Genomic DNA, 57,326 nt, shown 5'->3' on the forward strand with positions numbered 1-57,326 from the left:
GTGAAGAATAGGTAGACAGTTTCGTGCAGCCCTCCTTCTTCAATATCTCGGAGTATCCCAGATATTGAAGTGCCAGCAGTTTGTTGAAAGTCTCCCTTTTCCCACATTGTAGCAAGGATAGCGCCACGGTCGAATGGGCTTAAGGCTTGAACATATGAGTTCAACACACCAAAGTCCCGTTGAGCCTCTGGTTGTCGCAGTTGTGAAAGGACAAATGCTCTCGCTGAATTCGTTGTCATTGGGTAACCGAGTTAGAAGGTCAACATATATCGCTAGACTCACTTGATTATGCCGTCTGCATGTTGAGCTTCCAATAGCTCCCTTAGTAGCGATATATACCTTCTACTTGGTTCTTATTGGGCACTCTCAATCCTTTCGGTGAGCAGGTTGCTGTTTGTAATGTTTACCGTACTTCATGAAAATAGGTTGTTCTGGGGGAAGTTCGGGACTTTGAAAGCATCTCGGCTCTGAAGGTTCTGTTTGAATTTTCCCTTATATTACAAGGGGAAGCCATTTTTGGCTTAGGTCAGGCCATTTTTGGCCTGCTTCTTTTCCTAGTATTTTCAAGGAGTTGCGCCAATTTTGCGAGTCTGATGCAGGTCTCCGGGCCAATTCTGGCCCGTTACTACTCCCCTTTACGATCTAGATTTAGGTCAGATCTGAATCTTATTAGATTTTATTCTCTAGTTATATCAACAAGTAAGCGAGTTCTGGTGTGCTCTCTTCTTCTATTTCTCTCACTCTGGCATGCAAGTTGCAGTTGTGTTGGTACGCAGCTGCAGACTGGGGTCTGGGGCTGTGGCCCATTCTCATCAAATGGGGTTCATTTATTTGTTTTGCTGCGTCTGTCCGCACACGGAGGGCGCTCACCAGGAGCATACTATGCCAACACCCGCTTATATCACCATTGAAGGGTCAACTCAGGGTCCAATCACTCAAGGCGCGTTTACTGAAGATTCCGTCGGTAACGTGTGGCAGGAAGGCCATGAAGACGAGATCATGGTGCAGGCCATTGATCACACTGTCATCATTCCTCGTGATATCCAGTCCGGCCAGCCAGCTGGTCAGCGCGTGCACACTCCGTTCAAGTTCACCTGCTCCATGAACAAGTCCATCCCGCTGCTTTATAATGCGCTGGTCTCTGGTGAGATGCTGCCTAAGTGTGAAGTTAAATGGTACCGCACCAATTCTTCCGGCAAGCAGGAGCATTTCTTCACCACCTCCTTTGAAGATGCCCTGATCACCAACATCGAGTGTGGCCTGCCACATTGTCAGGATCCAAAGAACGCTGACTTCACTCAGCTGATCACCATTGAACTGTCTTACCGCAAGATCATGTGGGAGCACACAGTCTCCGGCACCTCTGGTGCTGATGACTGGCGCGCACCTGCAGCTTAAGTCTCTATCCTCATTGAGGATGGAAGTCAGATCCGGGCCAGCTTTGGCCCGGACACTGCCTATGGGCGAGTTAAACGATAGGCAGCCTTTGATTTGGGCGTGATCTGCGGAGTTGGAATATGCAGTTTGTCTCTGGCAAAGCCTCAGCAAAGCGCGGCTATTTGCGCAGCTTCTTTCGCAGCTTGCTGTGGCGCCGGCGTAAGGTGGAGGCAATTGCTGAAGCTGCACCCAAAGAGTGCGATCCGGCAGGCACTGCGCATGTGGTCTTGCAAGGTCGTGACCGGCCTGAGCGCTCATCAGATGCACTGCATGAAGATCTGTCAGAAGAACTCGAGATCCGGGGCTTTCTGGATCAGTTTCCCGGCCACCGCTTGATGGTCAAACCCGGGGATCAGCCGCACAAGGAGATATTCTGATGGTCTATCCGCTGGCGGAACAACGCATGGCAGCAGAGCTGATCAATCCACGCCAGGAAGAAGCGGTGGTGATGGATATGGAGCTCTTTGCGCAAGCCGTAGTGGACGCCCATCAAAGCCTTGGAACAACAACCGGCGGTGCCGTTGACCTGGCGAGCCTGCCAGTGCTGCTGCGCGATATGAAGGGTGGTCAGACACTCCTAAAGGAAATTGGTTTGCAGGGGCGCTATTACACAAAGGTAGTGAACGGCAAGACGTACGTGGTGTTTAAGGGATACTCCGCCCTGCGTGAGACCTTGAAGGGCACACGGTATCTGTCCACGTCCCCCAAAGTCGTTGCCTTTGGCATTGGCCCGGAGGCACTAAAATCAGCAGGCAGGTCAAACGCAGTCATCATGATCACCTGTTATGTAGTGCTCGATGTGATGCAGTTCATCATGAGTGATGAGCAGCTCTATCATGAGTTGTTTGCCAACATCATTACCGACGTTGCTATTGGTACGGTGGCACTGGCTGCCGGGACGTTGGCAGCTGGTTGGTTGGCTGGACTGACTGTGATTGCGCTTCCCGCTCTTGCAGTTGCTGGAGGAGCGATCGTTGTTGGAATGATCGCTGGTATTGCTTTAGCCGAACTCGATAAGGCATTTGGTATCCGGGAAAAACTTGGCCAAGCTCTGCACTGGACAGGTAAGGCAATTGCCCATGGAATTCAGGAGACAGGGCAGATCATTCGTGAAGCACAAGTTTCCATGCGCCAGAAGGTGGAAGAGTTTGAACGCCGCAGCAATAGTTTTTTGTACCGGCTAGAGCGTGAGATCATTTGGCACTTTGGCGGTTCAGATCTGTATAACCAGATCTACCGGAGGTAGCGATGTTTGACTGGTGTTTTGACCGCCTTGAGAAATCCGCAAATTGGCTTGCTGCTGATCTCAAACGGACACATGTCGCAATGCTGTTTTTGGATTGTCTGGTTATCTTTCTGTGCTGGATCATCCTCTCTGACATCTTTCTTTTATTCGGACAGACACAGGACCTTCTGATTGTCCCGCGCGGAAAGACCCAATGGGTTCTTGGGGGGCTTTGTCTTCCTGTTCTCCATTTCGCTCTTACCCCTTGGGGCCAAAGATGGGTCAAGAGCTCAGTTAAAAGCTTTTCGGTCGTGTTCTTAACCGTTGCTGTTGGCGGGGCCTTTCTTGGGGTTGTGCTCACCGACTACGCCCGTACTCAGGCTATCGCAGCTGGATACCGCTCCTGTGACCAAACTTTCCTGAATGACTTTCAGCGCGATGACGAAACACTGGTTGCTCCCGGTGTGTTGTGTCCGCCGTTTTCCTCTGCTGGCAAACCGTATCCGCCGCCAGAGTGAAGCTCTCACGACGCCCGCCAGACCACTCTCAATACTTGTACGTCCTTTGTTTTTCCTTTTGCCAGTGAGTTTGTTATGAATGCTATTGTCCAAATCCCGCAGCTCTTCCAGGAACAAGATCTGGCCTTCACCTTTGCAGCTCCTGCGCAGCCCAATGCGGAATTGCTGGTCACCGGGTTCTCGGCAACAGAGCGCCTCAATGGGCTCACGCAGATCCAGATTGAGCTTGCCAGCCCCGACAACGCGCTCGACTTGCATAGCCTGCTCGATACGCCCGCTACGCTGACCATCCATCATAAATACGAGGGCCTGCGCCATCTCTCCGGAGTGATCGCCGAGATTGCCCGGGGTAATGAAGGCCATCACCGCACCAGTTATTCGCTCACACTGCTGCCCAGCCTGCACCGGCTGGCTCATGGCTCTGACTGCCGGATCTTCCAGAAGAAAAGCGTACCTGAGATCGTCAAGATCCTGCTGAAAGAACACGGCGTCGAGGATGTGAAGTGGGATCTGACCGAGCCTCATGAGGCGCGCGAATACTGCGTGCAGTACCGGGAAAGTCACTTAAGCTTCTTAGACCGCATCACGGCAGAGGAAGGCATCTGGTACTACTTCACCTATGGTGCCAATGGCCAGCATACACTGCAGTTCATTGATAACCCGCAGATTGTCTCGCAGCTGCCGGACCAGCCCAAGCTGGAATACAACGCCATGGCTGGCGGGGCTGTCAAAGGCGTTTATTGCAACAGCTTTGTCCTGCGCGAGCAGCTGCGCGCCACCAGCTTCATGCAGCGTGATTACTCGTTCAAGAACCCGCCTTACAACCAACAACACACCCATCAGCGCGGTGAAGACAACGGCTCTGCCGGAGACTATGCACTCTATGAGTATCCGGGGCGCTACAAGGCCGATGGTGTTGGTAAGCCCTTCACAAAACACCGGCTGGAGGCAGCACGTGTAGAGGCCACCACAGGCCATGGCGCGACCAATGCCATTCACCTGATGGCCGGTCATCAGTTTGCCCTCACGGACCACCCGAACAACGATTACAACATCAAGTATCATTTGCTCACTGTCTCGCATCAGGGCAGCCAGCCGCAGGCCGTGGCTGAGGAAGCTGGCAGTGGTACCACCACTTACAGTGCAGGCTTTGAAGTTATGCCCGCCCGCCTGCCATACCGGCCCAAACTGCTCAAAAAGCCTTTGGTGGATGGCCCACAGATCGCTCATGTCACCGGGCCGGAAGGTGAAGAGATTTACTGCGATGAACATGGCCGGGTGAAAGTCTGGTTCCCCTGGGATCGTCATGGCCAGAAGAACGACACTTCCTCCTGCTGGATCCGCGTTTCCTCCAACTGGGCCGGCGCCAGCTGGGGCCACATCGCCATCCCCCGCATCGGCCACGAAGTCATCGTAGACTTCCTCGAAGGCGACCCTGATCAGCCGATCATTACGGGCAGGACCTATCACAACAACAACCGTACTCCGAACAAGCTTCCTGACTTCAAAACCCGCATGGTCCTGAAGTCAGACAGCCACAAGGCGACAGGGTCCAATGAGCTGCGGTTTGAAGATGAAGGCGGGCAAGAGGAAGTCTGGTTCCACGCCCAGAAGTTCCACAACGGCGTTGTTGAGAACAATGAGACCTGGAAGGTGGGTGCTAACCGCCATAAACGGATTGATGGCTCTCAGTCTGAATCTATAGGCGGATCGAAGGATATCGAAGTGGAAGGCTCACACAGAGAAACCATCTCCGGTGTAAAAGATCTTCATGTGAAAGCGGTTCGCCGCACGCAGGTTGACGCTGCTGACAATGAAAGCATTGCTGATGATAAAACGCTGCAGGTTGGTGGAAACTATACCACCAAGGTGAATCGTAACATTCGCATGGAAAGTCTGGCACATCAGCATTATACCGCACCTGGTACCATCTTTGTTGATGGCGGTGATCAGGTGGTTGTTCGTGCTGGTTCTGCGATCTCTCTCAACGTGGGCGGCAACTTCATTCGAATTGATGCGAGCGGCATCAAGATTGAAGGCACTGTTGTGAATGTTAATTGCGGGGCAGGGGCCCCTGCGACAGGCAAGGATGTTCCATTCATTGAACCATCTGCACCAGAAGATTATCAAGGTCCCCATGCCGAGCGTTATGCCCGCTCCTTTGAGAAATAGGAGAGGTCTATGTCAGGAAAACCCGCAGCTCGTTTAGGTGACATTGGCTCTGGCCATGATTGTCACTTTCCGCCAACACCTGCCATTGCCGGAAGCCCAAATATCTTCATTAACAACCGGCCTGCTGTAAGGCAGGGGGATGCTTATGCGCCCCATGGCTGTTCACCATGCCCGTCTCCTTCTCATGGCAGAGCATTGGCGGCTGGTAGCCCCACGGTGAACTTTAACAACAAGCAAGCAGGCCGTGTTGGCGATCCGATAGATTGTGGTGGTGCTGATGTCTCGGGAAGCGCCAATGTATTCATCGGTGCTGCGTCCCCTCCAGGGACACGCAAGCCGTTCGCCGAGGAATGTCCATTTGCTAAGGATGCCTCATGACACAGGCAGTTTTATCTATTGATGTAGAGCCAGATACGCTCATCGCGGACAGTGTGAAGGCAAGCCTGTTTGCCAAAGTCACTGAGGACATTGCCGCTTATGCGATTATCGACGGACAATGGTGCGAAGATATCTATGGCCGTTTACTGGGGGACGAGAATGCCGACTGGTGCAGTCTGATTGCTGGAGAACTGGCGCAGGAACTTGCCCTGACGGCTCCTTATCTGGTGCGGTTGGAGCAGGATAGCGATCTCACCAATTGGCTGTTTCAAGAAGGCTGGGGCAAGGGCTGGGGCATTTACTTCTTAGCTTCAAAGTCAAAGGCCAAAGAGCTTTACAGAACCCCGCCCCCTGAAAGCCTGAAGCAGCAAGTAGAGCGTGGTGCCTTTGTTGCTTCGCCAGATATCTCTGAGGACGAAGCCACGGATGTCGTGCTTCTGCGACGGCACTTCCGGCGTTATTTGCGCGTTGAGTTTGAAAGTGATGGTCGGTTGGTGCGGTTCCGGTTTTTTGATCCAGCTGTTCTGCGCGTCTGGTTGCTCTCTACAAACCCAACGGAGACGCAGGCTTTCTTCGGGCCGGTTACCGATTTCATTGCTGAGGATTGGTGTGAGGAGCCCAGCCTGTGCAATGCCCTGCAGCTCTGGCATTTTGCAGCACCTGCATCGGGACAGCATTGCAAAGCAGGCCGTTTTAACATGCGAACCCACCAGATTACGCCAATGACGCCAATTACAGAAAGCTCCACACAAACCAACGAACGCCCCAAGAGCCATATCACCCTCATCCGCAAGGCGCAGGAGAAGGCGTTTGAGGATATGCAGTGGGAGTTGTTTAGTGAACAGATGGTGCAGGAGCTAGCTGAAGAAGAAACTCAGGCTGATGCCAAAAAATATACCGCAGAGCAACTGCGTAGTTTCACAAGAGAGCAAGTTCGCAAAGCAAGAGAGCTTTCCTTTGATGAGTTTTCTTGTGTGCGCCGGTTTGTCTTATGGGTTGCCGCAGGCGGGCAAGAGTATTTGAAGAATGATCAAGTCATTGCTCACCTCAAAAACTCTGAGATCCCTGAGTTCGAGAGACTTTCGTTCTGCGAAGGCTTGGTTAAGGGCCGATGACTGATAAGATCACAGAAAAATGCGTCAAGTACGATTACATTACAGTCGCAGGCACCAGCGAGTATTTTAATCTATGGCGACAGACGAAAAGTATTGCGCAAGATGTACTGGAAGGTATGCCCTTGCCGGCGGGGACCCAGATGGCAGACCCCAAATTTGCCCGAGAGTATCGTCAAGAACAGCGAAGGCTGATGCGGACAACCTACGACTTCGGCAATAAGATGATGTTCCTTGCACAAGGAGTTCGCGCACTGCGGGAATATGGGGCGGTGGGGAACTTCAGAACCTTCATCTACTTCACTACCGGTTATACTAAACTTCAGCGTCAAGCAGTAGAAAAAGCAGCTGCTAAATATGCCAGCCCGGATCGGATTTTTCCTATCTCGACAGTTGGGGAGCTTATTACCCTGATCAATGATGCAACGTTTCCGGATGAGACTTGTGAACGTAAAATCAAGCGTATTGATATCTTTTGTCATGGTCTGCCGGAAATGCTTGAGTTTGGTTATGATGGGCGCTTGGAAGACGATCAAAGGTTTGAGGATGAGCAAGTCAGCAAACTTGATCCAGCTCGGTTTGAGTTACCGCATAAACTAAAAGCAGACATTTATTCATGGGCCTGCCAGACAGGAAATGATGATAAAAACAACTGGGGCGGTCTGGCTCCGGCTCTTGCGAAGCACACCCAGGCACGGGTTCATGCTTATGCCCGCCGTACCCTCTATTCCAAGAGCTTCCATACGGGCGGCAAAAGCGAGAGCGAGGCCGGACTCATCCGACTTGATGACGGCAAGGAGCATATTGTCATCTGGCATCCAGACGGCGCATTGGGCGGTGTTACTGAAGGCAACACACCGGGAAGCGCTCCCTCAGGACGCAAGGTTTTTGAATAAAGGCATTATACATGGGTTGGATTCAGGAGCTTCGCCGGACCCGCAAGTGGAAGTGGGGCAAGCGGCTTGCCATCACGGCAATTATTTTTACTGTTGTAATTGATCTGGGCTTGAGAGGATTAACAAAGGCCATGTGGAAATCATTAAGTGATGATATCGCCGATGAACGACCAGGTCATGTTCTGGCTGAGGAATACTGGGAAGAGCGAATGGCTTCATATAAAAAAAAGCAACAAGAGCGCGCCGCCAGCCCTTGTCTAGTCGGTCTCAAAACAGTTCCAATTCGTTTACAGCTAACCAAAGGGATAGATCACCTTGATCCCTCAAGCACTAGAATAATCGTCTCTGTTACAAATGGTTGGGGATCGTATCGCGGAACGACAACTTATATGGGGCCATTGGTGCGGGAAGTAAATTTTGAAGCGCGCTACTGCCCGGATCATCTTAATGTAGATGATCCTTTCCACAGTGATGCTCGTAACAGATTCTATATGCTCGCAGTCGACATGGAAAAGGGTCGTTACATTAGCTTTACAGGAGAGGAAAAGTACCCAATAGGAACTTGGAGGGATGTCATAGTTGAACTCTACCCTTGGGGCGAACAGACGCTTGACCCCGGCGGTAAGTTTAACGGCCACCATATTTATCCAGCTGACCCGAAAGCGGTAGTGCCGGAGCGTTATCGCCGCAAAGTGCCAGGTCCCTCCCAAATGGCGCCATGGAGGTAGGAAACTTGGGCCAACTGGGCCTAAAAGGCCCCAAGCTACAAAAGTGGCCAAAAATCAGAACAATTAAAGAACATGCTGGGTGACTGTCGTTAGTATCTCGGAGTATGAGATGGTAAGATGCAGACTATGGCTACCGTTCGCTGCACCGCGAAAACTCAGGTAAGTGAGTAGCGGTTACCTGCGTCGAGGGCCAACTGCGGCCATTCGGGCGGTTCTATCGAGAGTTGAGACGGCTTACTTGAAAGTGACGACAGGAGCTGTAGCGAGAATTAATGATGCCCTTAAAATCAGCGAACTGAGACATGGTACAGGTTTGCTGGAGCCTAAAGTGTTCAATGCGACATTCCAAATCAATGTCTTCTTTCTGTGGGTGGCTGGAAAGACTATAAGGAAGTATAGACGTCGGTCTTATGTCGATGATTTATCTAATTGGAAGTTCGAACATGCCAAAGCCAAAAGGTCGTCTAACTGATATACTTAGTCTTCCTGCGGATAAAACAGGGCAGCCCCAGACTGTCCTGATGCTCGACCATCTCACATATGTTCCCGTGGTTGGAGATATGCTTCATGTTGCAAATCGAACCTTGTCGATTGCTCAAGTTGACAAACAACGGACTCGGAGCTGTTTAACTGGGTGGAGGCTGGCTGGTCGCGGTAGCATCGCCGTACTGGTCAACGAAACAAAAGATGTGCTGAGCGCTTTGGAGCAGCACCCTGAGTATTCTTGGGTATCATGGACCCCCAAAGATGAGTTGCCATGGCATTTCAAAACAACAGAGTTGCCTACCTTCACACGTCTCAACAAAGGCTGGAATGCGCATCCAAACGATGAGAACCTTCGCCTTGAACATAACGGCTCAACGCTTTTGGCTCGTATGAAGCCAAATCACTTTGTGTATCGCCAATATGAAGAAGTCCCCGAAATTATTGTCAACTTTGTAGACTGCTCAATGTATCGCGTTACACCAATAAATGACGAAGGCTGGTACAGAGGCCAGTGCCGTTTCAGCGGATTGGCCCCATCATGGGGAGAGTTCTATGAAATATCAGGCGACACTCGAGACGACATGGACCCCACACCGTGGATTACTATGGGGGGAAAGGGAGTGCGTCATCTTCACTTTTATCTGAGAGACAAAACACTCGAAGTCAAAGCTCAAGACTGGTCAATGAGCTCATAAACCTGACGTTCAATAGCGTCTTTGAACTACAGCAAAAATTCGCATAGCTGTCACAAGGTCACCGAGCAACATATGGCCATGAAACTGGGCCACAAGCTGCCGTTGGGGCAACTCGATCAAGGGTTGAGACAGTCATTAGAAGTTATTGCCGACGCTTTCCAGAGCATATTTCTGAACCTATGCGCTCGTTGTAGCTTGGGTGTATCACAGTTTCGTTAAGCCCAAAGATACCCCAAACTTAAAACAGAGACCTGGTGCCAAACGAGGCTTCTGTTTCAACGTGTGGAGGAATTCTACCAGTTAAGTCATTCACTAAGCCATAGGTTGGGTTGAGCATCAATTACATCTTGAGCACATCCCTCATCCCAGGGAAAAAGCCCTTGCTGTGCGCCGGGCCAAACAATCTGAAAAACCTCAGCGCTGCCCTCATTCCCTTTTTCTTGCCAGAGCCAGTTCGCTGACGTGGTATATTCGGAATGTAGATTTTTGTGTGTAGCTTTTCGGCTAATACAGTCGAATCCCTCCAACAGTCCATTCCACCGCATGCCATCGGTGGGGATTGCCCCCTCTTCGATTTGCCGATGGATTTCCCACAGCATGCTGTTCATTAACTCTTGCGGAAGTCCAAAAATTATAAATTCGGGAGCACCAAGGGATGTGGTAAATCCAACAGAGTAACCAAAGTCGGGGGTTAAACCCTCGGGGTCGAACACAAAAGTGAATTGCCACCCATGTTTTTCAATAATCGAGAGTACTTTTTCTTCATAATCTGAATATTTAGACATTCTGTATTCCTAGCAAGTCACCATCAAAATGCCAACTTTCAATGACGGTTTTGGCCACTCAACAACATGCCTGTAATCAGGGCCACAAGCGGTCATTCTAGCAGTTCTAGCAAGAGTTGAGACGCACTCACCAAAGAGTTCTCAATCGTTCTGATAGTTGATTTGAAGCTACTCAACTAGAGTTGTTCGCAAATGAGAGTCGGATGCTACACTAGGGCTTGAGTTGATATTTATGCAAAGCGCAGTTAAGGGCCTGAAAGAGTCCAAAATGATTTATGCTATAAGATGCCCAGAGGACTGCTTCAGCACTAATCTATCTCGATCTTGCAATCGTCAGAGCTTCTTGCCGCGCCAGCACGAATGTTTCGAAAAGACCTTCTGCCGGGAGTTGATCCCAACCTTCAGAAATTACCTCGCCGCTATCCTCAAAGATGTAGTAATATTCTTCAGCGATGCTAAAAATACCGTCAGGCCGCTCGACTATTACCAAACGTCGCGACTGCTCCTTCATTGGCACTATGGCTTCATCATCGTCTGGGTTTTGGCTTGGCCTAGATGCGAGACGATAAAGCTCGGTCGCAAGTTGCGAAAACTGAACAGTACTCTCGTAGTCAGGATCACCGTTGGGAAGCTGCAAATAGATATCGTTTATCGATCCCATGCCGCCGTACATCTGTTTGATCTGCGCCCGCAAGTCTTCGATATGAAGGGTGGTTTTTGCCGTTAGCGAACGCAGTTTCTTTTCCCAGATTTTGGTATGTTTGCTCTTGGCTAGAAGATCGGCCATTTGGTTCAGGGTAACAACAAATTCGTCGGATTCTTCAGTTGGCTTCATTCATATTTCTTTCCTGTATAGAGAAGGTCCACCCTTCTTCAAGAAGAGTTACCAGCCTCAACCGGGGACTATTTGTCTTCGCTGTGGCTGTAAAGTATCATAATGACCAAGGCTTCTGACCTGCGCTGTAATGCTAAAACTCCGACAAGTGAGAGGCCGCGACTAGCGTCGAGGGCCAATTGCGGTCATTCTGACGTTTCCAGCAAGGGTTGAATGAGGATTGAAACAAGATTGAGCAATAGAGATAGTTCGCTCAATTAATCAGTTTTTGGGCCTCAACGAACAAAGCCGCATATTCTGAAATCACACGGTAATCCCCCCATTTATGGAGGAGTTTGGCAGTAGAGTTATGCTGCCAGTTTTAGTTTGGTTGCAACAAGTCTTGTCAGCAGATCACGCGCTACTTCCAAGCGCGACTCCTTATTGAAACCAATAAGTTATCAATGAGGAGGATTCCATTCCGAGTGCGACACTTTACCCTCAAATCGTGCAGGAGACGCACCTATCCAAAGGGCACCCGATCCAGATGTGTCTTCGGCAAGGGAACATTCGGTACTATCAGTTGGAAATAATAGTTGACTGAGTTGGTGCGCTTATTCACCTCTTCGATCTTGGCGTTCATGTTGATTTCTGACTGTCGCAGATCCTCCTGCGCTGTAGTCAACTGATCTAGCGTTTCCTTTAGCGCCGCTTGCTTCTGCGCGCTTGAGTAGGCGGAGTATCCACCATGGACCAGCGACATCAACCCGGAAACCATGGACCATCCTTTGGCCACTCTGGACCAACGAGCAGCGTCTTTATGGTGTTTCTCGGCTTCATTCAGTGCCAAAATAGCCTTTTTGCGAAAAGCAAGGGACTCCAGCAACTTATCAGCAACAGCCTTAGCCTTGGCAACTTCGGTGAACTGTTCTTGCAGTTGCTCGAAGTAAGATTGCGTTTCATCGAGACTAAATAGTTTCGCAAGTGTCATTTTTGAACTTACGATGTGTGCGAAAGCGGCATATTTCAATGCGGCATCCTTATCGATCTGGCTCATATTTAAGGCATCTTGCGTTTGGAATTGCCCGCTCTCCGGATCTCGCTTAATAAAAAATCCTTTCCTTAAGAACTGGTCCGACGCTAGGCTTTCTCCACTTGCAGAAACCTGCAAACCTATTGCCTCTTTCATGTGTTGTGAGAGGTCATGAGAAATCCCAGTGTCTCCGGCGAGAAAGTTGAGTCGAGCTTGTACTGGATCGGAGCCAACTCCCTCAACTGCCAGTGCAGCTTTGTAATCTGTCGTCAATCCAAAATTTGGGCGTTTGACTAGAAAAACAAACAACACCCCTTGATCAATAAGTTCTTTAGCATGAGGACTTGCTTGCAAAGCGGAAGCTAAGGCATCGACGTCAGGCAACTGTGCTTCAATCTCACTCGACCACGTAGCCTCATAGGCTTGTTTAGACACCGACAGCATCGCTTTTAATAAAAGGATCGCGCTGATACGCGCAGATAGATCTCCCAAACTCATCGAAATTCCTCCTATTTCCTTGGAAAAGTACTCAGCCAAAGTTGATTAGACAAAAAGGCTTCTGTAGCGGCGGCGTATGCCAGCAACGCGGATGTGCTTTTTGCCACCTCCGTATAATCTTTGCTTGTGTCTTTCGGATCTAGCTGCAAAAGCGCATTAAGCTGGTTATGCGTTGATACACGATAGCTAAACGCTTGACGAAGTACTGTTGCTCTCGAGGTGTCGGCAAATCGTGCTAAGCGGGTGGACGCTTCCTGGTTATAATTGCTTAGACGCAGCGGTGCGGCGTAGTCGCCCTCCTGCCCTCTGATCGCCCCGATCCATCGGCCGAAGCGCCCCACGTACTCAGAACTTATAAAAACGCGATCCGTCGGCTCACAAAAGCGCATTGGGTCCTCCAAAAACATATCTCGGTAGCTTGCCGCATTTTTACTCGTCCAGTTGTACAGATCGAAATCAGTATACCGCGAGGTCCCGATTATCCTTTGCAGTTTGCCTTTGAATATCGCTGCGCCTTCTTCCTTGACAACTGTGACATCACCTACAGCGCGGTGAACAACAGCCCCCATCGGCACGAGCCTGTGGTGGAATATAAAGTGTTCATCTTGGTTTCCCTCTTGGTCGACTTGATTCATCGTCCATTCCAGCTTGGGCGGTGTGTGGGCCAGCGGGATGAGAATAAGGCACAAATCCCTATTCTCTTCAAATGCTGCCATAGGTAGATTGAAAAACAGCGATGCAATCGCCTGTAGATGCCGTCCCTTTTCATAGAGTGAAGGGATTGGGTTAACTTCAGGGAAGAGCTTTTGCCAATTCGGCCACTCACCAGATCGGTTTACATACGTGTTTGGTTTTGGACGATCAATATAGTCAATAAATGCATCGGGACTACCCCAGTTGTCAGGTATTGTATCTGGGCCGTCCTCTTGTGTGGCCTGTGTGTAAGAATACTCAAGTTCAGCATACTCCAACCGGTGGTCTCGTAATCTTTCATCGCGTCTTCCTCCAAAATCGACGTGATAGGAAAAACTATCAGCAAGTTTGCTAGCAGATCCATACAGCGGCCCCTCCTTCACATCAATGGCACTCGCCCATACTCTATTGAACCGGCGCAGTTGATCAGAAAGCAGCCGAAAGTGTTCCGCTCCTATAGAGGTGGTGATCTTAGGGCAGGTATAATACTTGGCAAACTCCGGTTTCAGCAGTTCTTTTTCAATACACTCTCCTCGATTAGGGGTTGTTTTAATCTCCTCGGCCTCTTCCTTTGAGATGGTATCATTTGAATAGATCAAGGCAAAATGAGTATTCAAAACAGCCTCTTGCACCAAAGCAAGATATGTCATTGCATGGATATCACCAGCAACTACTCTCTGTGCCAAATAGCCAGTATCGCGATTTAGGTCGTAAAGTGCAAAACCAAGCTTGCTCTTGGTATGTTCAACAGCTTTAGACGCATATAATTCTTTTGCAGCAATAACATTAGCATACTCCACCGCCACTTCGACAGTATCCTTGGTAGCCGCTAATCGTATTCTCGAAAGGGTTTCATCTGGAATGGTCAGAATAGATGCTTTGATATCCTTAAGAAGCAGCAACGACGCATCAATTTTTACATCAATGCTATGAACTGATGCCATTAAGGCTTCGAACTCTTTGGCGCGTGCCTTAGCTTTAGCGCGAGACGCTTTGCCGCCCGAATGAGAAGAGATAAAGCTAGTTGCCGTAGCCACCGCCACCAATGCATAGCTCCACCCAGCATGGGATTGCTTTGCTGTAGTCGTGCAGGATAATGCAAACACAAAGACAAACATTAAATTTGAAAAGTACTTCCAACGCATTACTTGCCCTTTTGATCATTTGAGTGAAAATTGAAAATGCCTTAGGGAAGAAATATTAACTTTTCTTAAGATTAAAGCAACCTAAAGATGAAACTCTGTGGTGCTTCTGTATATTGGAAGTAATACATAAAAGAAAATGTATCGCTCATAAGTCGGTTTGAGAAGATCAACTTTATAAGTGTTATACAGCTTCATTTTAGAGCAATTTCTCAAATGGTATACGAATGTATTTCGATCATAGGGCGCTATCAACTTAACCTGAATTTGGCTGCAATAGCCTTCTCTGGGCGCATTTTAAGTGACCTGCCCCCAATAAATCGGACCGTTTCAGACTGGAATTTTCCACTTAAGCTCCCTTGAAGGGGAGAAGTAGAATTCGATGAAAGCCTCGAAGTTTTCGGAAGCGCAGATTGCCTTTGTGTTGAAGCAGGCAGAGGATGGGACGGCGGTGGCGGAAGTGTGTCGCAAGGCGGGTGTGAGCCAAGCGACATTTTACAGCTGGCGCAAGAAATATGCGGGCCTGATGCCCTCTGAGATGAAGCGGTTACGCCAGCTCGAAGCGGAGAATGGGCGCCTGAAGAAACTTGTCGCGGACTTGTCTCTTGATAAGGCAATGTTGCAGGACGTTTTGCAAAAAAAGCTCTAAAGCCTGCTCGCAAGCGCAAATTGGTTGATGAGGTGCGAGAAGCCTGGAAGGTGTCGGTTCGCAAGGCCTGTCACGCCCTAAAGGTCGACCGTTCGCTCTACACCTATAAGTCGCGGCGTGGCGATCAGGCCGCCTTGAAGCTCAGGATCAAGGAAATCTGCGAGACCCGCATCCGGTTTGGCTACCGGCGTGTTCACGTGCTGCTGCGACGGGAGGGCTGGGCGGTCAATCAAAAGCGTGTGCGCCGGCTTTACAATGAGTTAGGGTTGCAATTGCGCAACAAGACGCCGAAACGCCGGGTCAAAGCCAAGCTGCGGGAGGACCGCCAGGAGCCGACCCACACCAACCAGGTCTGGGCGATGGACTTCGTCCATGATCAATTGGCAACGGGCCGCAAACTCCGCATTCTGACCATCGTGGACACCTTTTCGCGCTATGCGCCGGCCACCGACCCGCGATTTAGCTATCGCGGCGAAGACGTAGTGGCAACGTTGGAGCGGATCTGTCAGCACACCGGCTACCCCAAAACGATACGCGTTGATAATGGCAGCGAATTTATCTCAAAAGATCTCGATTTGTGGGCCTATGCCAAGGGGGTCACGCTTGACTTCTCCAGACCGGGAAAGCCCACCGATAACGCCTTCATTGAAAGCTTTAACGGCTCGTTGCGCGCCGAGTGTCTGAATACGCACTGGTTCATGAGCCTTGACGACGCCCGTGAAAAACTGGAGAATTGGCGTAGAGACTACAACGAGGTTCGTCCTCACAGTGCCATCGGCAACAAGCCGCCGATCGCGCTTATAAAGCGCTCAGCAGACAAGCATCTGACATGAGCTCAGGCCCCGGAAAATCCTCCAGCCGGGCGGTCCTAAAAAGGGGAGCAGCTCAAGGGGAGCAGCTTAGCTTCGCAAGCGTAGATTTTATGGTAGTTCTTTTTGAGTTGACTTGGTCCCCGAAGAGACCGTGATTATTGGTTGGCGCCTCAATCCTTCGGTGCCACACGATGAACCATGAATGCTAACTCATGGGCTAGGCGAAGTATGGCGGAAGAATCAATCTACCATACGACTTATGGGTAACTACAAGCCGTTCAGCACGGCCTTATATCTCTGATTTTGATCATCTACTTTCTTCTGAATTTACTCAGGAGATTAGGTTTTGTCTGACCGAAAATGGACGTGCTTCGTTAACTTATGTACGTGATTTATTAACGATCGCTAACGCTATTCGATTAAGGCTATTTGTTATTTCGCCAACTCGAACTTGTTCAACCGGTCCGCTGTTAAATGCTACAGAACCTGCTGTAAAGCTATGTTGGTGGTTAGCGAGGTGCTCTAGAGCACGCTTGTTCCAGCTGTTAGCTCGATCCGAAATTCTAACTTCCACAACATCATCAGAACTAGTCTTAGCCACTTACTTCTTGCCTTATACTGTATTTTCCACGCATTAGCGACATGAAGTTATATATTTGCCCCGCGAGAGACGTAAGCATATGTACATGGAAACCTTCTTTCAATCTATTAGTTGATTTCGTGTCGATACACAAAAAACCTACCAAATCCATGTATTCATGAGTATCAGCTTTTTCAACTGATATTTCGTAAATTGGGACCACGATCGCACTCCGATAATACGTGGTGTAGTTTTGTCTTTGGTTAGCGTACTCAGATTTCTTGATTTTTGTGAGATTTCCCGAGCAAAAATAGGGAGATGAGCCATCAGGTTTTGGCATGCATGCCTGGTCAAACGCGGTATTTGCCCCTGTTTGGATTACGTAATCGATCGACTTTCCTTGATCTCGTTCGCAATCCGTAACTGATCTCACATAGGTTTTTGCAAGTTTAACGCCATCATTTTCTACAAGCAGTTTGATAGTAACAACGCAGTCTTTACTAATCACTTTGCTATAAATTAAGGCTATCCGCTGGCAGATGCTAAAAAGGCAATCGCTTTCAAGCTGCATCAACTCTTCATCTGACATGCGTGTATCACCACCAAATGCCTTCTTCAGCTTTTCTCTATAAATACTATTAATATAACCGAATATCTCCGCGATTTTTCGGAGATTCTTATTTTCTGACCGGATAGTCAGTGAGTAAATCGATATTGCGAGAAACACAATTACTGAAAGGCTTGTCGATATGGCAGGGATCGCTCCTGGCTTCTCAGAAAGTACATCGTAGACAAGCCAGCCAGAGCTCCCAAGTGTTGCTATGATAGTTAAGAAAACCAAATATGGACTTGTTGCCCAATCTTCAACCGTTCTTGTCGCAGAGTTCATTTATAAAACCAAATATATAAATACTAGAATACAAATTTACTTGCATAAATTTGTATCAACATCGAGAGTTGTGTATTGAAAATTTAGGAGCACTGGCAAAGTAGTCGATTGGTGAGCCTACCCTTACGTTGAACAGTTCCCGCTATGGTTGAAAGATCTGACCGGTACTAACTGGCACTCGCTTGCCAATTTTAGGTTTCCTTTGAACGCCCAGTTTGTCCGCGAGACGCTTCTTGCTCCGCTGCAAAGTGCGGCCTTCTGCTTTCACCAGTAAGCTGGGTCAGATCCACTTGAGGTTGAGGGCAAGCTCTGATCAAGGATAGTGCAAAGGTGCTCTAACGGCAGCAATTGGTCAATTACGGTTCGACTGTAGGCTCACACCAGCGCTGAACAAGAAAATCCTACGTTTTTCTTGCAGCCCAAAAGTAATCCTGAACTGCACGGATTGAGCATAAGAAAACCCGTTACGAAAATCATCACAAGGTTGCTTAATGCCTCTGGTCTTTTCTTGTGATCTTGCGTGGGCTTGGAGGCGGATGCGCATTAACTGATTGGCATCAGTCTCATGGCGCTGTGTCCAGTCTCAGGAGTGTGAGCCTGTCTCACATAATGTGCGCTCGTTCTCAGATAATCTGAGCCCAAATTCGCGATAATCTCGCACCCGCACATTTGGATCTCAAGCCCCTACAGTTAGGTTCTTTTGTGCTTTGAGATCCCGCCAACAAAGTTTGCTCAATCCCCACGTTCAAAAAAGCCGAAATGCTCCTGATGTTCGCCATATCGGACAATGCGGGTTTGGTACTTGCGGTTGATGCGATCTATTGCAACTGAGAGCACTTCATTTTTTGTCTGTTGACCTGGCCTGCAGGGCGTGAAGAGTTCTCCGCTGCGTTCAGTTAACGGCTGGATATTTCCTAATTGCACACTGACCGAAACCACACCGCGTTTGTGTTCAGTTTCTTTCGTCATCTCGCCCCACAAGGTCTCGTAAATGTGCAACAGTTGTCGGGTATCTTGCGTTGGAAAACATGTCTGATGTTTGGCCCCGTAACCTGAAGAGAAAAACCTCAAAGACAAGCCAACCCTCCGCGTACAATATTGATCGCGACGTAATCGCTCAGCTGATTTTTCCATCAGCCAGCGACCGACCATTTTAGCTTTTGCCCGCGCTCGGAATTGTGGAGCCAAAACTTTCGAATTGCCGTACCCACCGCGCTTGGTTGAGGTTATCGGGACATGCTCACCCTGGAGCGAACGAACAAAGCGCTCACCCTCTATAGAATGCCAAATAAGCCGCGCATGGCGTGGATCTAGCTCGTAGAGGCTTTCGGTATCATGTATGCCTGCTCGATTGAGCTTAACAAGCGTACCCTTCGAAATTCCTGGTAAGTCATCAAGTGCGAGATAGGCAATCCGTTCAGGCATGTTTTCAGGCCCGAGCCATTCAAGCCCATCCGGTTTGATCAGCTTGCCTGCTATCTTGGCTAACAGTGGATTGGGGCCGATTCCGATAGAACAGCGCAGCTCTGTTCCAACGTTTGAGAATATTGCTTGCTTGATCTCAAGAGCGATCTGGCAAGCATGATCAAGATTGGCCTGTATCCCGCCAAGGCCAACTTGGAACTCATCGATTGATCGTATGCGTTCCAAGTCAGCAATTCGATCAATAGCCTCGGCAATTTGCTGGTTATAGCGCACATACAAGCGGTGGCGGCTGGGACGAAATACAATGCCTGGGCAGAGTTGTTTTGCCTCATAGACCCGCGTGCCGGTTTTAACCCCGAATGCTTTGGCTTCATAGGATGCCGCCACTACGCATCCCGCTTCATTTTCTATGGCGGTTATAGCGACAGGACGGCCACGCAGCTCAGGATTCTCCTGCTGTTCTACGCTCGAAAAAAAGCTGTTCATGTCGATGTATAGCGTTCGAAACAGGGTCATCCATGGGTTTCCGAGATTGCTTGTCCTTAGTTTTGTTCTATGTATGTTCTCATGACTCAGAAGGTAACTCAACTCTCCAATGTCGCTTTTGGCGGTGATTGGTCTGAAAATTTGCTAGAGCAGTTTGAGACGACAACCGTGCTCAAAGTGCTGCGCGAAGCCGTGGAAACCTGCCAAGAGGAAGATCCACGAGGACAATCACTCTTGGATGCCATCGAGCACTTAAAATCCTCAATCGACAAAGGAGAGGATCTGGCGAACGGCCTTTTGAAGGCACTGGACAAGGCAGATCCAGTACAGCGCCAGAAAGAAGCGCTTCGTTACTTAGAGCTTATCGAGCGGCACTCAGGAGGCCGTTACAGATAACGACAGCCAGACAAACAGCGTTCTTTAATACGGAAAGCCGCTGAGCGGCTTACTTCTTACCTGTTCTCTAAGTCCCCGCTCTGCGTGGTCAAGGCAACCTGCAAGCAGGCATTGCGACCGGCTTCCTTCGCTGCGCTACGTGCAGCCGGTTCCCTCCGGTCGCAATGATCTTGACCAAGCAGAACGGCCTCCCTGTGACGAGAAAAGTGAAAGCAAACCTTCCGGAAAGGGCAGGGGAGCGGAACACACAAACTCAAATAGGGATGACCGCTATGGGATCAACTCCTGTCCAAGAAAAGACAGCCTCTATCACGCAAGCCGTGCAATCAATCTTCAAGTCTCTCGAAGTGCTTGAGAATGATACTCGCCAACTCGTTTTGCATCACGAACATACGGCACCTCATGATGACCATGAGGGCGAGTTTGTGATTTATGCTGCTCTTTACATCAACGGCGAAGAGGATCAGCAACCTCGCGTTGAAGGCATGATCGCTTATGCATCCAGGACGCCGGATCAACTCACTTACAAGTTCATCAGTGAAGACAACAATCCTCGACCTCGTGAGTGTCCAATCTCGGTTTTGGACTTCCTGACGCCGACCAAACATCCATGGGCTATCGCTTGGCGTGACGAATGCCGGAGTTTTCAGCTTAATTGCGAACCTTTCAACCGCATGGCGAGCTAGGGAGATCCCTCATGAGATACCTTTCTGTATTTGCTTTCTTTCTTCTTGTCGCCTGCAGCTCAACCCATCAACCGGCCACGCCGCTCGATCTGGAGGGGATAGCCAGGAAGCCACCATTGAATCAAATGTGCGGGGAAGGGGAGTTTACTCTCGAAGGATCTCGCATCGTCTGCGTCTCCGGATCTCGATCAGCTGAGCAAGCTGGTCGAGGATCAACAGCAATCACGGGGGCTTATGCTAAGCCTTTTTCGTTGGGTGTATCTTAGAAGAGAGATTGACCAAATGACATACTTTGTACTTTCAATGCTTGCTGGGATTGAAACGCTGTTAGCAGCGGCTTTGATCTCGTTTATCGCGGGATATCGTCACGGCGTAGCCATGCGCTCCACACCGCAAGCAACCGCATTGGCATTTGTAGGCCTGTTGGCCTTCCTACAGCTGTTTCATTGGGATGCTGCCATCTTTGTATGCGTTGTGATTGTGTCTGCTGTTCTGCAGATTGAGGGGGTAGTGACCGCGGCTCGAATGAAATCACAGAAGGAAGCTATTGACGAGTGGTATGAGCAATGAATTTTGGTCGCAGTTGTAACGGATTGGGATTATCGAGGATTGAGCGCGAGATTAGTTAAGTGCTCGGCTCAAGTGATCTTGATGCTTTAAGATGTAGCGCTCTAGCTCACTTTGAACACCGCTTTGAATCAGAATGGTTAGATTAGCTTTATCATCTACTTCTGTGAAAACTATGCCAGGTTGATCAACTGAATGCATGCCGTAGAAATTGTAGATGTTCTGTATTTTGCAACCGTCTGTCACCAAAATTAGATTGTTCATAATAGGGCTATTAAAACTTACATTGCGTACATCAAAAGATAGAGTTCGCTTGCAGCTCTCGCTGATGTCTGATCCAGCAAATATGTGAAACTCACCGTTCTGATTACAAAAGAATACTGAGTAGTTTTCTTCTCGTTTGTATTTGATCAAACTTAAGGGAACAAATTGGGGTTTGTTTTGAGATATATCGAATTGCCAGTTTACTGATGAATAATCGTCTAAGAACTGGAATTTTTTCCCATTGTAATAGATTACTTCATAGCCACCACCCCAGTATTCCAGCAAGTACTTTGATGTTACAGAGTCGAGCTTATTTAACTGAGATAGAAGAGCTAAGACTTTAGCAAGTGCGGCATGAAAACGATCCACTTTCATCCCATGAGTATTTGGTTGTATGAAGTTATACTTGTCTATGCGAGCAACTTCATCCAAGACAGATTGCTGCCCCGAACCAATCGACAGGACGTTTCCAAAGCCCTTTGTATCTGTAGTGGAGCAGCTTTCACGAGCTTTATCACCCAAGACAAAGTAATTGCAGCCATGTCGCTCTTGCAACAATGCAAGAGCGGTGATCTCCTTAAGGGTGATAGCTCCGTGAGGAGATCGAACGTACTCGTCTATAAATTGATGCATGTCTTCTGATGTAACGAGGCGATGAACTCGATTTCTCTCCCTCAGGTCATCTAAAAACGAACGCATGTGAAGAAATGAACCGGATAAACCGACCGCTAGGTTGTCGTTTATTATAAAGAGTTTACGTTTTAAACGGAGCGGAACGAAGCCAGATCCTTTGGGAAAGGTTTTGTCTACTCCACTGATGTGATCAGGCGACTTAAGATCAGATGAGTTCTCAGTTTCTAAGCCGCTGATCAACATGTCGCTGACAAGCACAGGTACGCCGAAGGGCTGAGCGAAAAAAATCATTGTCATAACTTGCTGTGCCTACGACTCAAAAGGATGTGTAACCGCATCTAGTATTCTAATGCTTGAACAGGCGGTACTGGAAGATTTTTTAGAGAATTGGCATTGTGCGTCAAGGGGCTTCGCCCCATCGTGGAGCAAGGACTAAAGCCGCTTCGCGGTCTCCAGGCCGGTCTCCCCATCCTTCCTTAGCTTTGCTCGTGCCGGCAGACCGGCACCGCAAATCTGCGTGCAGGACTCGACCTGCAGCTGCAGGTCGGCTTTCGCGCTATTGCGCTCAAGTGGGGGATACCCCTCCGGCCTTCCGATCCTTGCACCGCTCCCCCCGCTGTCTTCGACAAGAAGAAAGAAACGGATCTCAAGCGGGAGCAAAATACATGATTATCTCAGACGCCCTTTCAATCCTCAGCCTGTCTTCAGGTGCGAGCCAGGACGAAATCAAAGCGGCCTACAAAGCAGCGGCCAAAAAATACCATCCAGATCTGAACCCAGACGCCAGTGCTGCAGGTGATGAGATGATGAAACTCGTAAACGCTGCTTATGATGCTCTAAAGAATGCCGACAGCACCGAAACTGAAGAGGCCACAAACAGCAACTATGGGGAAGAACTCAACGCGGCACTGAACGCGATTATCAATCTGGATGGATTGGAGATTGAAATTTGCGGTTCGTGGATCTGGGTGAGCGGTAACACCAAGCAACACAAGGACGCACTGAAAGCAGCCGGTTTCAAATATGCATCCAAAAAGAAAAAGTGGAACTACCGCCCTGCAGCTTGGCGTTCTAGCAGCCGTGGCCGGTATTCAATGGACCAGATCCGCGAACGTCACGGCAGCGTTCGCCCATCCAAAGCGCATTTTGGTTATGCGTCTCTTGAGGCTGCAGCGTGACCCTTTCTGATACAGTAATGCCAGTAGCCAAGCTGCTTTTCGAGGGAGAGGGTAAGATCCTCTCCCAAGATCACCTCGTCACCGTTGAATCTCAGGTTGGAGCTTTGGTTATCAGGTTTTGGGCGAGTAAAGGACGGATAGTTGTAACGGCCAGCTTGCGTCATGATTTGGGAGATTGCCACTATTGGCGAGACCTGAAACCGCATGCCACGCCTGATGAGAATGTTGAGTTGCGGCGAACCTTTGCGCCAGGACGATTTACGACACAAACTCAGCAAATCCTTACTCAAATCACCGCGATATCGTCACGCCTGCACTACCCCGAGCCTATAAAGCTTTGGCCGAAGTCGCAGAGCACGAGCGAAAAAAACGGAAAATTGCCGAGACAATAAAGCGAGCTGCGCCATGGAGGCTGAAGTCAACATGTTTGGCAGATACAAGCTGACAGAAGCCATTCGCAAGTCTGATCCTCAAGCCAGTGGGTCGATTGAGGTCAGAGCAGACAGCGAATATTGTGAAGTCGAGATCCGAGCCTGTGGCCGGTGCTCAGCGGGATCTGCTAGATCCCACATCGCACTCACTCCGTTCATAAGGTGACGTATGAAACAGATGCAGAAGCAACCTGAAACGTCCAACTCTGTCCAGGCGCGTTTGAAGGCTGCAAATCGGCGTCATAGGCCCAGGTCCATCCTGCTGCACTTGGAGCCCAGAAGTTAAGAGTGAGGCTCATGTCGGACTGAGGAGCTTGTGAGGATTTTCGAACGGTAACTCCGTTGACAAGCCATTGGATGCCAGTTGATGACCAGATGATATGCAGATCAATAGGATTGCCGAACACTTGATGAATGGAGTTTTGTACAGCTGTGCCTTGGCTGCTATCGAGGAAAACATTTGTGTTGATATGCGGCTTGGGGTCGTTCCAGTATTTTGAGATCAACTCGAAGTCTATCTCATCTCTCTGGTCAGCACTTTGATCTATTAGGTTATAGGCAAACAAGGCGGCAACAGCACCTTTGGGCATCGAGGTAGGGCATATGACTCTCGCGTGAAAGGCGACCTTCGCGTAGCTGCTCAGTCCCCATTTTTCGATTGTATTGATCTGAGCGCCGAGCAGGCTAGTGTGCTTCGGGTCAATTGGGTTGTATGTGTTAAGCCTTAACTGAGCGCGGCCATTCTTGACCGGTGTGCAGCCAACTGAGCCTTTGAAGTCAGTCGGGTTACGCAGTGCTGTGCGTCCCAGAAAAGACGGGTTGTAACCAGGATGCCAGATAGGGCTTGTCCAGACAGAGCGATCCACGTCCGGACCATCGGCAAAAACGAACTTCTTGATAGTCCACGGTCCAGGCTCGATTGTTTCGAGAAAGTTGCTTTTAGCATCCATAATCTCATCCCCAGTTGATCTGATTGAGCTTCAGGCTACCGTAGTGTGTCGCTTAGACTGTTGCATCGGTTCTTGCGAGGCACAGTTACGACCGCGTAAAGCAGCACGGTTAGCCAAGAACTAAGTCCCCGCTCAATTTGCTCAAGGCAACCTGCAAGCAGGCAGTGCGACCTGCTTCCTGCGCTGCGTGCAGCCGGTCCCCTTCGGTCGCCCTGACCTTGATCAAACTGATCGGCTCCAAATGACAAGGAAAGTGAAAGCAGGCCTCACTCGGAGGTTGCTCACTTACCAGATCAGGAGAGCCGGACACTGGTAATTACCCATAGGTTGCTCCCCATATGTTCTCTTTGGTGATAATCTCAACAGACAATATATCTGGTTGAACTGGTTTATTGTTTAGAGATGCGAGTAAGGCATCAACCGACTTACGCGCTGCGTGACGCATGTTTTGGTGAATAACTGCATCCATGGCTCCCTCCAACAGATAGTTCTGTGTCTTGGGGGTGAGATTGTGGCCGATCAACATAATTTCACCGGAATGACCCGTCTCCTTGAGTGCGCGTACAACCCCTTCATTGCCGCCGCCCACATTGTAAATGCCTACAACTTCTGGATAGCGTGTGAGTAATGCAAGAGTTTCCTCATAGTTGCCGTCAATATCATCACTTCCACTATAGGTGGCCAGCACATCATTATGAGGGAACTCTCGGCGCAAAATTGCACGGCAACCCATCTCCCGTTCTTCATGACTACGATAGAGCTGTCCGCCAGATAAGATTGCAATTGGTCCTGGGCTTTTTGCCATTCGCCCCATAAGATATCCTGCGGTCCTTCCTGCTGCGCGATTGTCGATGCCCACGTATCCCACAACTGACTTACTCTCGATTCCGGACAATAGCGCCAGAGTTTGAATTTTATAGCTCTGCAATTCTATAAGTGCATCATGAACTCGAGGGTCATCCAAGGCTTGAAAAGCGACGGCATCAATGCCTTGCCCGATACAGTTTCGAAGTTTGCGCGCAAGAACGGATGGTTCCATCTTTCTTGTAAAGACACACTCTATAGTAGCATTTCCCATCGCGCCGACTTCTTGGAAACACGAAGCCAAATAATCGGTTGAAGGGCCGGCGTCCTCCGGCAAGAACACCTTGAACCGCCATGGTTTACTGCGAGCGACTGGAGTTTCACCATTTTCGATTGCGGCTTTTGCTTGAAGAACACGTTGTCGTGTGGATTCACTTACATTCTTTCTGTTGTTTAATACGCGATCGACCGTAGCAGTACTGACGCCAGCAATATTGGCAATCTCGGAAATTTTTGCAGTCTTTTTGACTGATGTGTGGAAATAATCTTGCATAATCACATCAACTAACATCAATGATGCATGGTCACAACATTCACAGAACATCAAAAGACATCAATTTGGTTGAGTTGATGTCTTTTGCATTCACAACGACCAAAATGATGGTCTATGAGAGTTTCTACTGATGAGCGAGGGGGCTTATCCAGGGAGGAAACAATGTCCATTAAGAAAAAGTTTTTGGCAGGTATTGCCTGCGTTATTTTATCTTCTGGCGTTTCAAACGCTGCTGACTTCACATTTAAGTATGCAAACGACCAACCAGAAAGTGCAATCCGATCAAAGTCGATGATCTTCTTTGAACAAGAGCTGGAGAAGCGCTCTGGTGGTCGTATCGATGTTCAGAACTACTTTTCTGGTGTGTTAGGAACAGAGCGCGAAATGATGGATCAGCTCACCACTGGCCTTTTGCAAGGGACACGTGGCGGTATGTTTGCCGAAGCAAGTGCCAAGTACAATATCTTCCTTCTGCCGTTCCTCGTCGAAAATTGGGACCAGATGGAATGCCTGGTAAAGAGCGACTTCACCAAGAGCCTGCAGAGGGAAGCTGCGGCCAATGGATATCACATTCCTGCAACGGGTATTTCTCAGGGGTTCCGCGCGCATACCAACAATGTCCGCCCATTGACGAAAGTTGAGGATTTGCAAGGGCTCAAGATGCGAGTACCGCAACAGGAAGTGTACATCGAGACGGCTAAGGCACTTGGCGCAAGCCCTCAGGCAATGCCATTTTCCGAAGCATACCAAGCATTTAAGACTGGTGTAATTGACGGTCAGGACAATCCTCCAGCAAATATCTGGGATTTCAAGGTCCATGAAGTTCAGAAGTTCATGTCCATCACCAACTACTCGACCGGCCCAGATCCTTTGCTTGTGAGCAAAGCCTGGTATGACGGTCTGCCAGCCGACCTGCAAAAGACCTTTGATGAAGTTGCTGTCGAGGCGCTTTTGCTCTCCGACAAGATGTACCGCGAAGCAGAGGCAGAACTCATCAAGAAAATGAGTGAGTATGTCACTATCAATTATGTCGAAAGCGATACGTTGAAGGGGTTCCAGAGCGCGGTGCAGCCAGTCTACGACACTTTTGTCAACAAAGGCGCGTTCTCCATGGATGAGGTCAATGCAGCAAAAGCTGCTGCTCGTTCCTGTTCCTAATGAAAGGCATTGACTGAAAAAAAAGGCATCGGGCAAGCAGTCCGGTGTCTATCTTAGTCAGACAATGTACTGCGAAATGGCTATTCTTCAGGGAGGAGAAATGGGCTTTCTCAAACAGTTAGATAACACGATTGCTAAGGTTCTGGAATGGATTCTTGTTGGTCTGTTTATGGTGTTTTTTGCGTTGGTCTGCATTCTTGTCGTTCTGAGGTATGGGTTTAATGACACGATCTACGGCGGAAACGAGTTTGTCACCATCGCGTTTCTGTTTACTTCGGCCCTTGGGGCGGCTGTCGGTGTGTCCAGACGAGAACACATCGCGATTACTGTGTTTGTCGACCTTCTGCCGGAATGGCCGAAGCGGATCGCATATTGCCTTCAGTTGGCGCTTGTCGCTCTGATCAACTCCTACATGGTCTATTACTCATGGAACTGGATCAAACTGACTGGCAAAACTGCATGGCAACCCTTTGATTGGCCTCAGGGAATTGTCCAAGCCTCGATTCCTGTCGGGTGTGGGTTAGCCGTTTTATTCTGCCTGATCAAAATTCTGCTGACGCTTACCAAACGTGAAAGCGTTGAGTTGCTCTGGGTTCCTGAAGATTGAATAGGTTAGGTAGCCGTATGCGGAACGAAGATACAAACAATAAAGACCGTGAACTTGGCGCTGCACCTCAGTGTTTTGAGCAGCCTTGTCTCCTTGGGAATTTATAGGGATTCAGATGATTTTACTTCTCGTCAGCTTGTTCATCCTGCTGTTTCTGGGAGTGCCTATTGCATATGCTCTCGGCCTGTCTGCTCTAAGCTACTTTTTGATCGAGCAACCCATGCTTATTGGCATTCTCCCTCAACGTTTGTTCGCTGGAATAAACAATTATGCATTGATATCTCTGCCGCTTTTCATCCTTATGGGATTTGTGATGAACATTGGCGGCATCACTGAAAGACTGCTCAATCTTTCTCTCTTCTTTGTCGGGCGATTTAAAGGTGGGCTTGGACTGGTAAATGTTGTCGCATCAATGATCTTCGGCGGTATTTCTGGTTCGTCTGCCTCGGACACAGCATCTATTGGCTCAGTACTAATCCCCGAAATGAAGAAACGTGGCTACCCAGCCAGCTTTGCTGCAGGGATCACCGTCGCATCTTCAACAATGGGAATGGTTATTCCACCAAGCGTACCAATGGTGATTTACGCCATTGTTGCTCAGGAATCTGTCGGGCAGCTCTTTCTGGGAGGCTTGATACCAGGACTGCTCATTGGTGTCTTCCAGCTGGCAATCGTTTATTGGGTGTCGAAACGCAAAAACTTCCCGACCCAGCCAATTGCATGGACCTTTGAGAACGCTATCGCACAGGTCAAAGGGGCGGGCCTTGTGGTTATTATGCCAATACTGATTGTCGGATCAGTCGTTTTTGGAATAGCAACCCCAACAGAGTCCGCCGGGCTCGGGGTCTTGTATGGACTTATTCTTGGTTTCTTTTTGACTGGCCTTGGCAGCCTGAAACGACTGCCGGAATCGATGCGGGTAGCTATCCTGACTTCGGCGAAAATCATGATGATCATCGCTTTCTCGCAGCTCTACATCTGGGTGCTCGCATTGGAACGTGTACCCGACATGTTAGCAACTTATGTGGTCAGCCTTGATTTGAGACCGACCGCTCTTATGCTCGTGATCGCAGTTGTGATTTTGATTGCAGGAACATTTATTGACGTCAGTCCGGCAATTTTACTTCTGACGCCCGTTCTTCTACCAGCGGCGACTGCCACCGGTGTGTCAGGCGTGCAGTTTGGTGTTGTTCTCGTATCAGGGCTGGCAGTAGGAGCATGTACACCTCCCGTTGGCAACTGCCTCAACGTTTGTGCAGCCATCGCCCGAATGGGAATTGGCTCTATCTTTCTTGGAGCAGCACCATTCCTTTTAGGCAATGTTGCTGTTCTCATCCTGATTTGTCTCTTCCCTCAGTTGGTGCTTTGGGTGCCGAGCCTTGTCTTTCCTTAGCCCAGACGGGAATTGATCGAACTAGGGCAGTGAGGTGTCTTCCGGACCCGCCCGGCACGTGAGTGCTTGAAATCCTCATGCAAACGGCTTGCCCTGCAGCTTTTGCGAATGTGGGGTTGTGCCTAATTTCTACTCACCGGTGCGGCCGGAAGAATTAGGAAAGTACAATGAAGCGTACAGGTGTAATCGGATTGGGAGATATGGGCAGCGGTCTGGCCAAAAACCTGATCCAAAATGGTTTTGAAACCACAGGTCTTGATCTCTCGAAAGTTCGTATGGATACTTTCGCTGCGATGGGAGGCCAACCCGCTACCAATATTGCTGAAGTCGCTAAAGCTTCAGACGCGGTCTATGTGATGGTTATGAATGGCGATCAGGCAAAGGCAGTCATTTTGGGGCCTGATGGACTAGTAGAAAATATGACGGAAGGTGGTGTAGTTGTTCTAACTGCTACCATTAATCCGGGCGAAGCCCGCGAGATTGGTGAAGCTATGGCTGATACAGGCATACACCTAATTGACTCTCCAGTCTCCGGCGGGTTTCCTGGAGCACAAGGTGGTACGCTTACCATGATGGCTGCAGGTAGCTCTGCAGTACTTGATGAGTACGCTCCTGTGATGGAAGCGGTGTCTAAGACTATTCATAGAGTTGGAAGCAATGCAGGTGATGGACAAACGGTAAAGTCTTGTCTTCAGTCGCTGATTGGCTCCATCTTCTCGGCAACGTTTGAAGCTTCAGCACTTGCTGCAAAAGCAGGTGTTTCTGGCGATGTACTCTTCAAGGTGTTCTCAACATCTGGTGCTGGGTGTGGCGTCTCAAATACTGCTCTTGAGAAAATTATCGACCGACAGTTTGAAGGTACCGGTTCGCACATCGGAACCATGCACAAGGACCTGACCATTTGCCTGGACATGGCAAAAGAACTGGGAGTTCCAATGCACACCGCTTCAACTGCAATGCAAATCTTCCATGCTGGCAAAACCAAGTATCCAAATGGAGATAACTGGGTTTGCACGCGAGTCATCGAAGAAATCATTGGCGCTGAGCTACATCGGTAAGACTTCAAGGAATTTTAGATATGAAACTAGGTGTAATTTGTGACGGCATCAGCCGTGATCTGGCTCATACAGTTGATGTAATGGATGAGTTTGAGCTTGAGTATGCAGAACTTCAGTTTGTTGGCGATACTGAGGTTGGAGATCATTCAGCTCAAGAAATAAAGGAAATTGATCAACTCCTCAGAGGTCGCGGCAAGCCTGTTTCCTGCTTATCTCGCCACATTTTTGCTGGTATGACAGGAGCGAACAAACCCGGTGATGAGTTGCATGTAAAGCACATGGATTCTCTCAAGCGCGTCATAGACATGGCACATGTAGTTGGAAGCCCGCTTGTCCGCATTATGTCTCCTAAAAAAGAACAGATTCTTTGGGGTAATAACGGAGCTGAAAAGTGGAATGTTGCCAAAGGTGCCTGGGATGCCATGCTACCATTAATTGCACCTGCAATTGACGTTGCTAAGGATGCGAACGTCAAGCTCGTCGTTGAAACTGGAAACGGCACAATGGTCAATTCCAACTATACCGGCCGAAAACTCATTGATGATCTCGACGCAAAAGGCACCCTCCAAGTTCTGTGGGATCCTGCTAACAACTGCTGGTGTCATGAACGCGCATTCCCGAATGGATACCATGAGGTAAAAGATGGCTACTTAGGGCATGTTCACATCAAGGACGTGCTTGTTGACACGCCACGTGCGACACTCACCGTCAAAAAAATGGGTGAAGGTCAGCTTGCTGATCAGTTTAAGCCAATAGCTGATGCTCTTCGCTCTGATGGATACGATGGCGTCATTTCCTTTGAGAGCGTCTATCACCCTGGAAACAACAATTTTGAAGACGGCTTCCGGCAGTGTGTTGGGTTGTTCAAAGACCTATTCGCATAAGGAGTAAACTCTAGCTTTATGGCTGTGCCGGGTAATCAGTAGATCTTTAGGCAGGTCTATTGGCGCGGTCTGATCTAACTAAGAAAAAGAATGTGTTTCGCTACATAGCTCTGCTTTGTCGAAAGTCAATTGTAAGAGCTGAGCGTAATCACGCCCTTCATGTTATGCCTCCCAACAGGCGCTACTCACACCCGATGCACTCGTCATCTGTATCGGGTGTTTTTTTTGAGATAAACAGGGGGAGTTGTTACTTGCACTGCTTCAAAGTGTTTAACTCCTGATAGATCCAAAGAGTGTCATAAACCTTGTCTGCAAAATTCTCAATTTATAGCTTGAAAAGTTGAGCATCTCACACCCAGTGCTCTCATGAGCATTGGGTGTGACTTCATTCTTGAACTGACGTGGGTGGATCACAGCATCATTTGGATCCGTAATCAGGGCCGCCTAAAGTAACTTTGTCTTCGGCCTTGCCCAAATGTGCATTGAGATCAGTCAGGCTTCTTACAATCTGTGAGTTGCAAACTATGTTGCCGAACAAATGACGAATATCACGAGCAGTCAGTATTTCTCTGAGGCGTTACCGTTAGAACGTTGCGTCCACAAACTCTTCAAAACTGCGATTTACTCCGGATAGTTGGTTGGGAGTAAACTCGGCAGTCAGCGTTCCGTCGTCTACACCACGATGAAGCTCATTAAACATTTCTGCGTAGTGGGTACTAAAACCGATATGAGGCTGAGTATAAACTTCCAGAGATTGTTCGTCGGACAGTTCAACGACTACAACTTCTTTCCCTGTTTTGTTGCCGATTAGTCGAGCAACTTCTGCAAAACTTAGTCGTTGACCATGAATCTCATCGACGATCTTGCCAGTCCAGAATTCACTGCTCAGCCATCTCACTGCGCGGTCTGCAATGTCATCAGTTGAGTTGTATATTGTTGTGCTAGCAGATTTCACAGGTAATGGAATGATACCCTTCTCATCGATTGGTGATTTGAACCAAAGGAAGTTTTCCATGAAATAGCAGGCACGAAGATGTACAACGTTTGCAGCGGTACGATTCAGTTCCTGCTCTGCATGGAACAAGCCTACAATTGGACCCGTGCCATAGGGCATGTGAGCTCCATAAGACGATTGGAAAACAACACGTGGAATGTCGTTGACTTCAATGGCGGATCGGAAGATTTTCCCTTGGTGGATGAAGTCTTGCAGATAGGTACTGGAACCATTGTTCGGTGGCACAACAATATAGAGCATTTCGAGGCCTTCTGTGGCAGCAATTAACTGTGTAGCATCAGAAATGTCACAAGAAACAACGGTGACCGAGTCCCCATAGGCCTCAGTAGATTTCTCTGGGCGATGATCCAGCAGAATAATCTCATGGCTACCTTCTTCCAGTAGGCGGCGGACAATCTTGCTTCCAACATTGCCTCGTGGCGCAGTAATCCCAATTTTCATTTGAAGTTTCCTTAGTTGAAGTGAAATTTGAACTGAGGTTTAAGCTAGGGCGTTACTTTACGCAGGACGAGTGTCTGCCCAGCTTCTATGTTGGGTAACGACTTCCAGCGTGCAGGGTCGTTAAAATCGAGCGTAAGCTTGCGGGCAGACTGTAAATCCGCCAGCCCAAGATTTGCACAAACTAGGACACCCGTAGGGGTCAGAAGTTCACGTACGCGCTCAATGGTCTGTGGAGATGGTGCGAACCCGTCGAAAAAAGCCATGTCGTAAAATGGAGAAAGGTTGTCTATGACAGTGTCGAAGCTTCCTAGATGAAGCTTGACCCGATCCATCAGACCAGCATTCTCTAGATGCCTAGCAGCGAGGCGAAGATGCAGAGGGTCCTTGTCAATTGTGTCCACTTGTGCCGAGCTGCATCCATGGGCAAGACAACACGCTGTATATCCAAGGGCAGTGCCAAGCTCGAGCACTCGATCTGGGCGCAATGACCGAGACAAAGTCGTCAGCGATGGGCCATCCTCGAAGGTGTAGGCTCCGCAACCATGCTCCGCAAGATGAAGCCGCGTAGCAGTTTGGATATGATGAAATGGATCATTCATTCTCTGCACCCTTCACCATGTTGAATGTCCGTAATTTATATTGGCGTAACCAGAACCCGATGCGAAAAAGCTCAAGTATCGCAAGCGGTCCAAAATGGACGAGAGCGGCCGTCGGGCTATGCCAATTGTGCAAGGCGGCCCAGTGGAGCAGTGTTAATATTGCAGCTGGATAGACAAAGCGCTGCAAGGTTTTCCAGTTTCGGCCCATTCGGCGTACGAAGTAGTCCATGGATGTCATCGTTAGCGGGAGAAAGATTCCTAATGCCACCCAACCAGTCCAGATGTAGAACCGCGGAGCCTCAGATAGGACTTGCTCAACAGAAGACTTATCAATGAAGTAGAATACTGTGTGCAGCAACGCGTAGCCGAAGGCAGCCACACCCAGATACCGACGGTTTCTCTTCAACCACAACGCGCCGCGCCAGCCCTTGAACAGCATGCATAGGGGCGTCACCATCATGGCAACGACTAAAAATCGAGCTGACATTTCGCCACTAGGATGAACCATTCTGTGGAACACCCAATGGTCAGAAGAGTTGACCACTTGTGAGATCATAAGGATGGCAGGGAACGAAAACAGTGCCCATAGCCAGTAAGGAGATAAACATGAGAGACTTAGTTTCATACAGAGCTCCTTCCGGAGAGTGGTGGTTACCTGCTAAAGTGCTGGATCAAGTACTCAATTGCTTCGTCGATAATGACCGGATCTTCGTAGAATTGCAGTTGTCCAGCTGCCTGCAGCCAAACAATGTTTTTTTCATCTGAGCCTGTAAGCTCGAACAGCATTTGTGGGATTTCACGCCCACATGCTGCGTGTTCGCTATGAACCATCAGCATGGACGTTTTTAGCTTCGGAAGGGTGAGATCAGTTCGCCATCCCCAGATGCCAGCTTCACTCATTGTTGCCATCTTATTTTCCCAGTTGCCGCGATGAGCAAACCAGGGATGATGCAAAGCCCAGGGGGAGTACCAGTCATTTGGCGGCTGATGTGTCAACAAGGCTTCATCCGAGCCGGTGACCGGAATATACTTAACTTCATTAGTCTTCTCAAAAAGAAGTCTCGCATTATCAGACCGCTGCTTCCGTGAGTTGATAGATTTTTCATCGCCGAGGTACATCAACGCAGTCTGCGGTGTCAGGTAATGACCTGCCACTAGCGCAAGGAACTTAACCCGTTTGTCCTGAACACTTGCTTCAATAGCCCAGTTCACACCTTGACAGACACCAAGCAGTCCGAGGTGGCTGGAGGGGGCATCGATAGACTGATCAAGAAAATCAAGAGCTGCAATCAGATCTTCGACATTCGCAGTTCCGGATTCTAGAAACCGCGGTTCTCCGGTGCTGTCGCCTCGATAGCGCGTGTCAAAAATCAAAGCAGTGATGCCATTTTGCGCTAGCCGTGTAGCATATTGCAATGGCGATTGCTCCTTAACTGAACTCACCGGTCCGATAATGACCACTCCTGCCAGCGCAGTCTGCTGTTTAGGCGTAAACAGCCTCCCTGCTAGGGCATCTCCATGGCTATTGAAGGTTACATGGGAATGAACATACAAATCGGATCTGCCTTTTGCTGGATGAACAACTGAAGGGATTGATATCAAAGCTATCAAGCGTCACTGAGCTTTGAACCTTTCTTACAAGTTCCATCGTTTGGTTATCCTTGGTCTTTTACGAGGTATTGTCGGTGAGGGAAGCCTCCGCAGGGGCCAGCTTGCAGTCAAACAAGCCAGCAACTCCACGCTCAGTGCTTGTTATTCAGGATTCCCAGCTGCAACATTGCGCCAAGCCAGTTCTCCATATGCCAGATCTCTTGGATCTGACCATTACGGATCTCCAAGATATCGGTGGCTTCGATTTCAAAACTTTTTCCATTGGTTTCAAAGCCAAACAGATTACCTTGCGGTGTCCCGCGAATAACCGATCGTACGACTGTCTTACCATCGCCAGTGATCACGTCCAGATTTTTGATGCTAAAATCCGGGATCATTTCTAGAAAATGCTCGACCGCTTGCTGCATGGATCTTGGGCCAGGATTGGTACCAGGCTGGATTGGGTTATTGACCATATCTGGCGCCATGATTGTGCTAAAGATCGAGACATCCCGAGTATTGAAGGCATTGTACAGTGCTTCCACCACTTCTAGGTTGGTTGTAGGCACCGACACTTCGGTACGATCAGGGCCACAGTCGATTACTTCCACGATCGTAGCCACAGACATAAAGCGTTGTCCTTCTGGTGTCACAAAGGAGGCATTCAGCTTCATTTGTGAAAAGTCAAAAACATCGACAACGTTTGCTCCGTTGTCCTCGGTCCAGCTAAGCAGGACGATTTCGGAAGTTAGGTCAATCCGATCAAGTGTTTCGTCGGCGGTTTTGCCAGTTTCACCATTTGGCGCGCTGAGATAAGTCCAAGTCAGCGCATTCTCTCCACTAAAAGAAACGCAGATGCCATAACTCGCAACCTCATACTGAAAACTGCGACCAGTTAGGAGTGTTGCATCCGCACTGCCATGGGCGAAGAGTGACATCGGCACAGCCAATGCGGTTGCCATCAGTGTTTCCATTAGCTTCATTTGTAAATCCTCTTGCGACTTGATTAAGAAGTTATATGGGTGCAAAAGAGATATCTATCAAATGAATTTAACGGATGCTTGTTATGCAGAAATCGAATTTAATGAGATATAATGCTAGCCACTTGGTGGTATTTCAGTCACTTATGAGAACACGGAACGTGACAATCACAGCTTCAGAACTGAACATGAGTCAGCCAGCTGTCAGCCGGGTTCTTGTCCATCTTCGCGAGATGTTCCGGGATCCATTGTTTGTGCGCAGCAACAAGGGAATGGTGGCTTCTCCTCGTGCTCTTGCTATTGCAGATCAGGTTTCAATCGTGGTTGAAGAGCTTGCAGATCTCATATCAGGTGAAGAGTTTGATCCATCTGCTTCTGAGCGTGTTTTTCGTATCGCCTCAACTGATTATGGAGTGCATACAGTCATTCAACCGATCTTGCCTGAGTTGAATCGTTTAGGGCCCAGACTTCAAATAGACATTGTGCCCATCTCTACGGAGAGCCATAAAGAACTGATCAATGAATCCTTGGATTTGTTACTTTTTACAAAAAGCCCATCTGAGATGAGTTTCAGTTCGCAGTTTCTCTTTAGCGAAACCTACTCTGGAGTATGCCGTAAAGATCACCCACTGCTGGCAGATGGTCAGGAAGTTTCCATTGACGAGTATGTGAGCTGGCCACATATGGTTAGCACCCCCCTAGGGCGAAAGGGTAGCATCGTGGATCGGTTATTAGCAGAAATTGGTCTCTCACGACACGTGGCACTACGCCAGCCATACTTTGCGACAGCACCGTTGTTGCTAGCAAACAGCGACATGTTGCTGACAATTCCTACCCGTTCCGCAATGTTGATGTTGGATCTAGCACCACTGCAAACATTTGAACTGCCTTTCATTATGCCCGGGTTCGATTATAATCTACGCTGGCATCCTCGCAGCGACAAAGATGCAGCCTTAACCTGGCTGCGGGAGCAATTATGCAGGCAATTTGTCTCAACCTAAGGAACTTAAGACAAACGATGAGTATGACAAGTGCTGGCTTAAAATAAGGTAACAGAGCTTAAGTACCTGTCTAGAATAAACCAAAGTGCTCTGGCAGACATCCATTGTGTCATATGCAAGACCAGTCGCCCTCAAACAAAACTACCGTCTGGATTAAAAACCTAATCTTTTGCGGAAACAGAACGCTTAAACCCAAAGATTGAAATCTCGCTCGGCCGGCCCCTCAGTATTGCAGGTGGCAATCTTTGCCAGTCGTCGTTTATCGTGTCCAAGCCAGCTGCCAGTAGAGTTGTTTCAGTCGTGATTACATCCATGTCTATCTCTTTAGTCAATTGTTCTAATCGCGCTGAAATGTTCACTGCGTCTCCAAAAACTGTGAACTCAAGACGGGTTTCATTACCAACCACACCTGAAAATACTTGGCCGTGATGTACACCGATGCCGGCACCCACCGGCAGTTCGCCCTCACGTATACGATCCTGAGACCAATGGTTGATGTCTGTTGAGAGGCGGCGAGCACAGTTTAACGCACGTAGAGGCGCATTATGCCCTTCAAAAAGCAGCATAGCGGCATCGCCGATGAACTTGTCGATGATTGCATCGGTGTCTTGTCCTGCAAGTAATACGATTTCTCTGAATGCGTTGATAAAAACACTTACGTCTTTGGGCTTCTGATCTTTCGACCAGCTGGTGAAGCCACGAATGTCGACAAACAAGATCGTCATGTCTTGCTGTTGCCCTTCCCGTAAAACTTCTAACTCACCATCAGCCAGAGTGTCGACGATTTGCATAGGGAGATACCGGACTAAGTTAGCTTTCTGTCTAGCCTCTGCAATAGAGCGCTGCAACAGAGAGCGAGTTCGCCGAACGGCAATGACTAAAACAGCCCCCAATATTGCAACCATTAACAGGCGTAATAAGTTCGGTGAGGTTTCTAGCGCCAAGACGACCCGATGAGCAATATCTTCGGTGATTACTGTAGGCTGCCAAAAAACCAAGAACGCCAGACCCGTAGTTGTCAAAACACCCACATAAACTTGAAGCCACAGATTAAAACGTAGGGCACCGAAAGCGAGGATTACAGGTGCTAGCCAGATTACTGGCATTGCAAACAAAATGTCACCTGGGATCTCAGAGTTTACGAGAGAGAGCCAACCATTCAAGAACAGAAATAAACAGTCAGCTGTCACCGCAAACCAAGTCATCCAAGGTTGAAAAACATTTCGCTGTATTAAACAATAACTGATAGTGCCAAGTGCAAAATAGGAAAGAAAGGCAATGGCAGCGAGAACCAGCTGCCACTTCAGGTATATCTCCCCAGTCCCTTCTACTTCTTTCACAGAGAACAGCAACACCGCGACTAATACTACAGAAAATGCTATTCTAATAATCGCGACAGTACGTTCCGCCTCGATTTCAGCTGCACGAAGCAGCTTCAATCCTACCTTGCTACGCATTTTCAATACCTTCTGGCCTCCCAGCATCACAGCATTGAGAACTTCTAAGCCAAGTTTTCTGTCACTTTTCTGGTCGTTCAGACGAATTCAACACCATTAGTAGACATCGGTAGATGTGATACTCTGACACCCGTAGCCGCAATCGCATTTGCTAACGCAGGACCCGCTGGGGGTGTCCCGGGTTCTCCAACTCCTGTTGGCGGCTCCACAGAAGGCACTATGAATGTGTCTATTGCACCAATATCGTTGATCCGGAGAGGTTCATAATCAGGGAAATTGAACTGGTCGACTTCCCCATTCGTGAAGGTAATTTCATCGCGCATAATATGGCCGATGCCAAACCCAATTCCACCTTCCATCTGTGCCTCAATTACATTCGGGTTTACTGGAACTCCACAGTCGACTGCACAAGTGATCCTTTCAATTTTTACACCGTCGTTTGCATTCCCGGAGATCTCAACAACTTCAGCAACATAGGTATGGAATGATTTATGTATTGCGACTCCTCGAGATCGGCCCTCAGGCACTTGTCCATCCCAATCGGATTTTTGTGCTACTAGCCGGAGAACGCTTGCCAGCCGTTTCTGATCGGGACTATCCCCCATCAAATAAGATAGACGGTAGCTCACCGGATCCTGTCCTGCTGCTGCTGCCGCCATGTCCATCATACTCTCCATCACATAGGCGGTATGACTATGACCAACTGAACGCCACCAGTTCACGGTTATTGGAGATCGTTCATCAGTAACCCCCACATAATGACCAGGTATCGAGTATGGAGTATCGGTAATCCCTTCTACGGATCCGAGGTCAATGCCATCACGTACCATTCGTCTCTCTAGGAATGAACCTTTGAAGATTGCACGTCCAGAAACTCGGTGATCCCAACCAACTATCCGGCCCGTTCCGTCTAAACCCATCCTGACTTTATGCGCAACTGCCGGACGATAGTACCCGCCTTTGATATCGTCTTCGCGTGACCAGACAAGCTTCACTGGAGTTTCGCCGCCAAAGAGCAAAAAGGCCATTGCGACTTCCCGGTGATAATCCGCCCCGGTATTGGCGCGTCGTCCAAACGAACCTCCAGCAAATAATGTTTCAATCTTGATTTGCTTAGGTTCGAGTTGAAGCATGCGGGATAGCACCGCCTGAGCACCTGAGGGCGTTTGGCACCCATCATATAAGATCACACCTGTCTCAGTCCTGGCTAGCGTACAGGTCAACGGTTCCATCGGAGCATGCGCAAGATGTGGAAAATAGAACTCTTGCTCAATTATTTGAGTGGCGTTTTCCAATGCAGAAGCTGTGCCAGCTATCGATCCTTTAGCATGATATTCGGGATCTGAGTTGACTGCTGATAGTAGATCGGCTCGCATTTCATCTGAAGAACGATTTTCAGCCTTGGAAAAATCCCATTCAGCTATGATCAGATCTCGTGCCTGAAAAGCAGCCCAAGTGCTCTTGGCGAACACAGCAACACCATCACCATTTGGCAAAGCATGTGCTCTTAGAAAATCAGGATTATCCACAACATTAGCGACATCAAATGAAGTCAACTTACCGCCAAATCTCGGACTGCGTAGGATTACTGCAGTAACTTGGTCGTCAAGGTGCATGTCCATGGCATACTTTGCTGCACCAGTAACCTTTTCTTTATTGTCGATACGGCCAATTTCTGGATTACCGATCTGTGTAAAAGCTTCTGATGATTTCAACTGTGGCTTAGCGGGCACAGGAAATTGGGTTGCTTCAACTACAAAGCGCCCCATTGGTGCAGATTTGCCGATACTGCTTAATACGCCATTATTTAGATTTACGTTCTCTGGAGATACCTGCCATGATCTGGCTGCCGCAGATATCAGCATTTCTCGTGCAGCAGCTCCTGCAGAGCGATAATGGATATACGCATCACGCATTGATCCTGAGCCACCTGTGGCCATGAAACCGTTACGGCCATAAACATCAGCTGCTGCAGGTGCGAACTCCATGCGTATTTCAGCTAGTGGAAAGTTCAACTCTTCAGCGACTAACGTGGACAGGCCGGTTGCGGTGCCTTGGCCGCATTCAAAGTGTCGTACAATTACTGTCACGGTGCCATCAACTGAAATCCGGACAAAAGGAGTAAACTCCGCATCACTGTGCTCTTTTGCTGATAACACATCCGCGCCTAGTCCAAGGACCAGTGATGAAGCCGCAGCACCAACCTTCAAAAATGAGCGACGAGAAATCTCTGAAACCATGTTAGCTCTCCAGTATTTCGGAAGCACGCTGTACAGCTGCTCGGATCCGCTGGTAAGTGGCGCAGCGGCAGGCGTTGCCCCACATGTAATCATTGATGTCTGCCTCATCAGGACGAGGATTGCGCGACAACAGGCTAATTGCGGACATAATTTGTCCTGACTGACAATAACCGCACTGCACGACACTAAGTTCTTCCCAGGCTTGCTGGACTGACTGTGCAACTCGACCTCGTGCGCCTTCGATTGTTGTGATAGTTGCGCCTTCGGCATCTTCGATAGGAACTTGACAAGATCGTGTTGGCTCGCCGTTGATATAGACAGTGCAAGCGCCGCAAGAAGCAACGCCGCAACCATACTTAGTGCCTGTCAGTCGAAGATTGTCGCGAAGAACCCAGAGAACTGGAGTTTCTGGGTCTGCCTCCACCGTTTTCTTAATACCATTAACAGTGATACTAAAATTCATCGAATTAGCCCTTGTTCAGTCTGTCTGGACTGGGTGTAGGATCACTACGATTATTTGTCTAAGGAATTTTGCAAATAAGCTAAATTCGAAATTTGCATAGATAAAACACTAAGAGGCTGTATCGTGTATAGACCTGCTATCCAAAAGGTTGGCCAACAACCACTGCTTTAATTGACAGGCTAAACGCGGCTTCACTGCCAACTCACCTTGCTGTTTAGTCTGCGATATAACCCAAATCTGCCCAACGTATTCGCAGTTTTGATCTGGGTGAGGACGTGCCAGAGCATTTTTCATCCCTAGCTCCAACCCTCGGCAATCGGTGTTATGGCAAAGGACAAATCGCGATGGGGATTAATGATCGTCCGATGGACATGAATTCCATCAATGAGGTCGTATATACAGGTAAGTATGAGATCTGGCGGGTAATCTCTCAGGACGGGACATATCCATTCCATGTTCACGGTGGTTCTTACCGCATTTTGAAGCAAATGGGAGAAACGCCTCCTGACTACGTAAGCGGCTGGAAGGATATGATTTATGCAGCGCCTGGCTCAGTTTCAGAGCTGCTGGTCAAGTTCGACCAAAAAGCAGTTAGCAAGTCCCCATACATGTACTACTGTCATATCCTCAAGCATGAGGATTGCGGCGTGATGGGTCAGTTCACTGTTGAAGACAACGCCACACCCTACTCAGCTCCCGTAGCAGTCTGACACGATTTATAAGTCCAATGGTCAGATGTATTCGCTTGGAGCTCATTGACTGATCGAATAGCCTGAGAAACTTGTTTTGTCAGGCTATTCAAGTGAGTGGCGAGTTAGCAGGGATGACAGAGCTTCCTTATCCAGCCACTTCCTTCGCAAAAGTCGCCAGTTTCTGGCGGACACTCAGTTTAATGTCATCCGGTGCGAAGCTTGCGCCCAACGCTGAGTGAGAGCTGTTGAGCAAATCCTGCTCTGTCCAACCAAGAGCTTCTTGCACACGCTCATATTCTTGAGTGAGAGAGAGATTAGTTGTGGTGCGGGCGTCTGTATTGAGGCTGAGAGTAACGCCAGCATCTTTCAACTGGTTCAAGCTGTGGTCCTTCAACTGCGAGAAGATATCTGTTTGGACATTACAGCTAGGACAAACCTCCAGATGAATACCATCATTCACCACACGCTCCAAAACCCGAGGATCTTCAACACAGCGGACGCCATGACCGATACGGCTGACAGATAGCTTATCCAATGTTTCCTGCACGCTGCCAGCACCGCGCGCCTCTCCTGCATGGGCGATTGTATTTAGCCCCAACGTGTTTGCACGGCGAAAAGCTCCAATATGCTCATCGAGCGGAAAGTTGGCCTCATCCGCAGCCAAATCCAACGCCACTACACCTTGCGTTTGATAACGGGCGACAAGGTCAACCACGTCAAAGCTTTGCTCTGCTTTAAAGTGACGCAGCGTGCAAAGGATCAGCCGACAATAGATTCCTTCCCGCTTACTGCTTTCAAACATCTGGCTTAGCACAATCTCCACGACTTCTTCTGGTCGCAGACCGTTACGAGTGTGTAAATGCGGCGCAAAGCGGATTTCTGCATAGATTACGTTATCTGCTGTCAGCTGGCGGATCATTCCGTCAACGCTAATCTGCAAGGCCATCTTCGTTTGTAATAGCACCAATGCAGGATCGATACATGCCAAAAACTGTGTGAGATCCGTGCATTTTTCAGGCGCAATGAAGGCTTCGCAATAGTCTTGAAAAGTCATACCTGATTGGAGGCGAACCACGGTTTCAAAATCGAGACTACAATCAATATGTGTGTGCAGCTCCACTTTGGGCATGGAAAGAACATTTAGAGTCATTTCAATGCCTCCATCAGCATCTGCCAGAATACCGTTCTGTTAGCTGCTTGCGCTACTCTTGTTGTTTTAGGTGTGTCCTGGCAATGCCTGTCATTGAGGATGGTGAACCCTCTGGCAGGACCGTCCTGGCAGATAACGCTGACTGCATAAGGCTTTGTCGCTGTGACCACATATGGATTGATTGCGGCAGCAAGAGTAATTGGATCTGGCAAGTCAAAACCAACCACGCCTGAGGTTGAAGCGCAAAACGCACGGAGTACTTTTTGCGAGTTAACTGCAATTTCAGCTTTTACTGAACCGAGTGCAAGCAACTCTTCGGCCTCCTGATCAGAAATACTCGCATACTTGCGAGAAATGTCCCATCCAACCATCACCTTGGGAATGGATGAACGAAAAACCACGTCGGCAGCCTCCGGGTCAGCCCAAATGTTGTACTCCGAGACGGGTGTGACATTGCCATAGCAATCACCAGTGCCGCCCATGATGGTCATCTTTGCAATATTGCCTGCAAAATCAGGATCCAACTTCAACGCCAGTGCAATGTTGGTGAGCGGGCCAAGCGTGACCACCTCCAGCTCTCCTTTATGTTCCTGAGCTGCCTTCGCCAGAGCAACTGCAGCAGGAACACAAGATAAGTTAGGCGTACTTATTTCCAATCCGATATCACCCATCCCATCTTCACCATGGATGTATTGAGCTGTCTTCAGCGGCCTGCACAGCGGACTAGCAGCGCCTTCGTGAATGGCTGTGTCAAATTCACAGAGCCGAGCAATGTAGGACGCATTGCGAGAGGACAAATTCACCGGCACATTTCCGGCAACCGTGCTGATGCCTGTAATCCGTTCCGGCGCCAGGGACATAGCTATCATCAGTGCAACTGCATCATCCGATGCTGTATCCGTATCAATCCAGAGCTTGTTCAAAGTTGCCTCCTATACTTTCTTATTTGACTATTAGGCTGCTATAACTCAGATGATAATCGAATATTTGGGATTATGACTTGAGTAATAGGAAAGTAAATTTGCTGGGTAGGCTTCCCTCTCTCAGAGCTTTTGAGGCGATTGTGAGATGCGGAAACATAGCAGCGGCGGCGGATGAGCTGTGTGTTACCGAAGGTGCGGTCAGCAAACACATCAAAGCACTGGAAGCGGAACTAAGGGCCAAGTTGTTCATCCGCGTTTCACGCCGCAACCAGCCGACACCAGCCGGAGAAAGGTTATTTCAGGAGACTCGAAGCGCCTTTGCTTTACTGCGGCAGGCCGAACAGAGTTTTTCTCACGACCTTTCAAACAGACCCTTCGTACTAGCTGCTCCTTCTACCAGCCTGCTGCGTGTAATCATCCCAAACGCCCGTCTGATACAAGAGGCCATTGGTGATCGCCCGTTGCAGTTCGTAGCAAATGATACACATTACGGCGCAGTGGATGCTTCTTACTCCCTCAGCCTGAGAGTTGAGGAGGTCCCCGATGTAAGTAATATGCTCCTGAAACTTGCAGATGAAGAGTTTGGATTGGTGATCTCACCGCTGCTGTTGTCGTCAGAAGCAAACGATCCAGCCCACACCCTCACTCACTACAATCGTCTGCTTCCAAAAGACAGGCCGCATATATGGGAGAACTGGGTGGAGGAAAGCGGCGTTTCTCTGGAGCCAGCCGAAAACACAATCTACTTCGATGAGATGTACTTGGCCCTTCAGGGCGCCGAAGCCAGCCTCGGTCCCACAATCGCACCTCGGCCCCTCGTCACAGAAGCAATCGAAAACAATCGCCTCTGCGCACCCTTCGGCTTCCATCAACGCAAAGGAGCCTACTTCGTCATAGCTCCGCTGGAGACCGAAATGGATCCGGACTTCCATCGTGTGGGGGACGTTTTGACGAGAATGTTTAAGTCAACTTAGGGGGAGGTTATTCTACCTGCAGATACCGCTAGCTTTCTTGCTGGTATGTTTAATTGTAGCAGCTTTCCTTTGTACTTTGGGATTTATAAAAAGGTAACTTCTTCTTCTCGATAGGGTGATATTTACAAGTTAGGCAGGACTTACTTCGTATCCAGAAGTTTACTATCAAATAAAACCTACAATACGCTCATCAGAATGAAAAATTCTGAGCATGGCATGAATTCTGCTCGTTTGCCGTCTTTACCCTGTGTTCCCATAGTTTCTGAACCATTAGGGAGGGAACAATGGTTCAGAAATTTTCATGTAGTCGCCGTTTGTTTATCAAATCAGGCGCGGCAGCAACCGGCGCACTAGCTATGCCCAATATATTGCGCGCTCAAACCATAACTGAGTTGACCATGTTGGCGTGGTATGGGCAGGCAGAGCCTGACGCTGTCGCTGAGTTTGAGGAATTAAATCGCGTAAAGATTACACCAAAGTACTACGTTGGCGGCGAGCAGATGTTGGCGCTGCTAAGCCAATCTCCGCGTGGCACTTATGATCTGGTCCATGCGGATGCTGAGTACGTGCATCAATTGGTAGCTGCTGATTTTGTAGAACAGTTGAACCCTTCAGACTACCCTCTCGATGATTTCTTTCATGAGTTCCATAAATTCCCAGGCCACTGGGTTGATGACAAACTTTACGCCATGATCAGCCGGTTTGGTTTTCTGGGTATCTCTCACAATTTAGACGCTGTTTCTCGCAAAGAAGCTTCTAGCTACAAACTCCTATGGGATACAAAACTGAAGGATAAGATCGGTCATTTCGATTGGCATTTGCCCAATCTTGGCGTGCTTAGTCAGTACAATGGTAACGAAGCCCCTTTCAATCTTTCAGAGGCCGGGTGGAGTAAACTTAAAGAGACGACACTGGAACTAAAGCCGCAGGTGCGCGGATTTTATGATTACGGCGGTGTGCTCTCTTCGTTAAAGAGCGGCGAAGTCTCTGTAATGCCAGGTATTGGTGAATGGATCACCGGAGTTTTACGCCGGGATGGGGCCAATGTTACTACTACCATCCCAGAGGAAGGAGGCCTTCAGTTTACTGAGTCCTTCTCAATCGGCAAAGGTTCTCGCAAGGCAGAACTGGCTCGCAAATTTATCCAATATATGGCAGGGCCCGAAGGTCAATTTCGTCTAGCAAACTTGAATGTGTTCCCGGCAGTTATCCCAAGCAAACGTGGTTGGAAACGAATGATCGAGGAAAGACCCGAGGATGCCCGTCATCTGGGTATGTTTGAAGGATCAGGGAACGCTATGGACCTTATTCGGGCAGGTCGGATCAAAATCCGCAAACTGCCAGTGCAGCAAGATCTGGCAGACTGGAATGACTTCTGGTCCGAATACAAAAGCACCTAGAAACTCAGCGATAATCCCGGAATAACACCATGCAAAAACCCGCGTTATCAGCTCGGAGGTTGCTTTATAGCAGCTTCTGGGTCTCACCCTTACCGTTCTGGCTTACTCTTTTCTTTCTCGGCCCACTTCTTCTTCTGGTTTGGTTGAGTTTCTGGGATGTGCGGAACTTCGTGCTGCAGCCTGATTTCCAACTGGATAATTGGGTGAAAATCCTGAGCGCCAACTATTTCTGGCAGGCATACGGGCGGACATTTCTAGGGGCCTCCTGTGTTGCTGCCATTGCCAGCCTGTTGGCTTTGCCGTGTTCGCTGGCTATTGGTTTTATTTTGTCAACGCGTGCTAAATTAACAGTATTGGGATTGTTCGTAGTACCCTTCTTCACAAGTTACCTTGTGCGGGTTTACTCATGGCAAATCTACCTGACTGATAATGGGGTAATATCCAATCTCCTTGCCGCTATTGGTCTCGAAACCGGAAGCCTCCTTAGCTCAAAGTTTGCGATGCAGGTCGGATACGTCACGCTTACGTTACCTCTGGTGGTAGTGATCCAATCGATCTCTATGCTGTCTTTTGACAGAACACTGATCAACGCGGCTTATAATCTTGGATGTGGCCCAGTAAGGGTGTTTTTCTCAGTCCTTCTGCCGGGTACTCGTGCAGGTCTTATTCTGGGGGCACTCTTTGCTTTCATCTTCAGCTTTGGCGACTTTGTTTCTCCGACCTACATGGGCGGCGGTAAGTTCCCAACTCTCGCAATATTGATCACAGACACCGTCAAATCAGGCCAGCAATGGCCACGTGCAGCTGTCATTGCAATCGTGATGATTGGGACACTGCTTATTGTCGCTTTGACGAGTCTTAAACTCGCGTACCGGAGGAAGTAATGCACCTTTCTCAAGCAACAAGAATAATCCTCATGGTCCTGTGCGCAGGTGCTCTTGCGTTTCTCTATGCACCGATTATGACGAATTTTGTGTTTTCGCTCACGGCCGATCGTTTCCCAACGCTTCCTATCTCCGGCTTCTCAACCCAATGGTATGAGCTGGCATTTGGGGATGACTTGGTTATTCGAGCATTGCTCAATACAGCGTTGGTTGCTCTTATTGTGGCGCCACTCTCTACGTTTTTGGGGTTCACTGCTGCCTATACTGACTATCGTTTCAATTTTGTTGGTAAGAAGCTGCTGATGGTGTTTGCACTGTTGCCGCCATTGGTGCCTCTTGTCGTCTCTGGTCTGGCAATGCTGGCATATCTTTCCAGAGTGGGCCTCTCGGGCAATCTCTCTGCAATCGTTATCTCCCAGATTGTCCTTGCCTCTCCCTTTGCCATGGCCATTATCCGACTACGCCTCTCTCAGATTGACGGCGATCTTGAGTTTGCTGCTCAAAACCTCGGAGCATCAAACTGGAGGGCATTTTGGGAAGTCATCATTCCCTTAACCAAAACGTCCGTTTTTGCGGCATTTCTGCTGAGCTTTGCAGTGTCTTTTGATGAGTATGCCGTCACTTGGTTTGTTGGCGGCCTTAATGAAACAGCATCGGTCCGCGTTCTCAGCTTCCTTCAATCTGCAGTCAGTCCCCGCATCAATGCGATTGGTTCATTCACATTCGTTGTGTCCATGAGCTTAATCCTGTGCGCCCAGTTTATTACTCTGCGCCGGTTTTCAAAGGAGAAACTGTGATGACCGCAAAGATCCAAACAAACACTTCTATGCAGGCTGATGAAAGCCCATCGCAGGATGTACACATCGCGCTTCGGGATATTCGTAAGAACTACGGCAAAGCCGTGGCTATCCGGGACTTGAATCTGAACATTGATCGCGGTCAGTTTACCGCCATCATGGGCCCCTCTGGTTGCGGTAAAAGCACATTACTGCGTTGTCTGGCTGGTCTGGAAAGCATAACTACCGGTGACATTTTGCGCTCTGGCCGTTCCATCAGGCATCAGGAAATCTGGGAACGTGAAATGCCTATGGTATGGCAGTCTCTTGCTCTTTTTCCATTTTTGAGCGTGCTGGAAAACATTGAGTTCGGGCTGCGCATGAGCGGCGTCTCCAAAGGTGAACGCCATCGACGAGCTCATGAGTGGGCATCAAAACTGGGGTTGGATGAATATGTAAACCGTTCAATCGACCAGCTTTCTGGTGGCCAGAGACAACGGGTAGCGCTGGCCAGATGCTTGGTAACTGAACCTTCGATTATTTTGCTGGATGAACCACTTTCCGCACTGGATGCGCACCTCTCGTTGCAAATGCAGGCAGAGCTAAAACGCCTGCAGCGCGAGCTGGGAATTACCTTTGTTTATGTAACGCACAGCCACTCAGAAGCATTCTCTATGGCCGACAAAGTCGTGATTATGAACGAAGGCCGAGTTGAGCAGGAAGGCGCACCGCAGGAGATTTACCTCAAACCGGCAACCAGCTTCGTGGCACGGTTCCTTGGTGGCAGCAGCATATTGAGCTGTACGGTTAAATCTACTGAAACGGACGAAGTGCTTGTTGATGGAAAGGATGGCACTTTCAGATGTACCTCAGATGAGTTCAGAACACTTCAGGTTGGCAGCAAGATCAATCTGATTGTGCGCGCTGATCAGATCTCATTGTCACAGGAAAGCGGATGGGCGGACAACGAAGTTTATTGCCGGGTCGTAGGTGAGGAGTTTGTGGGAGCGCTCGTCAACCTACAACTGGAAACAGCCTCTGGATGCAAGATCTTCGTACAACTTCAACAGCGTGACTTGAAAACCTTAGACATCGAAGTAGGGGCGGGCGTTTTCGCGAATTGGCACCCAGAAGACTGTCACATCATCAACTGATAAGGAGAAGAAGAATGACCTATAACGTGCTCGTTTATGGTGACTCAAACACGTGGGGTTGGAAGGGAGTTGAAGTTGCCTTCCCAAGTTCACGTTACGCAGATAATGATAGATGGGCAGGTGTGCTAGCTGCGGAGCTGGGTGATAAGTTCAAAGTTAGTGTGGATGGGTTGACTGTCCGCTCAACTAATCTAGACGAACCAGCTGCATGGAACAGTGTGCCAGCAGACGCCTTCAATGGTGCAAAAAACCTGCCTGCCGCCATCGCTCGCGAAATGCCACTTGATCTTGTTGTCATCATGCTGGGGACTAATGATCTGAAGAATGATCTGGCTCGCAGTGCGGAAGATATCGCTGATGCGATCATTGAAGTTGCCAAGGTTGCAAAGGGGACAGAAGGAGGAGTGGCCTATACCTACAGGGCTCCCGAAGTGCTGGTTATATCTCCGCCACCTGTTTCGACGATGGCACACCCGGACTTTGCCGCAATGTTTGAAGGCGGACAAGAAAAGTCACGGAAACTTGGGGCAGCGCTGAAAGCTGCAGCTAATGCTGCTGGCATAGAGAGTTTTGATGCAAGCGTGGTCATCCCAGAGGCTGCCGGTCTTGATGGTCTGCATATGTCTGCTGAGCAGCACAAGATCCTTGGAAGAGCCGTTGCCAAGAAAATTCATGTGATGGCTGACGCTGCCGTAGACTGATCAGTAAAGCGAACTTGCGAATAACAACAATAACATAATGCAAGTCAATACAGAGGTGAAGCCTGAAACAACAATGTTTCGGATTGAAAGGGAGGACAAACCTATGAACCTAATCAAGAAAGTCGTCACTGCGGCAGTATTCGCAATGCCGTTGGTAGTGGCGCATGGAGAAAGTGCAATGGCAACACAACTCAACGAGGCTAGTGTTTTGGAATATGTAACTTTCACTGCAAAAGCAGGGACTGATGCAGAGAAGTTAGCTCAGGTTGCTGCGAGCATTAACAATAACCTGACAAATGTTTCCGGGTTTGTCGACCGTTATGTTTCACTGCAGGATGACGGGATATGGGTTGAGGTAGTATTCTGGAAAGATTTGCAAAGTGCAAAAGATGGTCTTCAGACATTTTTGGCGGATGACCGAAACAAGCCATTTCTGGATATGGTGAACGCAGATTCCGTGAAAATTACCTATTCTGATCTGAAACATTAAACACAAGCGTACGCAGAGCTGCTTGTTTTTGAGCCCTGCGTACATGCTTTTAAAAAACTGATTTACAACATACAGATACTCACCTGCTAAACATGGTATGCTTGCAGGTAGGAAAGCAAGATACAAGGTAACTGAAATGCGCAGACGCATTCCTCCGCTGATCGCTGTCAGAGCATTTGAGGCAGCTGCTCGTCATGGCAGTTTCACAGATGCTGCTGACGAGTTGGCTGTCACACCAACAGCGATCAGTCATCAGATCAGGCATTTGGAGAAGCTGCTTAACCTTCAATTATTCGATCGGAATGGGCGGAACCTTAGCCTGACAGAGCAAGGAAAGCGCATCCTGCCAGAGGTGACACGTGGGTTTGATTGTCTTGCTGCTGCATTCTTCGAAACATACGGGGAAAAAGACAATAAGTCTGTCAATGTTAGCGTAACACGAGAGTTTGCCCGTTATTGGCTATTTCCTCGCTTAAACAATTTTTACGAACGTTTTCCCGATTACGCCGTGAATGTCATTGCTTCTGAAAAATGTACCCCGCTTGATAGTAGCGAGGCTGATCTGGTTATTCGGTATGGCCCGAAAGCCCCCCCCGATAGTGTTGAAATTAATCTGTACAGAGAGGAATATCTGGCTGTTTGTTCACCTAGTATGTTATCGGAAGGCAATCAGATAGAGAACTTGACAAGCAAGCGCTTATTGGATGTGCGTTGGGAGCTATCCAGCCTCAACTCTCCGACATGGAAACGCTGGTTCTCTGAAAATAATAATGAAGGCTATGAGGACTACATAATTTCCAAGGTGGATGCCTATAATCTTGCACTTGATGCTGTCATCAGAGGAAATGCTGCAGCGCTGATCAGTAATACCATTTTTGAAGCTCAAGAACTGAATGATAAAATTGTAGTGCTCAATGGAGCAAGGCTACCCGGTTACTTTTACAGAGCAGTTCTAACTATTGGTGGCACTCGCAAAAAAACAGCACAGAATTTTCTTAGATGGCTTCAAGATGAAGTAGGTGCTACTATCTGAAATTTATAAGATTTGACAGTATTAACGAAGTCTCGAGAGTTTGAGTGCATTTTAAAGTACGGAAGAAGGTCAGTCCTTCTCCCGCGTACTATTAGGCTACAACTGGCTCAAGCTGCTCGCGGAGTGTGGTAGCCAGATTGTGAGTTTTCTCACGTGCAGCGGCCACAGATCTCTCCCAACGTTCATCCTTAAATTCTTCATAGTCTGCACTGATCAAGTGGATGTCCTCTTGAGCGGCGCCAAGGTAATGTGCACAGGCTGCAATTGCTGGGTCGAGTGCGTTTATGTGGAATCTGATCCCTTCCTTCTCAAAACCAAACTCGCCGCGACTGGAAAGGACTACTAGTTTTTTACCGGAAAGAAGTGGTGCAATTGGATAATCTCCGCGCGAAAGATCAAATGAGAAAGTTTCTCCGACCCGCGCAATCAGATCAAACCACGCTTTCAGGCTTGCTGGCATAGAATAATTGTACATTGGTGCACCAAGTACGATTACATCTGCTGCTTTGATTTCCGCAATCAGTTGATCTGACAGGGCGAGCTGCCTTCTCATCTCATCACTACGTTCGGTGGGGGGAGTAAATGCAGCAGCGATCCAGGTTTCAGAAATAAAATGCGGTGGTCGTAAGCCGACATCGCGACGACAGATGACCTCATCCCCGGATTGTTTCCAGCTATCTGCAAACAGTTTGGTCAGGGAACGAGTGATGGAACGTGTTTCTCGTGCGCTCGAGTCAACAATGAGTAGTTCTGGTGCGGATGCCATGATCGTCTCCAATTTTTCCATTTATAACTATTCGGAAAAATGGGGTGACCACAAATGATTGAAGATCATCTCAGCATGACATTTCTTCATTATGAACTTTGTTTCGTGGCAAATAAAATTTATCTCAACCAACATTCTCTACTTAGAAAAAGTGCAGTTTTAAGCCTAAACGCAGCACCTTTAGTTCAGCAAATGCTCAAGATGCAGACCAGCTTGTAAGACTTCATCGTCTGTCCCGTATGCGCCGCAAACAGAGTAACTCAAGCCAGGATCAGCAGGTTTCATCGGTATGGCCAGGGATGGAACGTTAAGGAAGGCTGTGAGCATAGTCAGTTTAAGTACATCTGCATTCTTTCGCTGAAACGTCGCACTGCTCTCTTGGACTTCTGCAAGATTAGGGGGACGACAAGCTACCGTCGGCATCAACATCAGATTACCTGATAAAGTTTCTTGCACAAGTTGGCAGAGCTTGGCACGAGTTGTCATTATATGTTGCAGAGTATCAGTTGAAACTGGGGTAAAGTCCCGCAAGCGTTTTTTGATTTGCGGATCAATCAGCTTATCCTCGAGTGCTACAAGCTGTGTGATCTGCTCATAAGCTTCATGGCCTACAAGTGGCCCAAATTCTGCAAAAAGGGCAAGTGTCTTATCAAAGGCGGGGAATGGTCTGCGTTCGATATCTATCCCGTGCTGTTCTAACAGATTCACAGTATCCTCAAATGCATTGGAAATATCTTCATCAAGAACAGGGTGAGAAAAGACAGGTAAAATGAATTTTTGAGTGAAGGGTGTTGCATTCACCCGTTCTGGCAATGTCCCCCTCATCGCACAGTCAAGGGCTATGATGCCCTCTACGTTGCGGGCCATCGGGCCTAATACATCAAGAGAGGGAGCTAGTGGTACGACACCTTCCATTGCATAACGGCCCATAGTAGGACGATACCCGCAAATACCTTGAAATGCGGCAGGGACACGGGTGGAGCCTGATGTATCAGACCCGATCGCAAGATCGCATAAGCCTGATGCTATGGCGCTTGCGCAGCCTGAAGATGAGCCACCAGGTACAAGTGAAGTATCTAAGGCGTTCTCAGCTGTTCCGAAATGCGGATTTAGCCCAAGACCAGAGAAAGCAAGCTCAGCCATGTTGGCATGGCCAACAGGCATGGCCCCGGCATTAATGATAGCTTCTATCACTGTTGCATTCTCACCTGCCGGTCTCTCAGAAAGCAGTTTCGACCCAGCGGAGGTTGCAAGGCCTTTTAGCGCAATGTTTGCCTTGATCGCGACAACGGCTCCGTCAAGCTGTCCATGACCGCTGCTGGTTATCTTTCTTGGTATTGCCGCCCGACTGAGTTCATGGCGCTGTGCCTTGTTGTCAGAAATAAAAATTGAAGTAAAGGAGGTTGTTGCAAGCTGTGCTTCAAACTCCTCACAACCCATGAATGCTCCCATTTTACTTTGCACCCAGATGAACAGGTTGGTTGTAATAAGGCAATTCTTCCACGCGAATAGACTGATTATCACGCACAAACTGATTATTCACATGCTCTGCAATCTCATGAAGTGGTGCAAACCAGATATCACCTCGCTCCAGAATCGTTTCAAGCCATCTTTCAACCAGTGTCCAGCGAGCAAGGCGCCCTGTCAGAAATGGATGCCAAATTGCCATCCAAAAACCACCATGCTCATATTGAGCCTCAAACTCTTCCCAAAACCCTTCCAGCCCCCTCGAAGGCCCTGCGACGGGCATCATGTAATCAATCTCTGAGTAGTGTGCGAAGGGTGGCCAATCATCTGTCCCCCAATGTACAGGCAGTTCAACAAGGGATCCTTTAGCTGTATGAATTCTATAAGGAATATCATCTGCCATCAGTGAACTATCGTACAGAAAGTCATTATCGACCAGGAGATCAATCACCCCTTGTGATGCGTTGTAGACTGGAGCGCGATACCCTTTGGGTGTGTTGCCAATAGTTTTTTTATGGGCTTCAAGAGCTCGCTCAAACCAATAACGGTGTTCCGCATCCGAAAGGTTAGTCGGATCTTCATGGAGATAACCATGGTGGCCTATTTCGTGCCCATCTTCCTGGATTAGATCCATAGCCTCTGGATATTGCTCAACCACCCAACCAGGCACAAAAAACGACTGTTTCAGACCCAATCTGCGATAAGTGTCCAAAATACGGGGTAAAGCAACAGTGGGACCATACCGTCCCATAGAAATTGGATACAGACGATCAAACCCATCTTTGGGGCGAGAAATGTGGATCAAGCTATCTGCGTCAACGTCGAATGTTATTGCGCAGGCACATCTGGCTCCATTTGGCCAGACAATTGGGTTTTGAATCATGCGTTCCCCCAAAGGGTAACGCGGTAAGCAAGGTCGGATGGAGCACAGTTCTCACCGTTTACTGGAGTGACATCTTGCGGACAAGCAGACATTACAACCAGTACGTCGACCTCAGCACGAAACTCGATTTCATCGTCCGGTCTTGAAACCGGTGCTGCCCATTCTGTTCTGCGGGCTGAGGTGATAGGAACGTTCATCCAGAGGTTAAACGGGTCTGGAATTACCTTTGCTTCTAGGCCGATGGACTTCAATGCCTGGCGCAGATTATCTGTACAGTTATCGTGATATTCTTTGCACCCAAGCTGTTGGTAACGAGCATGATCACACGCGGCAATGACTGTGTCATGCACACCTGGGGACGTGTCACGTACCAACGTAAGCATGGATCGCCTTGCATTGGATACGAGGATATCGCCGACGGTTGGCACTACACTTGCCAAAGCGGTCCGACAATGGCTCATGGAAAGGTACTCATACAAGTTGCTCGGATTAAACGCCCAAAAATCACAAACTTGCGTGCCTGTTGGATTCACCACGATGAGAGATTGTCCAGCCTCAAGCCTTACAGCAACCCCTGTTCTAGCAGGTAATGTATAATGCTTGTTGAGCTCTGGGCTACCATCACTGGAAATAGCCCCTGTTATGCTGTCGTTCAGACCTGTGGGCATATCTGGGTAAAAATTGGGCATCCGTCACCTCCTTTGATGTGCCCTAATTTTAACATCACATCTCAGGATCACATCAAAACGAATTACTCTCAGTTAGGAATGATGAAATCTCGTTTAGATGGGTCACAATGTATGGACCGCCTGCGTTTCGCGAGAGAGTTTTTACTTGGATGCTTGAAGTCACAAAAGCAATGTTGAAAGCTATCTCTTTGTAGAGCCCGCTGATTTTTGCAACAGCGCCACTTATTCAGCCTGCGCTAATGTCTCAAACCAACTTTCCGTTCGGATAATGCCCAGTCAGAGAAAATGTCGATATGTGCTTGCATTGATGACGGGACACGTTTGGATCTGATGAGATAGTAATCTGACCCGTAGGTCATTCGGCGGTCTGAGAGCTGAACTAGAGCTCCTATCTCCAGATCCGGCTGTACCATCGCAAGCGGGCAAAGAGCGACGCCTTGTGCCGATAATACGGCAGCCCTGAGTAGGTTGAAATCTTCGTAAGTTGTCCCCTGTAAAGGGCCGAGGTCTTCGTTCCCGTTGAGATCAAACCAGCGTTGCCACCCCCATGTATCACCGTCATGCAATAAACCAAGACTGCACAAATCCGAGATGTGATCCAAAGACTTTCCGTGTTGTTCCAATAGGGCTGGGCAGCACACCGGAAGGCTGTCACCACTCAGGAAGAATGACGCGTCAACATCCGCACCCTGCGGTTCGTTCGACAAGAAGGAGAAAGCGATATGTACGTCTGAATAGTCGATCTCGTAACCATGGATTGCATAGATAATACGCGTCTCAATGCTCGGATGGGCTTCTTTGAATTTGGCAAGCCGGGGTATGAGCCAGCACATGGCAACGGATGGGATTGCGGCAATGACCAGTTCGTTGCGGCCATTGTCCGAACGGGCGCGGTGACATGCGGCATCGATCTCAGTCAGTGACAGAGACAGAGAATTTGCCAGTTCAACGCCACGCTGCAACAAGATTGCACGGTTACCCTCACGATGAAACAGCGGTGCCTCCAACCAGGTTTCAAAGTTCTTCACTTGATGGCTAATCGCAGATTGCGTGACAAAAAGGGCGTCGGCTGCGGCTTTGAAAGAGCCTAGTCGTGCAACTGCTTCAAAGGCACGAAGGGCGTTCAACGGAGGCAAGGTCATGATATTCCTTCTTCATTAGAAAAACTAAACCTATCCTGAAATAACATCGTTTGACGAAATCGTGCAACTTCCGGTTCATGTGGTTAGTTTTTAGCCGCTTTTGGCGACATTAAATTCAGGAGTCCCCTCATGGAACGCGAACGTCTACAGAACTACGTCGGTAACGGCGACAAGGCTCCCGGCACTTTCTCAGACGTCGAAATGCAGCGTCGCCTAGACGCCATCCGTGCACATATGGCGAAGGAAAACATCGATGCAGCTCTCTTCACCAGTTATCATTGTGTGAATTACTACTCCGATTTCATCTATTGCCAGTTTGGGCGCCGTTACGGGTTTCTCGTTGACCACAACATCGCAACGTCCATCAGTGCAGGTATCGATGGCGGTCAGCCCTGGCGCCGCACCTTTGGCGGCAAAAACATCACTTATACCGACTGGCAGAAAGACAATTATTTTCATGCCATTCGCCCCCTGATAGGTGGTGTTAAGCGTCTGGGAATTGAGTTCGATCACATCACCATCGACACGCTAAACCTGCTTAAGGCCGAGTTTCAGAACGTCGAACTTGTCGATATCTCAGCAGCGTCCATGCGCCTGCGCATGATCAAGTCTGTCGAAGAAATTGCGCATACTGAAAAGATGACACGCATTGCAGACATCGGCGGTGTGGCCTGTGTGGAAGCAATTGCAGTTGGTGTGCCTGAGCATGAAGTAGCGCTGCACTCAACGGCAACTATGGTTCGCGAGATTGCCAAGGTCTGGCCTCATGGCGAACTTTTAGATACCTGGACCTGGTTCCAGTCCGGCGTGAACACCGATGGGGCGCACAACCCAGTCACCAGCCGCAAGATCCAGCGTGGTGATATCCTATCCCTCAACTGCTTCCCGATGGTCGCAGGCTACTACGTAGCGCTTGAGCGTACGCTGTTTGCCGAGCATGCGAGCGATGAGCACATCAAGATGTGGGAACTGAACTGCAAGGTCCATGATCGCGGCAAGGAGCTGCTGGTGCCAGGTGCGAAGTGCTCCGACATTGCCAAAGAACTGAACGAGATCTACGCCGAGGCCGATCTACTACAATACCGTAGCTTCGGTTACGGCCATTCCTTCGGGGTGCTTAGTCACTACTATGGTCGCGAGGCAGGTCTGGAGCTGCGCGAAGATTGCGAGAAGATTCTAGAAAAAGGCATGGTAGTGTCTATGGAACCGATGATCACTATTCCCGAGAACATGCCCGGCGCGGGTGGTTACCGCGAACATGACATCATCGTGATCGAGGACGAAGGCAATCGCAACATCACCAACTTCCCTTACGGACCCGAGCATTTGATCGTCAAATCAGTTCCCAAAGCGGCTTGATCTAAATGAAACGCCCCGACCTGTGCATGGTCGGGGCGTTTC

At 48.8% G+C, this 57,326-nt stretch carries 57 protein-coding genes; 32 read left to right on the plus strand and 25 right to left on the minus strand.

Features of this window, described 5'->3' with window-relative positions; all coding sequences use genetic code 11:
* The coding region (locus DHN43_RS27330) for a hypothetical protein (RefSeq protein WP_208995641.1) at positions 1–239 on the minus strand (239 nt) is incomplete at its 3' end.
* A 643-nt stretch (positions 240–882) separates the two neighbouring features.
* Here DHN43_RS27330 and DHN43_RS26325 point away from each other — a divergent pair.
* The 10 genes from DHN43_RS26325 to DHN43_RS26370 all read left to right on the plus strand — a co-directional run bounded on the left by DHN43_RS26325 (position 883) and on the right by DHN43_RS26370 (position 9,647).
* A complete protein-coding gene (locus DHN43_RS26325; protein ID WP_057465969.1) occupies positions 883–1,398 on the plus strand; it encodes an Hcp family type VI secretion system effector in 516 nt (171 codons plus the stop codon).
* A gap of 119 nt (positions 1,399–1,517) precedes the next feature.
* A complete protein-coding gene (locus DHN43_RS26330) occupies positions 1,518–1,814 on the plus strand; it encodes a hypothetical protein (RefSeq protein ID WP_108820144.1) in 297 nt (98 codons plus the stop codon).
* Entirely contained in the window at positions 1,814–2,683 is an 870-nt protein-coding gene (locus DHN43_RS26335) for a hypothetical protein (RefSeq protein ID WP_108820626.1), read from the plus strand. Before DHN43_RS26330 ends, DHN43_RS26335 begins: the two co-directional genes overlap by 1 nt.
* A gap of 2 nt (positions 2,684–2,685) precedes the next feature.
* Positions 2,686–3,180, plus strand: a complete 495-nt coding sequence (locus DHN43_RS26340) for a hypothetical protein (protein ID WP_108820627.1) — start codon at positions 2,686–2,688, stop codon at positions 3,178–3,180.
* Positions 3,181–3,255: 75 nt separating this feature from the next.
* A complete protein-coding gene (locus tag DHN43_RS26345) occupies positions 3,256–5,352 on the plus strand; it encodes a type VI secretion system Vgr family protein (protein WP_108820628.1) in 2,097 nt (698 codons plus the stop codon).
* 9 nt (positions 5,353–5,361) lie between these two features.
* Positions 5,362–5,730 (plus strand): PAAR domain-containing protein, encoded by a 369-nt coding sequence (locus DHN43_RS26350; RefSeq protein WP_082596416.1) that lies wholly within the window; start codon positions 5,362–5,364, stop codon positions 5,728–5,730.
* Positions 5,727–6,845, plus strand: a complete 1,119-nt coding sequence (locus DHN43_RS26355; RefSeq protein ID WP_108820629.1) for a DUF4123 domain-containing protein — start codon at positions 5,727–5,729, stop codon at positions 6,843–6,845. Before DHN43_RS26350 ends, DHN43_RS26355 begins: the two co-directional genes overlap by 4 nt.
* Complete coding sequence (locus DHN43_RS26360) at positions 6,842–7,738, plus strand: hypothetical protein (protein ID WP_108820630.1); 897 nt, start codon at positions 6,842–6,844, stop codon at positions 7,736–7,738. Before DHN43_RS26355 ends, DHN43_RS26360 begins: the two co-directional genes overlap by 4 nt.
* 11 nt (positions 7,739–7,749) lie before the next feature.
* Entirely contained in the window at positions 7,750–8,466 is a 717-nt protein-coding gene (locus DHN43_RS26365; protein ID WP_108820631.1) for a hypothetical protein, read from the plus strand.
* A 443-nt stretch (positions 8,467–8,909) separates the two neighbouring features.
* Positions 8,910–9,647, plus strand: a complete 738-nt coding sequence (locus DHN43_RS26370) for a hypothetical protein (RefSeq protein WP_108820632.1) — start codon at positions 8,910–8,912, stop codon at positions 9,645–9,647.
* A gap of 305 nt (positions 9,648–9,952) precedes the next feature.
* On the opposite strand, the gene DHN43_RS26375 is transcribed toward DHN43_RS26370, so the two are convergent.
* From DHN43_RS26375 to DHN43_RS26390, 4 genes are all read right to left on the minus strand, one after another.
* The gene (locus DHN43_RS26375) at positions 9,953–10,432 is read right to left on the minus strand and encodes a DUF4262 domain-containing protein (RefSeq protein WP_108820633.1); all 480 of its coding nucleotides are present in this window, start codon (positions 10,430–10,432) and stop codon (positions 9,953–9,955) included.
* Between the two features lie 313 nt (positions 10,433–10,745).
* The gene (locus DHN43_RS26380; protein ID WP_108820634.1) at positions 10,746–11,267 is read right to left on the minus strand and encodes a DUF6966 domain-containing protein; all 522 of its coding nucleotides are present in this window, start codon (positions 11,265–11,267) and stop codon (positions 10,746–10,748) included.
* 502 nt (positions 11,268–11,769) lie between these two features.
* Entirely contained in the window at positions 11,770–12,777 is a 1,008-nt protein-coding gene (locus tag DHN43_RS26385) for a hypothetical protein (protein WP_108820635.1), read from the minus strand.
* An 11-nt stretch (positions 12,778–12,788) separates the two neighbouring features.
* The gene (locus tag DHN43_RS26390; protein ID WP_108820636.1) at positions 12,789–14,615 is read right to left on the minus strand and encodes a hypothetical protein; all 1,827 of its coding nucleotides are present in this window, start codon (positions 14,613–14,615) and stop codon (positions 12,789–12,791) included.
* A 379-nt stretch (positions 14,616–14,994) separates the two neighbouring features.
* Here DHN43_RS26390 and DHN43_RS26395 point away from each other — a divergent pair.
* A protein-coding gene (locus tag DHN43_RS26395; protein WP_373456221.1) for an IS3 family transposase occupies positions 14,995–16,094 on the plus strand; the annotation gives its coding sequence in 2 pieces (ribosomal slippage) (positions 14,995–15,247 and positions 15,247–16,094; 1,101 coding nt in all).
* 572 nt (positions 16,095–16,666) lie between these two features.
* Here the strand turns inward: DHN43_RS26395 and DHN43_RS26400 are convergent.
* Both DHN43_RS26400 and DHN43_RS26405 read right to left on the minus strand, forming a co-directional pair.
* On the minus strand, positions 16,667–17,542 hold the full coding sequence (locus tag DHN43_RS26400; protein WP_159096995.1) for a hypothetical protein: 876 nt from the start codon (positions 17,540–17,542) through the stop codon (positions 16,667–16,669).
* A 732-nt stretch (positions 17,543–18,274) separates the two neighbouring features.
* A complete protein-coding gene (locus tag DHN43_RS26405; protein ID WP_108820639.1) occupies positions 18,275–19,483 on the minus strand; it encodes a Y-family DNA polymerase in 1,209 nt (402 codons plus the stop codon).
* Positions 19,484–19,534: 51 nt separating this feature from the next.
* On the opposite strand from DHN43_RS26405, the gene DHN43_RS26410 reads away from it, so the two are divergent.
* From DHN43_RS26410 to DHN43_RS26420, 3 genes are all read left to right on the plus strand, one after another.
* Positions 19,535–19,849, plus strand: coding sequence for a hypothetical protein (locus DHN43_RS26410; protein ID WP_159096996.1), 315 nt, complete (start codon positions 19,535–19,537; stop codon positions 19,847–19,849).
* Between the two features lie 272 nt (positions 19,850–20,121).
* Positions 20,122–20,535, plus strand: a complete 414-nt coding sequence (locus DHN43_RS26415; RefSeq protein WP_159096997.1) for a hypothetical protein — start codon at positions 20,122–20,124, stop codon at positions 20,533–20,535.
* A 282-nt stretch (positions 20,536–20,817) separates the two neighbouring features.
* A complete protein-coding gene (locus tag DHN43_RS26420; protein WP_108820642.1) occupies positions 20,818–21,105 on the plus strand; it encodes a hypothetical protein in 288 nt (95 codons plus the stop codon).
* A 51-nt stretch (positions 21,106–21,156) separates the two neighbouring features.
* Here DHN43_RS26420 and DHN43_RS26425 read toward each other — a convergent pair whose 3' ends face one another.
* Positions 21,157–22,296: a hypothetical protein gene (locus DHN43_RS26425; protein ID WP_159096998.1), complete on the minus strand. Its 1,140-nt coding sequence runs from the start codon at positions 22,294–22,296 to the stop codon at positions 21,157–21,159.
* Between the two features lie 368 nt (positions 22,297–22,664).
* Here DHN43_RS26425 and DHN43_RS26435 point away from each other — a divergent pair, with 368 nt between their 5' ends.
* Positions 22,665–23,177, plus strand: coding sequence for a J domain-containing protein (locus tag DHN43_RS26435; protein WP_108820645.1), 513 nt, complete (start codon positions 22,665–22,667; stop codon positions 23,175–23,177).
* Positions 23,174–23,569, plus strand: coding sequence for a hypothetical protein (locus tag DHN43_RS26440; RefSeq protein WP_108820646.1), 396 nt, complete (start codon positions 23,174–23,176; stop codon positions 23,567–23,569). Before DHN43_RS26435 ends, DHN43_RS26440 begins: the two co-directional genes overlap by 4 nt.
* Positions 23,570–23,763: 194 nt before the next feature.
* Here DHN43_RS26440 and DHN43_RS26445 read toward each other — a convergent pair whose 3' ends face one another.
* Positions 23,764–24,558, minus strand: a complete 795-nt coding sequence (locus DHN43_RS26445; protein WP_108820647.1) for a glycoside hydrolase family 16 protein — start codon at positions 24,556–24,558, stop codon at positions 23,764–23,766.
* A gap of 316 nt (positions 24,559–24,874) precedes the next feature.
* The gene (locus tag DHN43_RS26450) at positions 24,875–25,915 is read right to left on the minus strand and encodes a LacI family DNA-binding transcriptional regulator (RefSeq protein WP_159096999.1); all 1,041 of its coding nucleotides are present in this window, start codon (positions 25,913–25,915) and stop codon (positions 24,875–24,877) included.
* A gap of 162 nt (positions 25,916–26,077) precedes the next feature.
* On the opposite strand from DHN43_RS26450, the gene DHN43_RS26455 reads away from it, so the two are divergent.
* The 5 genes from DHN43_RS26455 to DHN43_RS26475 all read left to right on the plus strand — a co-directional run bounded on the left by DHN43_RS26455 (position 26,078) and on the right by DHN43_RS26475 (position 31,015).
* Entirely contained in the window at positions 26,078–27,073 is a 996-nt protein-coding gene (locus DHN43_RS26455) for a TRAP transporter substrate-binding protein (RefSeq protein WP_159097000.1), read from the plus strand.
* A 100-nt stretch (positions 27,074–27,173) separates the two neighbouring features.
* Positions 27,174–27,680 (plus strand): TRAP transporter small permease, encoded by a 507-nt coding sequence (locus tag DHN43_RS26460; protein ID WP_063319817.1) that lies wholly within the window; start codon positions 27,174–27,176, stop codon positions 27,678–27,680.
* Positions 27,681–27,795: 115 nt separating this feature from the next.
* Positions 27,796–29,073, plus strand: coding sequence for a TRAP transporter large permease (locus DHN43_RS26465; protein ID WP_108820650.1), 1,278 nt, complete (start codon positions 27,796–27,798; stop codon positions 29,071–29,073).
* Positions 29,074–29,240: 167 nt separating this feature from the next.
* Complete coding sequence (locus tag DHN43_RS26470; RefSeq protein WP_063319819.1) at positions 29,241–30,131, plus strand: NAD(P)-dependent oxidoreductase; 891 nt, start codon at positions 29,241–29,243, stop codon at positions 30,129–30,131.
* A 20-nt stretch (positions 30,132–30,151) separates the two neighbouring features.
* Positions 30,152–31,015: a sugar phosphate isomerase/epimerase family protein gene (locus DHN43_RS26475; RefSeq protein ID WP_108820651.1), complete on the plus strand. Its 864-nt coding sequence runs from the start codon at positions 30,152–30,154 to the stop codon at positions 31,013–31,015.
* Between the two features lie 583 nt (positions 31,016–31,598).
* Here DHN43_RS26475 and DHN43_RS26480 read toward each other — a convergent pair.
* From DHN43_RS26480 to DHN43_RS26500, 5 genes are all read right to left on the minus strand, one after another.
* Complete coding sequence (locus DHN43_RS26480; RefSeq protein ID WP_108820652.1) at positions 31,599–32,471, minus strand: NmrA family NAD(P)-binding protein; 873 nt, start codon at positions 32,469–32,471, stop codon at positions 31,599–31,601.
* A 44-nt stretch (positions 32,472–32,515) separates the two neighbouring features.
* Positions 32,516–33,070 (minus strand): O-methyltransferase, encoded by a 555-nt coding sequence (locus DHN43_RS27705; RefSeq protein WP_108820653.1) that lies wholly within the window; start codon positions 33,068–33,070, stop codon positions 32,516–32,518.
* Positions 33,063–33,695: a sulfite oxidase heme-binding subunit YedZ gene (locus DHN43_RS26490; RefSeq protein ID WP_108820654.1), complete on the minus strand. Its 633-nt coding sequence runs from the start codon at positions 33,693–33,695 to the stop codon at positions 33,063–33,065. The genes DHN43_RS27705 and DHN43_RS26490 overlap by 8 nt, the downstream gene beginning before the upstream one ends.
* Before the next feature lie 26 nt (positions 33,696–33,721).
* Positions 33,722–34,681: an alpha/beta hydrolase gene (locus DHN43_RS26495; protein ID WP_159097001.1), complete on the minus strand. Its 960-nt coding sequence runs from the start codon at positions 34,679–34,681 to the stop codon at positions 33,722–33,724.
* Between the two features lie 131 nt (positions 34,682–34,812).
* Positions 34,813–35,643, minus strand: a complete 831-nt coding sequence (locus DHN43_RS26500) for an ester cyclase (RefSeq protein ID WP_108820656.1) — start codon at positions 35,641–35,643, stop codon at positions 34,813–34,815.
* Between the two features lie 101 nt (positions 35,644–35,744).
* On the opposite strand from DHN43_RS26500, the gene DHN43_RS26505 reads away from it, so the two are divergent.
* On the plus strand, positions 35,745–36,641 hold the full coding sequence (locus DHN43_RS26505; protein ID WP_256387201.1) for a LysR family transcriptional regulator: 897 nt from the start codon (positions 35,745–35,747) through the stop codon (positions 36,639–36,641).
* A gap of 161 nt (positions 36,642–36,802) precedes the next feature.
* On the opposite strand, the gene DHN43_RS26510 is transcribed toward DHN43_RS26505, so the two are convergent.
* From DHN43_RS26510 to DHN43_RS26520, 3 genes are all read right to left on the minus strand, one after another.
* Positions 36,803–38,098 (minus strand): adenylate/guanylate cyclase domain-containing protein, encoded by a 1,296-nt coding sequence (locus DHN43_RS26510; RefSeq protein ID WP_159097003.1) that lies wholly within the window; start codon positions 38,096–38,098, stop codon positions 36,803–36,805.
* A 77-nt stretch (positions 38,099–38,175) separates the two neighbouring features.
* A complete protein-coding gene (locus DHN43_RS26515; protein WP_108820659.1) occupies positions 38,176–40,338 on the minus strand; it encodes a xanthine dehydrogenase family protein molybdopterin-binding subunit in 2,163 nt (720 codons plus the stop codon).
* Between the two features lies 1 nt (position 40,339).
* Positions 40,340–40,801, minus strand: coding sequence for a (2Fe-2S)-binding protein (locus DHN43_RS26520; RefSeq protein WP_108820660.1), 462 nt, complete (start codon positions 40,799–40,801; stop codon positions 40,340–40,342).
* A gap of 275 nt (positions 40,802–41,076) precedes the next feature.
* Here DHN43_RS26520 and DHN43_RS26525 point away from each other — a divergent pair, with 275 nt between their 5' ends.
* Positions 41,077–41,511, plus strand: coding sequence for a multicopper oxidase domain-containing protein (locus DHN43_RS26525; protein ID WP_159097004.1), 435 nt, complete (start codon positions 41,077–41,079; stop codon positions 41,509–41,511).
* Between the two features lie 127 nt (positions 41,512–41,638).
* Here DHN43_RS26525 and add read toward each other — a convergent pair whose 3' ends face one another.
* Together add and DHN43_RS26535 are read right to left on the minus strand one after the other, a co-directional pair.
* A complete protein-coding gene (add, locus tag DHN43_RS26530; protein ID WP_208995642.1) occupies positions 41,639–42,643 on the minus strand; it encodes an adenosine deaminase in 1,005 nt (334 codons plus the stop codon).
* Entirely contained in the window at positions 42,640–43,566 is a 927-nt protein-coding gene (locus DHN43_RS26535) for a nucleoside hydrolase (RefSeq protein WP_108820662.1), read from the minus strand. Before DHN43_RS26535 ends, add begins: the two co-directional genes overlap by 4 nt.
* A gap of 98 nt (positions 43,567–43,664) precedes the next feature.
* On the opposite strand from DHN43_RS26535, the gene DHN43_RS26540 reads away from it, so the two are divergent.
* From DHN43_RS26540 to DHN43_RS26575, 8 genes are all read left to right on the plus strand, one after another.
* Complete coding sequence (locus DHN43_RS26540) at positions 43,665–44,540, plus strand: LysR family transcriptional regulator (RefSeq protein ID WP_256387200.1); 876 nt, start codon at positions 43,665–43,667, stop codon at positions 44,538–44,540.
* Positions 44,541–44,824: 284 nt separating this feature from the next.
* Positions 44,825–45,940, plus strand: coding sequence for a polyamine ABC transporter substrate-binding protein (locus DHN43_RS26545; protein ID WP_108820664.1), 1,116 nt, complete (start codon positions 44,825–44,827; stop codon positions 45,938–45,940).
* Positions 45,941–45,969: 29 nt separating this feature from the next.
* Positions 45,970–46,824, plus strand: a complete 855-nt coding sequence (locus DHN43_RS26550) for an ABC transporter permease (RefSeq protein ID WP_108820665.1) — start codon at positions 45,970–45,972, stop codon at positions 46,822–46,824.
* Positions 46,824–47,621: an ABC transporter permease gene (locus DHN43_RS26555; protein ID WP_075701434.1), complete on the plus strand. Its 798-nt coding sequence runs from the start codon at positions 46,824–46,826 to the stop codon at positions 47,619–47,621. Before DHN43_RS26550 ends, DHN43_RS26555 begins: the two co-directional genes overlap by 1 nt.
* Complete coding sequence (locus DHN43_RS26560; RefSeq protein ID WP_244307032.1) at positions 47,621–48,754, plus strand: ABC transporter ATP-binding protein; 1,134 nt, start codon at positions 47,621–47,623, stop codon at positions 48,752–48,754. Before DHN43_RS26555 ends, DHN43_RS26560 begins: the two co-directional genes overlap by 1 nt.
* A 14-nt stretch (positions 48,755–48,768) precedes the next feature.
* On the plus strand, positions 48,769–49,455 hold the full coding sequence (locus DHN43_RS26565; RefSeq protein WP_108820666.1) for an SGNH/GDSL hydrolase family protein: 687 nt from the start codon (positions 48,769–48,771) through the stop codon (positions 49,453–49,455).
* 103 nt (positions 49,456–49,558) lie between these two features.
* Positions 49,559–49,945 (plus strand): hypothetical protein, encoded by a 387-nt coding sequence (locus tag DHN43_RS26570; RefSeq protein ID WP_108820667.1) that lies wholly within the window; start codon positions 49,559–49,561, stop codon positions 49,943–49,945.
* Between the two features lie 136 nt (positions 49,946–50,081).
* Complete coding sequence (locus DHN43_RS26575) at positions 50,082–50,978, plus strand: LysR family transcriptional regulator (protein ID WP_108820668.1); 897 nt, start codon at positions 50,082–50,084, stop codon at positions 50,976–50,978.
* Between the two features lie 91 nt (positions 50,979–51,069).
* Here the strand turns inward: DHN43_RS26575 and DHN43_RS26580 are convergent, their stop codons facing one another.
* From DHN43_RS26580 to DHN43_RS26600, 5 genes are all read right to left on the minus strand, one after another.
* Positions 51,070–51,744, minus strand: coding sequence for an FMN-dependent NADH-azoreductase (locus tag DHN43_RS26580; RefSeq protein ID WP_108820677.1), 675 nt, complete (start codon positions 51,742–51,744; stop codon positions 51,070–51,072).
* Between the two features lie 180 nt (positions 51,745–51,924).
* Positions 51,925–53,184, minus strand: coding sequence for an amidase family protein (locus DHN43_RS26585; RefSeq protein WP_159097005.1), 1,260 nt, complete (start codon positions 53,182–53,184; stop codon positions 51,925–51,927).
* A 13-nt stretch (positions 53,185–53,197) separates the two neighbouring features.
* Entirely contained in the window at positions 53,198–54,094 is an 897-nt protein-coding gene (locus DHN43_RS26590; RefSeq protein ID WP_108820670.1) for a polysaccharide deacetylase family protein, read from the minus strand.
* Positions 54,091–54,783 (minus strand): DUF1989 domain-containing protein, encoded by a 693-nt coding sequence (locus DHN43_RS26595; RefSeq protein ID WP_108820671.1) that lies wholly within the window; start codon positions 54,781–54,783, stop codon positions 54,091–54,093. The genes DHN43_RS26590 and DHN43_RS26595 overlap by 4 nt, the downstream gene beginning before the upstream one ends.
* A 236-nt stretch (positions 54,784–55,019) precedes the next feature.
* Positions 55,020–55,925, minus strand: a complete 906-nt coding sequence (locus tag DHN43_RS26600) for a LysR family transcriptional regulator (RefSeq protein WP_063289878.1) — start codon at positions 55,923–55,925, stop codon at positions 55,020–55,022.
* Positions 55,926–56,054: 129 nt separating this feature from the next.
* Here DHN43_RS26600 and DHN43_RS26605 point away from each other — a divergent pair, with 129 nt between their 5' ends.
* Positions 56,055–57,284, plus strand: coding sequence for an aminopeptidase P family protein (locus DHN43_RS26605; protein WP_108820672.1), 1,230 nt, complete (start codon positions 56,055–56,057; stop codon positions 57,282–57,284).
* Positions 57,285–57,326: the final 42 nt, after the last annotated feature.

Source organism: Pseudovibrio sp. Alg231-02, from assembly GCF_900143565.1.
In the GTDB taxonomy this organism is placed as follows: Bacteria; Pseudomonadota; Alphaproteobacteria; order Rhizobiales; family Stappiaceae; genus Pseudovibrio.

Coding starts and splice junctions, on each gene's coding strand:
- DHN43_RS26325 (WP_057465969.1), top strand. CDS start 883: ATGCCAACACCCGCTTATATCACCATTGAAGGGTCAACTCAGGGTCCA.
- DHN43_RS26330 (WP_108820144.1), top strand. CDS start 1,518: ATGCAGTTTGTCTCTGGCAAAGCCTCAGCAAAGCGCGGCTATTTGCGC.
- DHN43_RS26335 (WP_108820626.1), top strand. CDS start 1,814: ATGGTCTATCCGCTGGCGGAACAACGCATGGCAGCAGAGCTGATCAAT.
- DHN43_RS26340 (WP_108820627.1), top strand. CDS start 2,686: ATGTTTGACTGGTGTTTTGACCGCCTTGAGAAATCCGCAAATTGGCTT.
- DHN43_RS26345 (WP_108820628.1), top strand. CDS start 3,256: ATGAATGCTATTGTCCAAATCCCGCAGCTCTTCCAGGAACAAGATCTG.
- DHN43_RS26350 (WP_082596416.1), top strand. CDS start 5,362: ATGTCAGGAAAACCCGCAGCTCGTTTAGGTGACATTGGCTCTGGCCAT.
- DHN43_RS26355 (WP_108820629.1), top strand. CDS start 5,727: ATGACACAGGCAGTTTTATCTATTGATGTAGAGCCAGATACGCTCATC.
- DHN43_RS26360 (WP_108820630.1), top strand. CDS start 6,842: ATGACTGATAAGATCACAGAAAAATGCGTCAAGTACGATTACATTACA.
- DHN43_RS26365 (WP_108820631.1), top strand. CDS start 7,750: ATGGGTTGGATTCAGGAGCTTCGCCGGACCCGCAAGTGGAAGTGGGGC.
- DHN43_RS26370 (WP_108820632.1), top strand. CDS start 8,910: ATGCCAAAGCCAAAAGGTCGTCTAACTGATATACTTAGTCTTCCTGCG.
- DHN43_RS26375 (WP_108820633.1), bottom strand. CDS start 10,432: ATGTCTAAATATTCAGATTATGAAGAAAAAGTACTCTCGATTATTGAA.
- DHN43_RS26380 (WP_108820634.1), bottom strand. CDS start 11,267: ATGAAGCCAACTGAAGAATCCGACGAATTTGTTGTTACCCTGAACCAA.
- DHN43_RS26385 (WP_108820635.1), bottom strand. CDS start 12,777: ATGAGTTTGGGAGATCTATCTGCGCGTATCAGCGCGATCCTTTTATTA.
- DHN43_RS26390 (WP_108820636.1), bottom strand. CDS start 14,615: ATGCGTTGGAAGTACTTTTCAAATTTAATGTTTGTCTTTGTGTTTGCA.
- DHN43_RS26400 (WP_159096995.1), bottom strand. CDS start 17,542: ATGAACTCTGCGACAAGAACGGTTGAAGATTGGGCAACAAGTCCATAT.
- DHN43_RS26405 (WP_108820639.1), bottom strand. CDS start 19,483: ATGACCCTGTTTCGAACGCTATACATCGACATGAACAGCTTTTTTTCG.
- DHN43_RS26410 (WP_159096996.1), top strand. CDS start 19,535: ATGACTCAGAAGGTAACTCAACTCTCCAATGTCGCTTTTGGCGGTGAT.
- DHN43_RS26415 (WP_159096997.1), top strand. CDS start 20,122: ATGGGATCAACTCCTGTCCAAGAAAAGACAGCCTCTATCACGCAAGCC.
- DHN43_RS26420 (WP_108820642.1), top strand. CDS start 20,818: ATGACATACTTTGTACTTTCAATGCTTGCTGGGATTGAAACGCTGTTA.
- DHN43_RS26425 (WP_159096998.1), bottom strand. CDS start 22,296: ATGACAATGATTTTTTTCGCTCAGCCCTTCGGCGTACCTGTGCTTGTC.
- DHN43_RS26435 (WP_108820645.1), top strand. CDS start 22,665: ATGATTATCTCAGACGCCCTTTCAATCCTCAGCCTGTCTTCAGGTGCG.
- DHN43_RS26445 (WP_108820647.1), bottom strand. CDS start 24,558: ATGGATGCTAAAAGCAACTTTCTCGAAACAATCGAGCCTGGACCGTGG.
- DHN43_RS26450 (WP_159096999.1), bottom strand. CDS start 25,915: ATGCAAGATTATTTCCACACATCAGTCAAAAAGACTGCAAAAATTTCC.
- DHN43_RS26455 (WP_159097000.1), top strand. CDS start 26,078: ATGTCCATTAAGAAAAAGTTTTTGGCAGGTATTGCCTGCGTTATTTTA.
- DHN43_RS26460 (WP_063319817.1), top strand. CDS start 27,174: ATGGGCTTTCTCAAACAGTTAGATAACACGATTGCTAAGGTTCTGGAA.
- DHN43_RS26465 (WP_108820650.1), top strand. CDS start 27,796: ATGATTTTACTTCTCGTCAGCTTGTTCATCCTGCTGTTTCTGGGAGTG.
- DHN43_RS26470 (WP_063319819.1), top strand. CDS start 29,241: ATGAAGCGTACAGGTGTAATCGGATTGGGAGATATGGGCAGCGGTCTG.
- DHN43_RS26475 (WP_108820651.1), top strand. CDS start 30,152: ATGAAACTAGGTGTAATTTGTGACGGCATCAGCCGTGATCTGGCTCAT.
- DHN43_RS26480 (WP_108820652.1), bottom strand. CDS start 32,471: ATGAAAATTGGGATTACTGCGCCACGAGGCAATGTTGGAAGCAAGATT.
- DHN43_RS27705 (WP_108820653.1), bottom strand. CDS start 33,070: ATGAATGATCCATTTCATCATATCCAAACTGCTACGCGGCTTCATCTT.
- DHN43_RS26490 (WP_108820654.1), bottom strand. CDS start 33,695: ATGAAACTAAGTCTCTCATGTTTATCTCCTTACTGGCTATGGGCACTG.
- DHN43_RS26500 (WP_108820656.1), bottom strand. CDS start 35,643: ATGAAGCTAATGGAAACACTGATGGCAACCGCATTGGCTGTGCCGATG.
- DHN43_RS26505 (WP_256387201.1), top strand. CDS start 35,745: ATGAGATATAATGCTAGCCACTTGGTGGTATTTCAGTCACTTATGAGA.
- DHN43_RS26510 (WP_159097003.1), bottom strand. CDS start 38,098: ATGCGTAGCAAGGTAGGATTGAAGCTGCTTCGTGCAGCTGAAATCGAG.
- DHN43_RS26515 (WP_108820659.1), bottom strand. CDS start 40,338: ATGGTTTCAGAGATTTCTCGTCGCTCATTTTTGAAGGTTGGTGCTGCG.
- DHN43_RS26520 (WP_108820660.1), bottom strand. CDS start 40,801: ATGAATTTTAGTATCACTGTTAATGGTATTAAGAAAACGGTGGAGGCA.
- add (WP_208995642.1), bottom strand. CDS start 42,643: ATGACTCTAAATGTTCTTTCCATGCCCAAAGTGGAGCTGCACACACAT.
- DHN43_RS26545 (WP_108820664.1), top strand. CDS start 44,825: ATGGTTCAGAAATTTTCATGTAGTCGCCGTTTGTTTATCAAATCAGGC.
- DHN43_RS26550 (WP_108820665.1), top strand. CDS start 45,970: ATGCAAAAACCCGCGTTATCAGCTCGGAGGTTGCTTTATAGCAGCTTC.
- DHN43_RS26555 (WP_075701434.1), top strand. CDS start 46,824: ATGCACCTTTCTCAAGCAACAAGAATAATCCTCATGGTCCTGTGCGCA.
- DHN43_RS26560 (WP_244307032.1), top strand. CDS start 47,621: ATGACCGCAAAGATCCAAACAAACACTTCTATGCAGGCTGATGAAAGC.
- DHN43_RS26565 (WP_108820666.1), top strand. CDS start 48,769: ATGACCTATAACGTGCTCGTTTATGGTGACTCAAACACGTGGGGTTGG.
- DHN43_RS26570 (WP_108820667.1), top strand. CDS start 49,559: ATGAACCTAATCAAGAAAGTCGTCACTGCGGCAGTATTCGCAATGCCG.
- DHN43_RS26575 (WP_108820668.1), top strand. CDS start 50,082: ATGCGCAGACGCATTCCTCCGCTGATCGCTGTCAGAGCATTTGAGGCA.
- DHN43_RS26580 (WP_108820677.1), bottom strand. CDS start 51,744: ATGGCATCCGCACCAGAACTACTCATTGTTGACTCGAGCGCACGAGAA.
- DHN43_RS26585 (WP_159097005.1), bottom strand. CDS start 53,184: ATGGGTTGTGAGGAGTTTGAAGCACAGCTTGCAACAACCTCCTTTACT.
- DHN43_RS26590 (WP_108820670.1), bottom strand. CDS start 54,094: ATGATTCAAAACCCAATTGTCTGGCCAAATGGAGCCAGATGTGCCTGC.
- DHN43_RS26595 (WP_108820671.1), bottom strand. CDS start 54,783: ATGCCCAATTTTTACCCAGATATGCCCACAGGTCTGAACGACAGCATA.
- DHN43_RS26600 (WP_063289878.1), bottom strand. CDS start 55,925: ATGACCTTGCCTCCGTTGAACGCCCTTCGTGCCTTTGAAGCAGTTGCA.
- DHN43_RS26605 (WP_108820672.1), top strand. CDS start 56,055: ATGGAACGCGAACGTCTACAGAACTACGTCGGTAACGGCGACAAGGCT.